The sequence below is a fragment of the Rhizobium leguminosarum bv. trifolii WSM2297 genome, assembly GCF_000271845.1.
Genome location: NZ_JH719395.1, coordinates 932036 through 986251 on the forward strand (window position 1 = coordinate 932036; position 54216 = coordinate 986251).

General features: G+C 62.4%; 56 protein-coding genes and 1 tRNA gene (2 of these 57 only partly in view). 28 read left to right on the forward strand and 29 right to left on the reverse strand.

Annotated elements, in window-relative coordinates; translation table 11 throughout:
• Positions 1–273: the 5' portion of a GYD domain-containing protein gene (locus tag RLEG4DRAFT_RS19790; RefSeq protein WP_003579339.1), read on the reverse strand. The gene continues 54 nt to the left of window position 1, outside the view; only the first 273 of its 327 coding nucleotides appear in the window; it begins with the start codon at positions 271–273; the stop codon falls past the left edge of the window.
• Between the two features lie 263 nt (positions 274–536).
• On the opposite strand from RLEG4DRAFT_RS19790, the gene RLEG4DRAFT_RS19795 reads away from it, so the two are divergent.
• A tRNA-Ser gene (locus tag RLEG4DRAFT_RS19795) sits at positions 537–626 on the forward strand.
• A gap of 50 nt (positions 627–676) precedes the next feature.
• Here the strand turns inward: RLEG4DRAFT_RS19795 and RLEG4DRAFT_RS19800 are convergent.
• Entirely contained in the window at positions 677–1561 is an 885-nt protein-coding gene (locus tag RLEG4DRAFT_RS19800; protein WP_003579342.1) for a LysR family transcriptional regulator, read from the reverse strand.
• A 185-nt stretch (positions 1562–1746) separates the two neighbouring features.
• Here RLEG4DRAFT_RS19800 and RLEG4DRAFT_RS19805 point away from each other — a divergent pair, with 185 nt between their 5' ends.
• From RLEG4DRAFT_RS19805 to RLEG4DRAFT_RS19815, 3 genes are all read left to right on the forward strand, one after another.
• Complete coding sequence (locus RLEG4DRAFT_RS19805) at positions 1747–2472, forward strand: 3-keto-5-aminohexanoate cleavage protein (protein ID WP_003579343.1); 726 nt, start codon at positions 1747–1749, stop codon at positions 2470–2472.
• A 72-nt stretch (positions 2473–2544) separates the two neighbouring features.
• Complete coding sequence (locus tag RLEG4DRAFT_RS19810; protein WP_003579345.1) at positions 2545–3534, forward strand: quinone oxidoreductase family protein; 990 nt, start codon at positions 2545–2547, stop codon at positions 3532–3534.
• Positions 3535–3926: 392 nt separating this feature from the next.
• Positions 3927–4148, forward strand: coding sequence for an alkylphosphonate utilization protein (locus RLEG4DRAFT_RS19815; protein WP_003579347.1), 222 nt, complete (start codon positions 3927–3929; stop codon positions 4146–4148).
• Here the strand turns inward: RLEG4DRAFT_RS19815 and RLEG4DRAFT_RS19820 are convergent.
• The 3 genes from RLEG4DRAFT_RS19820 to RLEG4DRAFT_RS19830 form a co-directional block, all read right to left on the reverse strand.
• Positions 4135–4977 (reverse strand): transglutaminase-like domain-containing protein, encoded by an 843-nt coding sequence (locus RLEG4DRAFT_RS19820; protein ID WP_003579349.1) that lies wholly within the window; start codon positions 4975–4977, stop codon positions 4135–4137. The genes RLEG4DRAFT_RS19815 and RLEG4DRAFT_RS19820 overlap by 14 nt on opposite strands.
• Before the next feature lie 110 nt (positions 4978–5087).
• Positions 5088–5960 carry a transglutaminase family protein gene (locus tag RLEG4DRAFT_RS19825; protein WP_003579351.1) on the reverse strand — a complete coding sequence of 291 codons (873 nt, stop codon included), beginning with the start codon at positions 5958–5960 and terminating at the stop codon, positions 5088–5090.
• Positions 5961–6451: 491 nt separating this feature from the next.
• On the reverse strand, positions 6452–6607 hold the full coding sequence (locus RLEG4DRAFT_RS19830; RefSeq protein ID WP_003573054.1) for a hypothetical protein: 156 nt from the start codon (positions 6605–6607) through the stop codon (positions 6452–6454).
• A gap of 683 nt (positions 6608–7290) precedes the next feature.
• On the opposite strand from RLEG4DRAFT_RS19830, the gene RLEG4DRAFT_RS19835 reads away from it, so the two are divergent.
• Positions 7291–7545, forward strand: coding sequence for a GlsB/YeaQ/YmgE family stress response membrane protein (locus RLEG4DRAFT_RS19835; protein WP_003579354.1), 255 nt, complete (start codon positions 7291–7293; stop codon positions 7543–7545).
• 75 nt (positions 7546–7620) lie between these two features.
• Here RLEG4DRAFT_RS19835 and RLEG4DRAFT_RS19840 read toward each other — a convergent pair whose 3' ends face one another.
• Positions 7621–7902, reverse strand: coding sequence for a hypothetical protein (locus tag RLEG4DRAFT_RS19840; RefSeq protein ID WP_003573046.1), 282 nt, complete (start codon positions 7900–7902; stop codon positions 7621–7623).
• 219 nt (positions 7903–8121) lie between these two features.
• On the opposite strand from RLEG4DRAFT_RS19840, the gene RLEG4DRAFT_RS19845 reads away from it, so the two are divergent.
• From RLEG4DRAFT_RS19845 to RLEG4DRAFT_RS19865, 5 genes are read left to right on the forward strand one after another with little or no spacing between them, the layout of a single operon-like run.
• Positions 8122–10014 (forward strand): peptidylprolyl isomerase, encoded by a 1893-nt coding sequence (locus RLEG4DRAFT_RS19845; RefSeq protein WP_003579356.1) that lies wholly within the window; start codon positions 8122–8124, stop codon positions 10012–10014.
• Positions 10015–10022: 8 nt separating this feature from the next.
• Positions 10023–11039, forward strand: a complete 1017-nt coding sequence (trpD, locus tag RLEG4DRAFT_RS19850; RefSeq protein WP_003579358.1) for an anthranilate phosphoribosyltransferase — start codon at positions 10023–10025, stop codon at positions 11037–11039.
• Between the two features lie 9 nt (positions 11040–11048).
• Positions 11049–11861, forward strand: a complete 813-nt coding sequence (gene trpC, locus RLEG4DRAFT_RS19855) for an indole-3-glycerol phosphate synthase TrpC (protein WP_003579360.1) — start codon at positions 11049–11051, stop codon at positions 11859–11861.
• Position 11862: 1 nt separating this feature from the next.
• Positions 11863–12360: a cyclic pyranopterin monophosphate synthase MoaC gene (moaC, locus tag RLEG4DRAFT_RS19860; RefSeq protein WP_003579361.1), complete on the forward strand. Its 498-nt coding sequence runs from the start codon at positions 11863–11865 to the stop codon at positions 12358–12360.
• Positions 12357–13580, forward strand: a complete 1224-nt coding sequence (locus RLEG4DRAFT_RS19865; RefSeq protein WP_003579363.1) for a molybdopterin molybdotransferase MoeA — start codon at positions 12357–12359, stop codon at positions 13578–13580. The genes moaC and RLEG4DRAFT_RS19865 overlap by 4 nt, the downstream gene beginning before the upstream one ends.
• A 7-nt stretch (positions 13581–13587) precedes the next feature.
• Here the strand turns inward: RLEG4DRAFT_RS19865 and RLEG4DRAFT_RS19870 are convergent, their stop codons facing one another.
• The 5 genes from RLEG4DRAFT_RS19870 to RLEG4DRAFT_RS19890 all read right to left on the reverse strand — a co-directional run bounded on the left by RLEG4DRAFT_RS19870 (position 13588) and on the right by RLEG4DRAFT_RS19890 (position 20168).
• Positions 13588–14265 carry a class I SAM-dependent methyltransferase gene (locus tag RLEG4DRAFT_RS19870; protein ID WP_003579364.1) on the reverse strand — a complete coding sequence of 226 codons (678 nt, stop codon included), beginning with the start codon at positions 14263–14265 and terminating at the stop codon, positions 13588–13590.
• A gap of 175 nt (positions 14266–14440) precedes the next feature.
• On the reverse strand, positions 14441–16411 hold the full coding sequence (locus RLEG4DRAFT_RS19875; RefSeq protein ID WP_003579367.1) for a DEAD/DEAH box helicase: 1971 nt from the start codon (positions 16409–16411) through the stop codon (positions 14441–14443).
• Positions 16412–16508: 97 nt separating this feature from the next.
• Complete coding sequence (locus RLEG4DRAFT_RS19880; protein WP_003579369.1) at positions 16509–18365, reverse strand: CHASE2 domain-containing protein; 1857 nt, start codon at positions 18363–18365, stop codon at positions 16509–16511.
• Positions 18366–18368: 3 nt separating this feature from the next.
• Positions 18369–18887, reverse strand: a complete 519-nt coding sequence (locus RLEG4DRAFT_RS19885; RefSeq protein ID WP_003579370.1) for a FecR domain-containing protein — start codon at positions 18885–18887, stop codon at positions 18369–18371.
• 135 nt (positions 18888–19022) lie between these two features.
• Positions 19023–20168 carry a citrate synthase gene (locus tag RLEG4DRAFT_RS19890; RefSeq protein ID WP_003579371.1) on the reverse strand — a complete coding sequence of 382 codons (1146 nt, stop codon included), beginning with the start codon at positions 20166–20168 and terminating at the stop codon, positions 19023–19025.
• A gap of 84 nt (positions 20169–20252) precedes the next feature.
• On the opposite strand from RLEG4DRAFT_RS19890, the gene RLEG4DRAFT_RS19895 reads away from it, so the two are divergent.
• Positions 20253–21341: a citrate synthase/methylcitrate synthase gene (locus tag RLEG4DRAFT_RS19895; protein ID WP_003579372.1), complete on the forward strand. Its 1089-nt coding sequence runs from the start codon at positions 20253–20255 to the stop codon at positions 21339–21341.
• Between the two features lie 39 nt (positions 21342–21380).
• Here the strand turns inward: RLEG4DRAFT_RS19895 and RLEG4DRAFT_RS19900 are convergent, their stop codons facing one another.
• From RLEG4DRAFT_RS19900 to RLEG4DRAFT_RS19920, 5 genes are all read right to left on the reverse strand, one after another.
• A complete protein-coding gene (locus RLEG4DRAFT_RS19900) occupies positions 21381–21851 on the reverse strand; it encodes an SRPBCC family protein (RefSeq protein ID WP_037094689.1) in 471 nt (156 codons plus the stop codon).
• Between the two features lie 74 nt (positions 21852–21925).
• A complete protein-coding gene (locus RLEG4DRAFT_RS19905) occupies positions 21926–23554 on the reverse strand; it encodes a CTP synthase (RefSeq protein WP_037093886.1) in 1629 nt (542 codons plus the stop codon).
• A 144-nt stretch (positions 23555–23698) separates the two neighbouring features.
• Positions 23699–24220, reverse strand: a complete 522-nt coding sequence (gene secG / locus RLEG4DRAFT_RS19910; RefSeq protein WP_003579375.1) for a preprotein translocase subunit SecG — start codon at positions 24218–24220, stop codon at positions 23699–23701.
• A 118-nt stretch (positions 24221–24338) separates the two neighbouring features.
• Positions 24339–25109, reverse strand: coding sequence for a triose-phosphate isomerase (gene tpiA, locus RLEG4DRAFT_RS19915; protein WP_003579376.1), 771 nt, complete (start codon positions 25107–25109; stop codon positions 24339–24341).
• Positions 25110–25246: 137 nt separating this feature from the next.
• Entirely contained in the window at positions 25247–26146 is a 900-nt protein-coding gene (locus tag RLEG4DRAFT_RS19920) for an alpha/beta hydrolase (RefSeq protein WP_003579377.1), read from the reverse strand.
• Between the two features lie 219 nt (positions 26147–26365).
• On the opposite strand from RLEG4DRAFT_RS19920, the gene parE reads away from it, so the two are divergent.
• From parE to RLEG4DRAFT_RS19935, 3 genes are all read left to right on the forward strand, one after another.
• Complete coding sequence (parE, locus tag RLEG4DRAFT_RS19925) at positions 26366–28504, forward strand: DNA topoisomerase IV subunit B (protein WP_003579378.1); 2139 nt, start codon at positions 26366–26368, stop codon at positions 28502–28504.
• 202 nt (positions 28505–28706) lie between these two features.
• Positions 28707–29861: an esterase-like activity of phytase family protein gene (locus RLEG4DRAFT_RS19930; RefSeq protein WP_003579379.1), complete on the forward strand. Its 1155-nt coding sequence runs from the start codon at positions 28707–28709 to the stop codon at positions 29859–29861.
• 115 nt (positions 29862–29976) lie between these two features.
• A complete protein-coding gene (locus RLEG4DRAFT_RS19935; RefSeq protein ID WP_003579380.1) occupies positions 29977–31182 on the forward strand; it encodes an AI-2E family transporter in 1206 nt (401 codons plus the stop codon).
• 14 nt (positions 31183–31196) lie between these two features.
• On the opposite strand, the gene RLEG4DRAFT_RS19940 is transcribed toward RLEG4DRAFT_RS19935, so the two are convergent.
• A complete protein-coding gene (locus RLEG4DRAFT_RS19940; RefSeq protein WP_003579381.1) occupies positions 31197–31655 on the reverse strand; it encodes a GNAT family N-acetyltransferase in 459 nt (152 codons plus the stop codon).
• A 129-nt stretch (positions 31656–31784) separates the two neighbouring features.
• Here RLEG4DRAFT_RS19940 and RLEG4DRAFT_RS19945 point away from each other — a divergent pair, with 129 nt between their 5' ends.
• Positions 31785–32195 (forward strand): hypothetical protein, encoded by a 411-nt coding sequence (locus tag RLEG4DRAFT_RS19945; RefSeq protein WP_003579383.1) that lies wholly within the window; start codon positions 31785–31787, stop codon positions 32193–32195.
• On the opposite strand, the gene RLEG4DRAFT_RS19950 is transcribed toward RLEG4DRAFT_RS19945, so the two are convergent.
• The 3 genes from RLEG4DRAFT_RS19950 to RLEG4DRAFT_RS19960 all read right to left on the reverse strand — a co-directional run bounded on the left by RLEG4DRAFT_RS19950 (position 32192) and on the right by RLEG4DRAFT_RS19960 (position 34640).
• The gene (locus tag RLEG4DRAFT_RS19950; protein ID WP_003579385.1) at positions 32192–33337 is read right to left on the reverse strand and encodes a DUF2336 domain-containing protein; all 1146 of its coding nucleotides are present in this window, start codon (positions 33335–33337) and stop codon (positions 32192–32194) included. The two genes, RLEG4DRAFT_RS19945 and RLEG4DRAFT_RS19950, sit on opposite strands and share 4 nt — an antisense overlap.
• Before the next feature lie 107 nt (positions 33338–33444).
• The gene (locus RLEG4DRAFT_RS19955; RefSeq protein WP_003579387.1) at positions 33445–34056 is read right to left on the reverse strand and encodes a flavin reductase family protein; all 612 of its coding nucleotides are present in this window, start codon (positions 34054–34056) and stop codon (positions 33445–33447) included.
• Positions 34056–34640, reverse strand: coding sequence for a nitroreductase family protein (locus RLEG4DRAFT_RS19960; protein ID WP_003579388.1), 585 nt, complete (start codon positions 34638–34640; stop codon positions 34056–34058). The genes RLEG4DRAFT_RS19955 and RLEG4DRAFT_RS19960 overlap by 1 nt, the downstream gene beginning before the upstream one ends.
• A 114-nt stretch (positions 34641–34754) precedes the next feature.
• On the opposite strand from RLEG4DRAFT_RS19960, the gene RLEG4DRAFT_RS19965 reads away from it, so the two are divergent.
• The gene (locus RLEG4DRAFT_RS19965; RefSeq protein WP_003579390.1) at positions 34755–35855 is read left to right on the forward strand and encodes a hypothetical protein; all 1101 of its coding nucleotides are present in this window, start codon (positions 34755–34757) and stop codon (positions 35853–35855) included.
• A gap of 2 nt (positions 35856–35857) precedes the next feature.
• Here RLEG4DRAFT_RS19965 and RLEG4DRAFT_RS19970 read toward each other — a convergent pair whose 3' ends face one another.
• The 5 genes from RLEG4DRAFT_RS19970 to RLEG4DRAFT_RS19990 form a co-directional block, all read right to left on the reverse strand.
• Positions 35858–36715: a lysophospholipid acyltransferase family protein gene (locus RLEG4DRAFT_RS19970; RefSeq protein ID WP_003579392.1), complete on the reverse strand. Its 858-nt coding sequence runs from the start codon at positions 36713–36715 to the stop codon at positions 35858–35860.
• A 104-nt stretch (positions 36716–36819) separates the two neighbouring features.
• Entirely contained in the window at positions 36820–38829 is a 2010-nt protein-coding gene (gene thrS, locus RLEG4DRAFT_RS19975) for a threonine--tRNA ligase (RefSeq protein WP_003579394.1), read from the reverse strand.
• 123 nt (positions 38830–38952) lie between these two features.
• On the reverse strand, positions 38953–39480 hold the full coding sequence (locus RLEG4DRAFT_RS19980; protein WP_003579396.1) for a DUF1697 domain-containing protein: 528 nt from the start codon (positions 39478–39480) through the stop codon (positions 38953–38955).
• A gap of 7 nt (positions 39481–39487) precedes the next feature.
• The gene (gene yidD, locus RLEG4DRAFT_RS19985) at positions 39488–39892 is read right to left on the reverse strand and encodes a membrane protein insertion efficiency factor YidD (RefSeq protein ID WP_003579398.1); all 405 of its coding nucleotides are present in this window, start codon (positions 39890–39892) and stop codon (positions 39488–39490) included.
• Between the two features lie 5 nt (positions 39893–39897).
• Positions 39898–40344, reverse strand: coding sequence for an iron-sulfur cluster assembly scaffold protein (locus RLEG4DRAFT_RS19990; RefSeq protein ID WP_003579400.1), 447 nt, complete (start codon positions 40342–40344; stop codon positions 39898–39900).
• Between the two features lie 310 nt (positions 40345–40654).
• On the opposite strand from RLEG4DRAFT_RS19990, the gene folE reads away from it, so the two are divergent.
• The 3 genes from folE (at position 40655) to RLEG4DRAFT_RS20005 (ending at position 42840) form a co-directional block, all read left to right on the forward strand.
• Entirely contained in the window at positions 40655–41269 is a 615-nt protein-coding gene (folE, locus tag RLEG4DRAFT_RS19995; protein ID WP_003579402.1) for a GTP cyclohydrolase I FolE, read from the forward strand.
• Between the two features lie 25 nt (positions 41270–41294).
• Positions 41295–41747, forward strand: a complete 453-nt coding sequence (gene hisI / locus RLEG4DRAFT_RS20000; protein ID WP_003579404.1) for a phosphoribosyl-AMP cyclohydrolase — start codon at positions 41295–41297, stop codon at positions 41745–41747.
• 130 nt (positions 41748–41877) lie between these two features.
• On the forward strand, positions 41878–42840 hold the full coding sequence (locus RLEG4DRAFT_RS20005; protein WP_003579406.1) for a patatin-like phospholipase family protein: 963 nt from the start codon (positions 41878–41880) through the stop codon (positions 42838–42840).
• A gap of 65 nt (positions 42841–42905) precedes the next feature.
• Here RLEG4DRAFT_RS20005 and RLEG4DRAFT_RS20010 read toward each other — a convergent pair whose 3' ends face one another.
• Together RLEG4DRAFT_RS20010 and RLEG4DRAFT_RS20015 are read right to left on the reverse strand one after the other, a co-directional pair.
• A complete protein-coding gene (locus tag RLEG4DRAFT_RS20010; protein ID WP_003579408.1) occupies positions 42906–43340 on the reverse strand; it encodes a CBS domain-containing protein in 435 nt (144 codons plus the stop codon).
• Positions 43341–43432: 92 nt separating this feature from the next.
• On the reverse strand, positions 43433–44224 hold the full coding sequence (locus tag RLEG4DRAFT_RS20015; RefSeq protein ID WP_003579410.1) for a rhomboid family intramembrane serine protease: 792 nt from the start codon (positions 44222–44224) through the stop codon (positions 43433–43435).
• Between the two features lie 289 nt (positions 44225–44513).
• Between RLEG4DRAFT_RS20015 and RLEG4DRAFT_RS20020 the strand changes: the two genes are divergently transcribed.
• From RLEG4DRAFT_RS20020 to RLEG4DRAFT_RS20050, 7 genes are all read left to right on the forward strand, one after another.
• A complete protein-coding gene (locus RLEG4DRAFT_RS20020; protein ID WP_003579412.1) occupies positions 44514–45131 on the forward strand; it encodes a PAS domain-containing protein in 618 nt (205 codons plus the stop codon).
• A 123-nt stretch (positions 45132–45254) separates the two neighbouring features.
• Entirely contained in the window at positions 45255–45866 is a 612-nt protein-coding gene (locus RLEG4DRAFT_RS20025) for a PilZ domain-containing protein (protein WP_003579413.1), read from the forward strand.
• Positions 45867–46075: 209 nt separating this feature from the next.
• Positions 46076–47056: a prolyl aminopeptidase gene (pip, locus tag RLEG4DRAFT_RS20030; RefSeq protein WP_003579415.1), complete on the forward strand. Its 981-nt coding sequence runs from the start codon at positions 46076–46078 to the stop codon at positions 47054–47056.
• Positions 47057–47421: 365 nt separating this feature from the next.
• Positions 47422–48027 (forward strand): transglutaminase-like cysteine peptidase, encoded by a 606-nt coding sequence (locus RLEG4DRAFT_RS20035; protein WP_003579417.1) that lies wholly within the window; start codon positions 47422–47424, stop codon positions 48025–48027.
• A gap of 196 nt (positions 48028–48223) precedes the next feature.
• Positions 48224–49009, forward strand: a complete 786-nt coding sequence (locus RLEG4DRAFT_RS20040) for a hypothetical protein (protein WP_003579419.1) — start codon at positions 48224–48226, stop codon at positions 49007–49009.
• Positions 49010–49145: 136 nt separating this feature from the next.
• The gene (locus tag RLEG4DRAFT_RS20045) at positions 49146–50720 is read left to right on the forward strand and encodes a D-alanyl-D-alanine carboxypeptidase (RefSeq protein ID WP_037093889.1); all 1575 of its coding nucleotides are present in this window, start codon (positions 49146–49148) and stop codon (positions 50718–50720) included.
• Between the two features lie 113 nt (positions 50721–50833).
• Positions 50834–51109, forward strand: a complete 276-nt coding sequence (locus RLEG4DRAFT_RS20050) for a hypothetical protein (RefSeq protein WP_003572970.1) — start codon at positions 50834–50836, stop codon at positions 51107–51109.
• A 103-nt stretch (positions 51110–51212) separates the two neighbouring features.
• Here RLEG4DRAFT_RS20050 and RLEG4DRAFT_RS20055 read toward each other — a convergent pair whose 3' ends face one another.
• Both RLEG4DRAFT_RS20055 and RLEG4DRAFT_RS20060 read right to left on the reverse strand, forming a co-directional pair.
• Complete coding sequence (locus RLEG4DRAFT_RS20055) at positions 51213–51650, reverse strand: DUF1489 family protein (protein WP_003579422.1); 438 nt, start codon at positions 51648–51650, stop codon at positions 51213–51215.
• A gap of 61 nt (positions 51651–51711) precedes the next feature.
• Positions 51712–53115 (reverse strand): L-serine ammonia-lyase, encoded by a 1404-nt coding sequence (locus RLEG4DRAFT_RS20060; protein ID WP_003579425.1) that lies wholly within the window; start codon positions 53113–53115, stop codon positions 51712–51714.
• 194 nt (positions 53116–53309) lie between these two features.
• Here RLEG4DRAFT_RS20060 and RLEG4DRAFT_RS20065 point away from each other — a divergent pair, with 194 nt between their 5' ends.
• Both RLEG4DRAFT_RS20065 and RLEG4DRAFT_RS20070 read left to right on the forward strand, forming a co-directional pair.
• Positions 53310–54074, forward strand: coding sequence for a DUF599 domain-containing protein (locus RLEG4DRAFT_RS20065; RefSeq protein WP_003579427.1), 765 nt, complete (start codon positions 53310–53312; stop codon positions 54072–54074).
• On the forward strand, positions 54074–54216 hold the 5' end (the start) of the coding sequence (locus RLEG4DRAFT_RS20070) for a heparan-alpha-glucosaminide N-acetyltransferase (protein ID WP_003579429.1). Its footprint extends 847 nt past the window's final position; 143 of the gene's 990 nt are visible here — the first part of the coding sequence; its start codon is at positions 54074–54076; its stop codon lies beyond the right edge, outside the window. The genes RLEG4DRAFT_RS20065 and RLEG4DRAFT_RS20070 overlap by 1 nt, the downstream gene beginning before the upstream one ends.

A 54216-nucleotide genomic window follows, 5' to 3' on the forward strand; every position in this document is an offset into this window, starting at 1 on the left:
CGTGTCCTCGACGCTGATAAGGACCGTGGTTTCCATGGAACTGACCGCCCCGCCGGCGCCGATAGCAATCGCGACAGCCGCCATCGATACATTATCGGGCGCCTCCCACAGATTCCAACCATCATGCTCGCCAAAGGCATACCAGAACCCATGGAGCTTGCCGCCCACCGATTCAATGTAACGACGGGCCGCCTCTCGGCGATCCTCGGGGTTTTCGATCATGCGCGCCCATGTGTCGGGCGTGTAGCTGAAGCGCGTGAGATGCATGGCCATGGCTTTTTCCTCCGCCAGAACAACACAGTAAACGCTCAAGCCGGCGAGAACGCCAGTCAATTCCAATGTGTCGAACAAGCAGAGATCTATGCGCCGGAATTGCAATCGGAGCAGATGCCGGCAAATGCTGTAGACAGCAAGTTGACGCTGCGATCAAAGCTGCTAAAAAGCCAGCCATCGAGTGATTGGGTTGCAAACCGGAAGCAATGGCCGGTTCGTAGAAATCAACGGAATGTGGATTTCTGAAGCCTTCTCAATCGGATGGAAGAGTGTCCGAGTGGTTTAAGGAACCGGTCTTGAAAACCGGCGTGCGGGAAACCGTACCGTGGGTTCGAATCCCACCTCTTCCGCCATGCCGCCTTGATTTCTTTGCGGAATTCGATCTGTCACGCGCCAGCACCCCTCAGCCCTCTAGTTGCTCAGCATTCTCCGCGAGAATCTTCACCAGATGTTCCTTCACGATCTGAACCCTCGGCGTCCGGCCGGCCTGATCGTGCACGAGAAGCCACAGATCGAGCGTCAGTCTGGGGAGGTCTTCGAGCACGGGCACCAGCCCGGTTCGGTGCGCGGCAAAACAGGGTAGAACCGCGATGCCGAGGCTGCTTTCAACGGCGGTCAACTGGGCGGTGAAGGAACTCAGCCGCATGGCCGGCTGCAGGTCGGGAAGAAGCTCGTCCAGCCACACCGACATCGAGAGATAACGTAGCTCCTCGCTCCAGCCGATTATCCGGTGGGATCGCAGATCGCGGTCGTTCGACGGCTGGCCAAGGGCTTCCAGATAATTCCGGTGGGCGTAGAGGCCGAATGCGACTTTGCCGACGCTGCGCATCCGGTAGCTGCCCCGCTCCGGCGGAACGATCCGGAGGACAATATCGGATTGCTGGGTCGCGAGCTGTACGGGCCGGACACTGGAACGGATGTCGAGCTGGATGCCGGGATAGTCCTGCATGAAGCCTGCAAGGCTGGGGAGCAGGATCTGTTGGCCGAGCAGTTCGGGCGCGTCCAACCGGACGATGCCCGAGAGGGTGTCGCTTCTATCCTTGGCTGACCGCTCGAAAGCCTTCAGGGAAGATTCGGCCTGTTCGGCCGGCATTTGCAGGTTCATGCCCGCCTCGGTCAGTTCATATCCGTCGAAATGGTGCCGGAACAACGACACGCCCAACGCCTGCTCCAGCGCGGTGATCCGGCGCGAGACCGTCGATGTGCTGACGCCCAATCGGCGTGACGCCGCGCTGAGCGATCGCGACTCAGCAACGGCCAGAAAGTATTTCAAGTCATTCCAGTCCATGCAGCTTTCCATTTTTGGAACGATGGTTGTCCAAATCGGCAATCGCCTATTGCGCGTGATTTGATATGATCTCGGCTGCAACGGCAAGGGAAATCACCGCAATAGCGGGGCTCCCAAGTCTTCGCGTTTCCAAATTTGGTATAGCCGATGTCTCAAGCGGCCCAACAAGCGTGAGGCTTGTCATTATGATCGTTCAAGCTTGTATCAACGGCGCGCGACCGAGCGATTTTCATCCGCGCATTCCCCTGACGATCGATGCCATGGTGCGCGATGCCAGCGCCTCGGTCGCCGCCGGCGCTGCGGAATTGCACGTTCATCCGCGTGCGGCCGATGGCAAGGAGAGCCTCGCCGCCGTCGACGATACAATTGGCGCGATCCGCCGTGTCTGTCCGGGAACGCTGATCGGCGTGTCCACCGGCGCCTGGATCGAAGGCGACCGGGAGCGGACGCGGGAAACCATCCGCCGCTGGCGCGTCCTGCCGGACTATGCCTCCGTGAACCTTTGCGAAGACGATGCGCCAGCTATCATGCAGTTGCTCCGGCAGATGGGCGTCGGCATCGAAGTCGGGATGGCATCCGTCGCCGATGCGGAACGCTACGTCAGCCTCGACGACCATGATCGGGTGTTTCGCGTGCTGATCGAGCTCGACAACGAGCAGGATCTACAGCGCGCCTGCGATATCAGCGACGGCATCGTCGAGGTGCTTGTGCGCAGCGGCGCCAATCGGCCGATGCTTCTGCACGGTTTCGACCAGACCGTCTGGCCCTTCGTCAGATTGGGGCGCGAGCGGCGCTATTCCACCCGCATCGGCCTTGAAGATGGCAAGCATCTCCCCGACGGCACGATTGCCAGCGGCAATGCCGCGCTGGTCGCAGCCGCCGTAGCGATCTTTAGCGGCCAGTCACGCTGACCTGATGTCGAATTTCTTTCTCCGCCGCCGGGTCAGCCTGATCCGGTCGACCTACCGCTCCATGAGGCAAGCATGACAACAAGAACAGACGCTTTCCGCTTTTCAGAATTCGGCGCACCGCACGTGCTGCGCCGGGAAACCATCGAGTTGGCCGCGCCGGCTGCCGGCGAGATTCAGATCAGGCACCTCGCTATCGGCGTGAACTATATCGACGTCTACCATCGCCAGGGTGTCTTCGCGGCTCAATTGCCTCTGCCGAGCGGGCTGGGCGTCGAAGGGATCGGTATCGTCACCGCGCTTGGCGACGGCGTCCGCAACTTCAATATCGGCGATCGCGTCGCCTATGTCGGCGGTCCGCCGAACGGCTACTCAACCTACCGAAACCTGCCCGCCGCCCGCGCCCTTTCGGTGCCGGATGCGCTCCACAGCGAGACGGTCGCCGCCCTGGTTTTCAAGGGGCTGACTGTCGAATACCTGATCCACCGCTGTGTGCCGGTGGCCAAAGATGACACTGTCCTTTTCCATGCTGCAGCAGGCGGTGTCGGCTCGATTGCCACCCAATGGCTGAAGCATCTCGGCGCCACCGTGATCGGCACGGTCGGCTCGGAGGAAAAGGCAGAGATTGCGCGGGCAAATGGCTGCGACCACACGATCGTCTATAGCAGGGAAGATTTCAGAGCCCGGGTTACCGAGATCACCGGCGGCAAGGGCGTGCGCGTCGTCTACGACTCCGTCGGCGCCGACACCTTCGCCAAGTCCCTGGATTGCCTGGCCCCGCGCGGCACGCTTGTCAGCTTCGGGGAAGCCTCCGGCCCGGTCGAGCCCCTGAATGTTGCGTCGCTCGGTGCAAAGGGATCGCTGTTCGTGACCCGTCCGTCCATCGCCCACTATACGGCCGATCGCAGCGAGTACGAGGCGGCAGCGAGGAACCTCTTCGCCGCCATCGAGGCGGGCATCGTCAAGGCGCCGAATGTATCGAAATACAAGCTCGGCGATGCCGCCAAAGCGCATGAAGATATGGAAGCCCGCCGAACACGCGGGTCGATCATCCTCATTCCATGAGGCCGCACCCGCTCACGAAAGCATCGAATATATCAGGACGCCGACAGAACCCCAGAAGATAACCGGCGTCAGTATCATTCCCGCAAAAAAGATCTTCGTCACCGCAAAACTCCGTAACTCGACTCATGCCGCAACAACCTATTGCGGTAGCGCGAGTTGGCTATAGGCCTGAAGTCCGGCATAGATCGGACCTTGGTCTCAGTCTCGGTTGCTGGAGACCATCGCGATCGGGCGACATGGCCAAGACGGGATCTGGCTGCGCGGCTGCGTTCGGGATCCCTGTAGCCGAACGGATTGAAAAAGCTCCTGTTGGTCGGATCGAGCCAGTCGCAGTGGTTGACTATCTTGTCTCGCCGTGATTTCCCCCTCTCGCAACACCAGGCGAGGACATCATGGCCGACATCATCGTAAAGGACAGCAACGGTAGCCAGCTTCACGACGGCGATTCCGTAACGCTGATCAAGGACCTCAAGGTCAAGGGAACGTCCGAGACGCTGAAGCGTGGAACGCTGGTCAAAGGCATTCGCCTGACCGACAATCCAGGCGAGATCGAGTGCAGCACCAAGCAGGTCAAGGGTCTGGTGTTGAAAACGGAATTCCTCAAGAAGGCATAGGATCGGCCTCGCCCGCCGCTTCCTGCTGCACTTCCTCGGTGATCACCTCGAAGCGAGAGAGCGTTGCAGGGCCGAAGGCCGTCGACATTGCGACGTCGGTAGCGTCGCGGCCGGTCCCCATCAGGATTCTGCCGATTCGCGGTGTGTTGTGGCGGGCATCGACCGTATGCCAGTGGCCGCCGAGAAAGACCTCGAACCAGGCGCTGAAATCCATCGGATTGGGATCAATCGGAACGCCGATATCGCCGAGATAGCCGGTGCAATATCGGGCTGGGATATTCATGCATCGGCAAAGCGCGATGGCGAGATGGGCAAAGTCGCGGCAGACGCCTGCCTTGTCGACGAAGCCGCCATGCGCGGTCCTGAGCAGGTCGGCCTTCAGGTAGTCGAAGGTGACGTGGTCATGGACGAAATCGCAGATCGCCTGGACGCGCGCCCAGCCGAGTGGCGTCGACGAGAAGGTTGCCCAGGCGAAATCGGCAAGCCTGTCGGTGTCGCAATAGCGGCTGCCGAGCAGGAAGACGAGCACATCGTCCGGCAGGTCGTTGATCGCATGCTGGATGGCATCTTCGGGAACGACGTCGGGTTGGCCGCTGTCGTAGATCTCGAATTCCGTGGAGATCGTTATCACGCCCGCCGGGGCAACGATCCGGCTGCAGGCATTGCCGAAACCGTCTGTATATTCCCAGGCCTCGATCGGCCGGTCGAATGCCAGGACTTGTTCGCTGAGAAGATCGGCGCGGCGGGAAGGATGAATGTTGAGAACGAGCAGCATTGGCGTCGGCTGAATGCATTCATAGCCCAGATGAAACCCGGCGCGTATCTTCATGGTGGCTTCCTCGCATTCGGCTTAAGTGGCGTGACTATGCAACGCTAATCGCGCTGCCCGGTTCCCGCAGCCGCGACCATTGCCGCGCCCGAACTCGGGACAATTCAAGCTTACCGAGTGGTGACGTTGACCTGCACCATCATGCTGTCGAAATCCGCCCCGTCGCCATCGTAGCTGCCGCTCAACGGGACCGCCTGGCGCGGATCGCGGGCAACGGCGACACGAATGAGGTCGCGGTTGCCGACGATCCCATTGGTCGGATCGAATTCCGCCCAGCCGGCGCCCGGAAGATAAATCTGGCACCATGCGTGAGTGGAGCCGCCGCCGAGCACGGTGGAGCCGTCCCGATCGGGAACGTAGACATAGCCCGTGACAAACCGCGCCGCGAGCCCGAGCACGCGTGCCGCTTCCATCATCAGAAGCGCGAAATCCCGGCAAGTGCCGGAGCGAAGCTGCAAGGTCTGCAGCGGCGTCTGCGTTCCGTGCTCCTGCCGTCGCGCATAGACGAAGCTTTCGCGAATGGCGTAACAGAGCGTCATCAGCAGATGCCCGGTCTCCGTCGGGCGTCCCTGGCGCACGAATTGGCGCGCCCAGCGTCCGACCTCGTCGTTGGGATCGGGATAATGGCGCTGCATCGCCGGCGTCAGATCGGCAATCTCGTCCTTGTCGTAGGAGAATGGATAGGTCAGGGCCTGGTCGTCCACTTTGAGGTCCAGGGCGACCTGGGGGGTATGATCGAGCGTGATCCATGTTTCGAAACGAAGTTCGGACGCCGGCCTCGAAATATCGACGAGCGCCACGCAATTGCCGAAAACATCGTGGATCCAGCGCACATGACTTTCCTCAGGATAGGTCGTCAACGACGCTTCGATCAGCCGCTGGTCGAAACTGTCGCGCGGCCGGAACATCAGCCGATGCTCGCCGAAATCGACCTCTCTGACGTAGCGATAGGACGTGATGTGGCGGACGGAGAATATCGTCATCGGCCGCCGTCCGGTAATCTGTTCACTGTGCCTGCTCCAAGGCGACGATGCCGCCTCTCCTCTGCGAAAGCGACCTGTCCGCTTCCCCACTCATCCCGATTTCTTGTCATATAAGCACGTTCGAAAGATTGCTATTCTCCATCAACCGATCGACGGCAGAGCCGTCCAACCTTAGAGGATAAAATGCATATCATCTGGGACGTTCTGACGCTTATGCTGACAATCGGCTCGCTCTATGGCGGTCGCGAATATCGAATTATCCGCGCCCGTGCCCGTGCCCAGAACTGGGGCAACTTCTGATTCAATTGCGATACTGGTCGCTTCGGCTCTCTGCCAGAGCGACGGCGTCGGGGATACGTCGAATGACGTAAAGCCACGCGCTTAAGCGAGTGCTTTATTACCCGAGACGGCGTCGATCCGTCCATTCTCCCTGTTACTGCAAGCCCGCCTCACCCCAGGCGGGCTTTTTTTGCCATCGTGCTGTGCGCGCCTTACTTCTTGGCGCCTGCGGAAAGCACCCGATGCGTGGCATTGTCCATGGCGTGGCTTGCCTCCTGTCCGTCCTTCTTCAGCCCGTATGCGGTATTGCCGCAGCCGGAAAGTGTGAGCAGGCAAATGCAGGCGACGGCGATTGCAGCTTTTGACATCAGGTGTTCCCCTCGGATCAGAATGGTTTCTGAATAAAATGATGCGCTTCGCGCCAAAATCAATCGTCGGGGCTGGCATGACGGCAAAGTTATCTTGAAGTTCGTCGGTCGCCCGAACAGCTTCATTTGCGCCCTAAAAGCCAATTGCACCTGCCATGGAATCGATCCTACCTATTTCCTAGGGTTCGAATGGCTGACGGCTTGGTATGATCCGGCGAAAAAATGCCGCGAAATAATCAATTGTACTCACCACAGGGCATTGCTTGGCGCGTACTTTCGATCGCAGCCTTTCAAGGCAAAAACCATATTTCGCCTAACGATACCCCGTTGCGTGGAGTATTAATTCTTTCGTATCGAAATATTACATGCCGTGCCATTTCGATATCTTAAGTTTTAATCAAAAACTACGCTTAACTATTTATTAGTAATAACCTTGCGTGGTGGCGGCTTAAGCTTATTCTTTCTCCAAAAGAGGGGAGAAAAGAATGTTTAGCAAAAGTCTGATCATGCCCTACAGCTTTGCGACGCTCGCCATATCGGGCCTGCTGTTCCAGCTGGCGGTTCATGCACTGGAGGTGCCGGTCACCCACTTGTACCCGTAAGCGCTTTAAATTCTGCCGGGAGTGGAATTTCTTTCCGTTTCATGCATTGTTTGGAGTCGGTTTACCAGGAGGGAGCTAACCATGGGAAGCGCAGGCGTGGGTTGGATTGCAGCCATCATTATCGGTGGCATCGCCGGATGGCTGGCGGAAAAGGCCATGAGCAGCAACATGGGCTTGCTCATGAACATATTGCTCGGCATCGTCGGCGCCATCGTCGCCAACTGGATCCTGGGTCTGTTGCACATTCAGCCGCTGGCCGGTTGGCTGGGTTATCTGATCACCGGCTTCGTCGGTGCGTGCATCCTGATTTTTGTCGGCCGCGCCATCCGTCGCTGATTGGCGCAGATGCGCAGACATAGTTGAAAGCCGGGCGCGCTTCGCGTCCGGCTTTTCTCTGTTCTGCAATGTCTTTCAGCGGCGGCTCAGCAGGCCGAAAACATAGGCGATGCCTGCGGTCACCGCGAGCGCCATGAGCGGCTCCTCGCGAACCTTGTCGCGCAGCTGCTCGGTCATCAGCGACGCCTCGTCGGTCACCGCCGATTTTGCCCCCTGCCCGAGCGCGACCACGCTTTCCGTCAGCCGGGAGAGATCGTTGCGAAGGGCTGCGACCTGCGCCGACAGGTCGTCTGCTGCCATATCAGCCTTGACGCGCGCAGCGGTGGATTCGGCGGAAGCGGTTTTCAATTCAGCCATGGTCTGCTCCTGTTGCATGGGATGCCGTTTCAACGAAATGACGGCCCGAAAGGTTCCGCCGCAGCCTATCTTTTGTTGGACGCAAAGCCACCACGGATAAGCGGCGAGCTTGTGCAGCTTTTCGCGCGACAAACCCTTCATTTCCTGTCGGGTTTGTTTTAAGGAACGTCGAATGTCCGCCCGCGCGCGGCTCAATGATACTGCGAGGTTTGCGTTTCTATGTTCCATATCCTGAGAAGAGCCGCTCAGACCTGGGTCGCCAAGCTGCTGATGCTTCTGCTGGTCGCGTCCTTCGGCATCTGGGGCGTCTCCCGGTCGCTGATTACGGGCGGCAACAGCACTACGGTCGTGACCGTCGGCGATCAGCATGTGGACGTCAACGAATTCCACCTCGCCTATCAGCGCCAAGTGGCAAGCCTCGGCCAGCAGTTCGGCACGCGCCTTACCCCGGAGCAGGCCCGCGCCTTCGGGGTCGAGCAGCAGGTGCTTGCCCAGCTCGTCGCCGGCGCCTCGCTCGACCAGCTCGCCGAAGACATGAACCTCGGCTTGTCCGAGGATCGCCTCGCCCAGCTGATCGCCGACGATCCGGCTTTCAAGGCCGTCAACGGCAAGTTCGACCGCGAACTCTTCGTCTCGCGCCTGCGCAATGCCAATATCCGCCAGGACGATTACATCAAGGAGCGCAGCAAGGTCGCCGTCCGCAGCCAGGTCGTCGATGCCATATCGAACGGTTTTTCCGCCCCGAAGACGCTGGTCGACGCTCTGAAGCTTTATGGCAATGAAAGCCGCAGCATCGATTATCTGCTGCTCACCAATGCCAATATCGAGCCGATCAAGGCGCCTGCCGACGACGTGCTGGCGACGTGGTTCGACGGCGTCAAGCAGCGCTACCAGGCGCCTGAGTACCGCAAGCTCGTCTACCTCTCGCTGCAGCCCGCCGATATCGCCGACGCCGCGACCGTCACCGACGACCAGATCCACGAAGCCTTCGACAAGAGCAAGGACACCTACCGCACGCCGGAAAGCCGCACCATCGAACAGCTGAGCTTTGCCAGCAAGGATCTTGCCGCCGCCGCTGAAACGGCACTGAAGAGCGGCACCAGCTTCGACCAGCTGGTCTCCGACCAGGGCAAGACGGCAAGCGACGTGCTGCTCGGCGAATTCACCAAGGACAAGGTACCCGACCAGGCCGTTGCCGATGCGGCCTTCGCAGTGTCGCGCGACGGCGGCACGACGCCTGTCGTCGATGGGTCCTTCGGCTCGGTCATCCTGCGCATCACCAACATCAAGCCGGAAACCACCAAGAATTTCGACGAGGTGAAAGAGGACATCCGCAAGCAGCTGGCACTGTCCAATGCCTCGCAGGAAGTGATCAACGTTCATGACCGCATCGAGGATCTGCGCGCCGGCGGCGCCACGCTCGAGGATATTGCCGGCCAGCTGAAGCTGAAGGCCGTTTCCGTCGACGCCGTCGATATGACCGGCGCCGACAAGGACGGCAAAGAGGTCAAGGATATTCCCGTCAAGCAGCAACTGCTCGGCGAAGCCTTCAAGACCGAGGTCGGCGTCGATGCGCCGCCGCTGCCGATCGGCAATGACGGCTATGTCTGGTTCAACGTCCGCGAAATTACCCCGACCCGCGAGCGCCCGGTCGCCGAGGTCCGCGAAAAGGCGGTTGAAGACTGGACGGCGGAGCAGCAAAAGGCCGAACTCGCCAAGAAGGCCGAGGCCTTGAAGGCCGAGGCAGCCAAGGGCACAGCACTTGCCGATATCGCAACGCCGCTCGGCATCGCTGTCGAAAGCAAGAGCGGCATCACCCGCTCCACCGATGATCCGGTGCTTGGCCGCGCCGGCGTCACTGCCGCCTTCTCCGGCCCCATCGATGCGGTCGCGAGTGCCGTCGGCGCAGATCCCTCGACGCAGATCCTGATGAAGGTCACCGAGGTTAACAGCGAGCCGACCAGCGACGCGCTGAACAACCGCGATGCCCAGATCACCGCCATGGCCAATGCCGCCGGCGACGATATTCTCGATCAGATGGTCAACCTGCTGCAGACGCAGTACGGCGCACAGATCAACCAGACGCTCGCCGAACAGGCGACGCTTCGCTAGGAGGTTTTATGACCGATCTGAAGCCGTTCCTGGCCAAGGCCGCAAGCCGCGAGCCGCTGACGCGTGACGAGGCGCGCGCCGCCTTCGACATCCTGATGTCCGGACAGGCGACTCCCTCGCAGATCGGCGGATTCTTGATGGCATTGCGGGTGCGCGGTGAAACCGTCGACGAGATCGTCGGCGCCGTTACCGCGATGCGTTCGAAGATGCTCACCGTCGAGGCGCCGGCCGATGCGATCGACATCGTCGGCACCGGCGGCGATGCCAGCGGCACCTACAATATCTCGACGCTGGCGGCGCTGATCGTCGCCGGCGCCGGTGTGCCCGTCGCAAAACACGGCAACCGGGCGCTGAGCTCGAAATCGGGCGCAGCGGATAATCTGGCCGCGCTCGGCGTCAAGCTCGACGTCGGCCCGGAGATCATCTCCCGCTGCATCACCGAGGCCGGCGTCGGCTTCATGTTCGCGCAGCTTCATCATTCCGCCATGCGCCATGTCGGCCCCTCCCGCGTCGAACTCGGCACCCGCACCATCTTCAATCTGCTGGGGCCGCTCTCCAGCCCGGCCGGCGTCCGCCGGCAGCTGCTCGGCGTCTTCTCGCCGCAATGGCTGGTGCCGCTTGCCGAAGTCATGCGCGATCTCGGCTCCGAATGCGTCTGGGTGGTCCACGGCGACGGTCTCGACGAGATCACCACCACCGGCATCACGAAAGTCGCAGCCCTCGAAGACGGCAAGATCCGCACGTTCGAGCTGTCGCCCGCCGATTTCGGGGTCAGCCCTTCTGTGCTTGCCGACATCAAGGGCGGCGACGGTGTTGCCAACGCCGCAGCGCTTCGCGAGGTGCTCAGCGGCGCCAAGAACGCCTATCGCGATGTCTCGCTCGCCAATGCCGCCGCCTCGCTGGTTATCGCGGGCAAGGTCGAGACGATCCGCGACGGCATGACGCTTGCCGCGCAGTCGCTGGACAGCGGCGCCACGGCGCTCGCCCTCGACAAACTCATCGCCGTTTCCAACGATATCGATTAGGATTGGCCGATGACCGATATCCTGAAGAAGATCGAACTTTATAAGCGCGAGGAAATCGCCGCCGCCAAGGCTGCCGTGTCGCTTGCCGACCTGAAGGCGATGCAGGCCGGCCAGTCCGCGCCGCGCGGTTTTTACAAAGCGCTCGTCGCCAAGCGGGAAGCGGGCGATTTCGGTCTGATCGCCGAGATCAAGAAGGCGAGCCCGTCCAAGGGGCTGATCCGTCCAGATTTCGATCCGCCGGCGCTGGCAAAGGCCTACGAAGCCGGTGGGGCGGCGTGCCTTTCCGTGCTGACGGATACGCCGAGTTTTCAGGGCGCGCCGGAATTTCTGACAATGGCACGGGCCGCCTGCGCCCTGCCCGCCCTGCGCAAGGACTTCATGTTCGAGACCTATCAGGTCCAGGAGGCGCGCGCCTGGGGTGCCGACTGCATTCTGCTGATCATGGCGTCGCTGACCGACGACGACGCAGAGCGTCTGCAGGACGAAGCTTTCTCGCTCGGCATGGACGTGCTGGTCGAGGTTCACGATATCGAGGAAATGGAACGGGCGCTGAAGCTTTCCTCGCCGCTTATCGGTATCAACAACCGCGATCTGCGCACCTTCGAGGTCAGCCTGACGGTCAGCGAGACGCTGGCCTCCATGGTTCCGGCAGACCGGCTGCTCATCGGCGAAAGCGGCATCTTCACCCATGCCGATTGCAAGCGCCTGCAGGCCGTCGACATCAATACCTTCCTTGTCGGCGAAAGCCTGATGCGCAAGGACGACGTGGCGGCCGCCACCCGCGCGCTGCTCTTCGGCGAAGCCGCCATCGCGGCCGAATGATATGAGCGGCGCAAAGCCCGGTCTGACCCATATCGATGCCTCCGGCGAGGCGCATATGGTCGATGTCTCGGATAAGGCCGAAACCGTGCGCATCGCCACGGCCGAGGGCCATGTGAAGATGGCGGCGGAAACGCTCGCTCTCATCCGCCAAGGCAATGCCAAGAAGGGCGATGTGATCGGCACGGCGCGCCTGGCCGGCATCATGGCGGCAAAACGCACCGCCGATCTCATCCCGCTCTGCCACCCGCTGATGCTGACCAAGGTCACGGTCGAGATCGAGGAAGATGCCGCCCTGCCCGGTCTGCGCGTCACGGCAACCGCCAAGCTCACCGGCAAGACCGGTGTTGAGATGGAGGCGCTGACCGCCGTCTCGGTCGCTTGCCTGACGATCTACGACATGGCCAAGGCGGCAGACAAGGCAATGGAGATCGGCGGCGTCAGGCTGCTCGAAAAATCCGGCGGCAAATCCGGCGACTTCCGTCATCCGGAGGCAAGATGAACCTTCTCCCGGTCGCCGAGGCCCTGAACCGCTTACTGTCCGGCGCCAAGCCCGTCGCGGCATTCCAAACGCTGCCGCTCGCAGAGGCTGAGGGCCGCGTCCTGGCCGTCGATCTCAAGGCCGGCCTGACCCAGCCGCCCTTCAATTCCTCCGCCATGGATGGCTATGCGCTGCGCCGTGAAGACGCACCGGAGCCGGGCGCCGTGTTGAAAGTCATCGGCACCTCTTCCGCCGGCCACGGCTTCGAGGCAAGCGTTGGTAAGGGAGAGACCGTCCGCATCTTCACCGGGGCACCGGTTCCGCCAGGCGCCGATAGCGTCCTGCTGCAGGAGGATGCGGAGAAGATCGAAGACGGCATCCGAACCAATTTCCCCGTCAGGCAGGGCCAGCATGTGCGTCCCCGCGGCCAGGATTTCGTCGAAGGCGAATCCGTGCTGTCGTCCGGCACGGTGCTCGATTTCTCGCGGCTGACGGTCGCCGCCGGCATGAACCGGCCTGAGGTCGAGGTGTTCAAGCGCCCGTTCATCGCCATCCTCGCAACCGGTGACGAACTGCTGCCGCCCGGCAGCACGCCTGGCCCGTCGCAGATCATCGCATCCAATACGTTCGGTATTGCAGCCCTCGCCCGCAAAGCCGGCGCCGATGTGCTCGATCTCGGCATCGTGCCTGACGACAAGGCAAAAATCACCGCGGCGATCGACACGGCCCGACGCGGCAAGGTCGATGTCATCGTCACACTCGGCGGCGCGTCGGTCGGCGACCATGACCTGGTGCAGGCGACGCTGATCGAGGCCGGCATGCAGCTCGATTTCTGGCGCATCGCCATGCGCCCCGGCAAACCGCTGATGGTCGGCAGTTTCGGCGAGACGCATGTGCTCGGCCTGCCCGGCAATCCGGTCTCGAGCCTGGTCTGCTCGCTGCTCTTCCTCGAGCCGCTGATCCGCAAGCTCGCCTCCCTGCCGCCGGTGCGACGCGAGGCAATGGTAGAGGCAGCCGTCCCGATTCGCGCCAACGACCACCGCCAGGATTATATCAGGGCGGGACTTTCGAAATCCGCTGCCGGAAACTGGCTGGCCGAGCCCTTCGGCAAGCAGGATTCCTCGATGATGAAGGTGTTTGCGCAAGCCGACTGCCTCATCATCCGCCCGCCGCATGCGCCGGAGCTGCCGGCCGGAGCCCCTTGTCCGGTTATGCTGCTTCGGCCTGACCTTCTGGGGTAGTTCGCCTTCAAATTTTGCCGGCGAGCGAGAAAACGCCCGCCTGCACCGCCGTACCGCGGCTGCCCGCTCCAAAATCGGCGACCGCATGAGTGGCGATTCGTCTGAGTTCTCCTTGCGGTAGGAAAGCGCGCTCGGGATCGCCGATTAGCACCTCGATGCCGGCGGTCTGGCAACGCCGCAGGAAAGCCACCACCCGCAAGGCAAGCGCACGATCGTAGAACAGGTCACCGACAAGGAGGAGATCAGTCTCCTCCGGCGGTGGTGACTCGATGACATCGGCAGCGACGGTGACGATGTTTACACCGTTGAGTGCCGCGTTGAGGCCGATTGCGGCAATGGCATTGGCATCGACATCAACCGCCGTCGCGGCGGCGGCTCCGGACTTCGCAGCCGCAATAGCCACCAGGCCGGAGCCGGCGCCGAGATCGAGGATGCGGCGGCCGGCGACCACTTCCGGGCGATCGAACAGATGGCGGGCAAGCACGGCGCCGCCGGCCCAGGGATAGGCCCAGTAAGGCGGCGGATCAGCTCCTTCGCGACCGGCCAGCCGCCAGAGCCCGCTCGCAGGCCCTGCCGTATGCAGCAGGATTTCAGGGATGGCCGGAACGGCTGAGATCGGCAGATTGGCCTGGATGAAGGCGGCCGGATCGGGATGCGGTATGGCGGAGCGTTTCGTCGTCGTCATGCTCCCTGCCCCGCCAAATATCCAACGATTCAGCAATTCTCCAGGATCAGATGCGTCACGCCGCCGTCTGAAAATTCCACGTCATACGCGACGAAGCCGAAATACTTCGGAGCGTAGCTGATTGTGCCCTCAGATAAAGCCCTCCGCCTGACCCGGCGAAGGGCTGCCGGCGCAATCAGCCGGGCTTCTTCTTCGAAAACTTGTTCTTCGGACCGGCGCCGCCTTTGCGATCAGATCTCGGGCCGTCGAACTTGGCGCCTTCGAATTTCGGCTTGTCATATTTAGGCTTGTCTGACTTCGGGCCATCGAAGCTGGGCTTGCCGGTTTTTTTGCTCCAGGGCTTGCTATCCTGTCTTTGCTGACCGCTATTGTCGGCTGCAGCATAGCCGCCGCCCGAACCCTTGCCGAACGACTTCTTCGGGCGTTCGTCGCGGAACGAGTCGCCCGGCCGTTCGTCACGAGCCGGCTTACCGGCATAGGGCTTTGGCGAAGGCGCCCGGCTGAAATCCGGCGTGCCGGAGAGCTTGGTCACGCGGATGCCGCGTTCGAGCGCCTTATTCGGTCCGATCGCCGCCAGGAAGCTTTCGGCACTCGCTGCGGCAATCTCCACGAAGGTTTCTTCGGGCTGCATCTTGATGGCGCCGATCTCGCGCTTCGTCACATTGCCGTTGCGGCAGAGCATCGGGATCAGCCAGCGCGGTTCGGCATTCTGCTTGCGACCGACCGAGACGGAGAACCAGACGCTGGCGCCGAAATCCTCGCGCGGTCCCTTCTGCGCCGGCTCATAGGGCTCGGCATTGTCGCGGCGCTTGCGGCTGCGATCGTCCTGCACGGTAATCTCGATGAGATCCTCCGGCGCCGAATGATTGGTTCGATAGAGGCGCAGGAAGGCGGCGGCAAGCTTCTCGGCGCCGTGGCTGGAAAGCAGCTGCTGCACCAACCCCTGTTCCTCTTCCTGCGGCGCCTCGCTGAAGATCGGATCGGCGAGCAATCGCTCATCGTCGCGCTCGTTGACCTCCTCGGCCGAGGGCGGCCGCGCCCAGGCGGCCGAAATACCGGCATTCTCGAGCAGGCGCTCTGCCTTGCGCCGTGCATTCAGCGGCACGATCATGGCGCTGATGCCCTTGCGTCCCGCCCGGCCGGTGCGGCCGCTGCGGTGGAGCAGCGTGTCCGGATTGGTCGGCAGGTCGGCATGGATGACAAGATCGAGACCCGGCAGGTCGATGCCGCGGGCGGCGACGTCGGTCGCGATGCAGACGCGGGCACGGCCGTCGCGCATCGCCTGCAGCGCATGAGTGCGTTCGTTCTGCGTCAGCTCGCCGGAGAGCGCTACGACCGAGAAATTGCGGTTGTTGAAGCGCGCGGTCAGGTGATTGACGGCGGCGCGCGTCGAACAGAAGACGATGGCGTTGGTCGCTTCGTAGTAGCGTAGCACGTTGATGATCGCGTTCTCGCGGTCGGCCGGTGCCACCATCAGCGCGCGATATTCGATGTCGACATGCTGCTTAGTCTCGGCCGCAGTGCTGATGCGCACGGCGTCACGCTGGTAGCTCTTGGCAAGCTTCGCGATTGCCGCCGGCACCGTCGCCGAAAACATCAGCGTACGGCGCTCATCCGGCGCCGAATCGAGAATGAATTCGAGATCCTCGCGAAAACCGAGATCGAGCATTTCGTCAGCCTCGTCGAGTACGGCGGCTTTCAGCTCCGACATATCGAGCGCCCTGCGGCGGATATGGTCGCAGAGGCGGCCCGGCGTGCCGACGACGATATGGGCGCCGCGTTCGAGCGAGCGGCGCTCGCTGCGGATATCCATGCCGCCGACGCAGCTGGCGATCACCGCGCCGGTCATCTCATAGAGCCATTCGAGTTCGCGCTTCACCTGCAGGGCAAGTTCGCGGGTCGGGGCGATGACCAGGGCAAGCGGCGCGCCGGCATTGCCGAAGCGTTCACTGCCCTCGAGCAGCGTCGGCGCCAACGCCAGCCCGAAGGCAACGGTCTTACCGGAACCGGTCTGGGCCGAAACCAGTGCGTCGGACGCGGCAAGCGCCGGATCCAGCATCGCATTTTGCACCGGGGTGAGTTCGGCGTAACCGCGCTTCTGCAACGCCTTGGCGATCGCCGGGACGACGCCGTTGAATTCTGTCATGAGTTCGATCTTTCGGAGCTGTCAGGCGCGAAATGCGCCATGGCCGGAGCCAGCCGGCGGGTATTTGCGCCGTTCCTAGCCGCTCCCGCGGCGATTGTCAAAGCGTGCGGCTGCGCCACAGCCATGCGTCTATATGGCTTGCCCGGCCACGCAACGTCGTTTCCAACGGACCCTCCATCCGGCCGGCCTGCAGCAGCACGCTGTCAGGGCCTGCGGCGCGGACGATTTCGGCGCTCAGCGCCAGCTCGACGCTATGGAGAGCGGCGACCTCCATCAACCGGCTGCCGACATTGATGGTGTCGCCTGCCGCGGTGATCTGCTGCCGGTCGCCGGTCCCAAGCCGCGAGGCGACGATCGGGCCGCAATGGGCGCCGACCTTGAAGCCAATCTTCTTCTGAGCAAAGCCGGCATGTGCGCCAAGCCAAGCCCGGGTGCGCTCGCAGAGGCTGACCGCGCAGGCGGCGGCGCGCGCGGCATCGTCATCGGCGGGTTCCGGCAGGCCGAACAGGATCATCGCCCCGTCGCCCATGAAGCTGGTGATGGCCCCGCCATGGGCGCGTGCCTCCTCGTCGATCAGTTCGAAGAAGCCGCTCAGCACCTCGCTGACCTTCACAGGGCCGAGATTTTCGCTGAGGCCGGTGAAGCCCGAGAGGTCGATGAAGATGACGGCAGCGTTCTGGCGCACCGGCTTAGCAAGGAAATTCGGGTCTCGCGCCAGCCACTCGCCGAGGCCGGGCGCCTCGATGCGCTGCAGCAGCGCGCTCTGCTCTGCAAAATGACGGGCGCGGCCGCGGTCGAGCCAGAGTTCGGCCGCGCCTAAGATCAGCACCGGCGGCAGCGCCGCTGCGACTGGCAGCGCCGCACTCAGCCAGTAGCCATGCGCAAAGGCCGACAGATTGAGGATTGCCCAGACGATGAGCGTCAGCACGATGATGAGATAACCTGCCGCGCTCCGGCGCCAGGCGACCAGCGAAACCAGCACCAGCGTCAGACCGATGGCGATGCCGGCATCGATCAGCCTGATCCTGTGGTCGCGCACCATGCCGTCGCCGGTGACGAGATGGGTGATCGCCGTCGACATCACCTCGACGCCGGGCAAGACGGGATCGAACGGCGTCGGGAAGACATCGCCGCCGCCCGTGACCGTCGAGCCGATGACGACGATGCGGCCGGCGACGGCATCCGCCGAAAGCTTGCCGTCAAGCGCATCGGCAGCGCTTGACGTGGCGATACTGCCGCGCCCGCCATAGAAGGTCACCGGCAGCCGCTGACCGATATCTGTGGGAATACGCAGCTTGCCGAGCATGATGGCATCGGGTTCGATACTGGGGTCGACACCGAGCGCCACCGAAGCGGCCCGAAGCGGAAAGGCCGGATCCAGCCGGTCCGCAGCCCGCGAGATCAGCGGAATGAAGCGGGGTGTGCCGATCTGGTCGGTGGCGACATTGACGATGCCGACCGCGGCCGCCTCGGCAAAACGGGGAAGCGGCAACAGAAGCTGGCTCGCCTCGGGAATGGCCGCAAGCGGGTCGTTCGCCGCCTCGGTGACCTGTTGGCGGCTCTGCGCGAAGGTGGCGGCCGCCGCAATGACGCTCGGCCCCTTTGCAAGGGCTGTAACCAGTGCCGCATCGCCCTCCTCCGGCCCCGGATCGACCAGCAGGATATCGAGCGCCAGGGCCTTCGGATTCAACGCGCTGATTGCGCCGACGAGCCGCGCAAGTGTGGCCCGATCCAGCGGATAACCGTGGGCGGCTGCGGTGCGGTCGTCGATGGCGACGATCGAGACGACCGGCGGCGGTGTCCTTGCCCCGACGATGGCGCTACGGATATCGGCAAGTGAGGCCTCCATCCGGTCGAGAAGGCCGCTCCCGGCATTGAGATTGGCATAACCGAGCGCGGCCGCCCAAAGACCGGCGAGCAGCAGCGCGATCACGGTCTGCAGGCGATGGTTCATGGATTATTGGCCGAGACGGGCAAGCAGTGCGGCAACACGCGGCGCCGGCCAGCGCCGCACGACCAGCGGCTCCGTCCCGCCGCTGACGTCGACGCCCTCGCCCGGCGACAGCACCACTTGCTCACCGGCCGGCCGGCGCACCGCGACGCTGCCTCTGACGACCAGAACCGAGGTCTTGCCGCTTGCGACGTCGACGGCCCATTGGGTGCCGCGCACGGCAGCGATCGCTTGCGGGGTCACCACCTGGAAACCACCCGCATGCTGGCTGCTGTCGACATCGACGAGAATGGCCTTGCGCCGCAGCGATGCCGAATCGGGACTGCCGTCACCGTTGCGGTCGGCAAGGCGGAAGGAGGCGCCGGCCTCTGCCGTCACCTTGACGCCGCCTGGACAACTGAACACCTGGCGGGCGCCGGCGTCGCGTGCGATCGTGCAGCCGGCAGACTGCGCAAAGGCCGCCCCATGCGGAATGAGGCCGACAGCAAGTGCGGCGGCGAGCAGGCTGCGAAACGTCCTATTCATGGAAAGCCCCCATGACCGTGCGGACAGCTTTTTCGAAAGCGCCGCCAACCGTCTTCTTCCATGTCGGGCATGATAGCCGAATTCGGATATTTCCCTAGGCAAAAAAGCAAACCGCCACAATCGCAAGGCGATTTCTTAGCGCCTGGTGTCGGTTTCGGGCGCTGGTCCGGCGTAGCGCGCCCGCGGCCGGATCAAGTCGCCGCTGTCGATCTGTTCCATCGCATGCGCCAGCCACCCGGCGGAACGGGCAAGCGAGAACATGATGATCGGCGCTTCCTTCGGAAGATCGAAGGCGGCGGCCATCGCGGCAAGCGTGAAATCTAAGTTGACCTTCTCGCCGACCACCGCCTCCCCTGTATCCCGAAGCTCGGCAAAGTCCCGCGGCAGGGGAAAATGCGAAAGCAGCGCCGAGGCCCTGATATCGCCGTCGGGATAGAGCGGATGACCGAAGGCCGGCAGCCGATTGCCCTGGGCAAGCGTACGGCGGATTGCCTGCGCCGCTCCAAGGACGGTGGCCGCCTCGATCAAGGCGTCGACGCCCTGCCAGGCGGCGCCATGCAGCGGCCCCGTCAATGTCGCCATGCCGGAAAGCACGGCGGCCGAAAGGGCCGCACCCGCCGATGCCGTGACCCGCGCCGCAAAGGTCGAGGCATTGAGTTCGTGATCGGCAAGCAGCACCAGAGCCCGACGCAGGCAATCGGCAGCATCAGGTCGCTGCCAGCTTGCCGCAAGCCTGCAATGCAGCGGCTGATCCGAAGGCCCAGGCGCCAGCGCATCTGCGACGGTGGAGAGCACACCTTGCGCCTCGCGGCGAAGGGCTGCCGGCGAACGGCCGAGCGACGGCAGATCCAATGTCACTCGCCCGGCAAGCGCCACGAACGCAGCCTGGAGCGAGGGAGCGGCGGGCCCGGCTTCGGCGCTGGAGGACACCACATCCGCACCATTCCAGAGCAGTGCCGCCGTTTGCTCCAGCGTCGCCGCTTCGGCAAGATCGGCCGCGTCCCGTCCGCGATAGAAAAGCCGTCCGCCGATAATGGTGGAGATTGCCGAGGACAGAACCGGATCGCCCCAGCGGATCGCCTCGGCGGCAACGGTTTCGGTCTTGCGGCGACCGGCATGGCGTTCGGCGAGCCGCTGCACATCGGCAGACTGGTAGAGGCTGCGGCGCGGGTCGGCGGGATCGGCCTTCGCCCGGATGCGGCCGCGGCTGACATTGGCGTAGAGCGTCTGCGGCTTGGTCTTCAGCGCCCGCAGCGCCTCCTCGGCGGTCAACCACGACATCGGAGCCTCATATTGATCAATTGCATCAAGATTGACGTCAATGAGACTAGGTCGGATCATCTGGGCCGTAAAGGAGAAAACAACATGAAAAACGGCTTGGAAGATGTCATTGCCGCCGAAACGCAGCTTTCGGATGTCGACGGCGAAGCGGGTCGGCTGATCATCCGCGGCGTATCGCTGGATCATCTGGTCGCCGGCGGCACCTATGAAGGAGTCGCCGCATTATTGCTCGACGGGCTGATGGAACGAAGCTTCGGTGAAGCGGAATTGCGCGAGTGGCTGGCGCAAGCGCGAAAGAGGGTCTTCGAACACGTCAGGGCTGCCGACGCCGCCGTGCTCGCCCTGCCCCCGGTCGATGCCACGCGGGCGCTGATTGCCCGGCTGCCCGACGGCGAGGATTTCGACACGGCGCTCAGCCTCATGGCCGCGCCCGCAGTCTACCTACCGGCGGTTCTGCGTCTGCAGCACGGTCAAAGACCGATCGCGCCCAACGCTTCGCTGTCGCAGGCGGCCGATATCCTGCGCATGTTGACCGGAAAGTTGCCGAGCAAGGAGCAAACGGCAGCACTCGATACCTACCTCGTGACGATCTCGGACCACGGCCTCAACGCCTCGACCTTCGCATCGCGCGTCATCGCCTCGACGCATGCCGGCCTGACCTCGTCGGTCCTGGCGGCGTTGAGCGCACTGAAAGGACCGCTGCATGGCGGTGCGCCCGGTCCCGTGCTCGACATGCTGGACGCGATCGGAACAGCGGAGAATGCCGGGCCATGGCTCGGCGAAGCGCTCGACCGCGGCGAAAGGCTGATGGGCTTCGGCCATCGCATCTACCGCGTTCGCGATCCGCGCGCCGATGCGCTGAAAGGCGCGCTGAAGCCGTTGGTCGCGTCCGGACAGGTGGACAGCGCCCGCGGCGCTCTGGCCGAAGCCGTGGAGGCGGCTGCCTTGGCGATCCTCAAGCTTCGCAAGCCTGACCGGCCGCTCGACGTCAATGTCGAATTTTATACCGCACTGCTGCTGGAAACGCTCGGCTTCCCGCGTCAGGCCTTCACCGGCGTCTTTGCGATCGGCCGCACCGTCGGTTGGCTGGCGCATGCCCGCGAACAGGCGCTCGACGGCCGGCTGATCCGGCCGCGCTCGGTCTATATCGGCCCACTGCCGGCTGCTGCCTGAGATGGAACTCGGCGGCGGGGCGCGTCCCTGCCGCCAAGCTCAACCGCCGACGAAGGCGGCGAGGTTGCCGAGCGTCAAACGGCAGCCTTCCTCATTGTCTTCAAGGCGAATGCCCGAGGGAATGTTGTCGCAGACCATCGTCACATCGGTGCCGCCATCGGCAGGCGCCAATGTCGTGCCGATCGTCATCTCGCCGGAAAAGCTCTTATCCTTGGAATCGAACCGTGTGGTCCAGACAATGCGTTCGTCAGGTACGAGCTTGGCAAAACGGCCTTCGAACCTGTCTGTCTTCTCGGAGGTCTTGCCCGGCTGCGCCGCCTCGTCATCGGGATAGACGAGCGACATGCTGAAAGCGCCGCCTTCCCTGCCCTCGAAGGCATGGACGATGCCCCGCATCGAACCGGGCGGCAGCCAGGTGGCGACCGCCTCCGCATCCAGGAAGGCGCGGTAGATGCGCTCGGGCGGCGCGGCGATGAAGCGTGAAACGGTCGTGTTGCGTGTGGGGGCCATGCCGGCGACATAGAGCAGCACCAGCACTTTCCCAGATCGCGCTTGAAATCGCGCGATCTGGATCGTCGTTGTGTTTAAACGAGGCGGCTCTGTTCCGTTGCCGCTTCGATGAAGCTGGCAAACAGCGGATGCGGGTCGAGCGGCCGGCTCTTCAGCTCCGGGTGATACTGCACGCCGATGAACCAGGGGTGATCGGGATATTCGATCGTCTCCGGCAGCACACCGTCCGGCGACATGCCGGAAAACACCAGGCCGCAGCTCTCGAGCCGGTCCTTGTAGTCGACATTGACCTCGTAGCGGTGGCGATGACGTTCGGAAATATCGGTGGAACCGTAGATTTCCGAGATCTTCGTGCCCTTCTTCAGCGCCGCCTTGTAGGCGCCGAGGCGCATGGTGCCGCCGAGATCGCCGGCTGCGGTGCGCTTCTGCAACTCGTTGCCCTTGACCCACTCGGTCATCAGGCCGACCACCGGCTCTTTGGTCGGGCCAAATTCGGTCGAGGAGGCGCCGGACACGTCGGCGAGATTACGCGCCGCCTCGATGACGGCCATCTGCATGCCGAAGCAGATGCCGAAATACGGCACCTTGCGTTCGCGGGCAAAGCGGGCTGCATGGATCTTGCCTTCCGAACCGCGTTCGCCGAAGCCGCCCGGCACGAGGATGCCATGCACCTTTTCGAGATAGGGCGCCGGATCTTCCTTTTCGAAGACCTCGGACTCGATCCACTCGAGTTTGACCTTGACGCGATTGGCGATGCCGCCGTGATGCAGCGCCTCGATCAGCGATTTATAGGCATCCTTGAGGCCGGTATATTTGCCGACGATCGCGATCGTCACTTCGCCCTCAGGCGTGCGGATGCGGTTGCAGACCTCTTCCCAAGGGTCGAGACGCGGCTTCGGCGCCGGCTCGATGCCGAAGGCGGCAAGCACTTCGTCATCAAGGCCTTCCTTGTGGTAGGCGATCGGCACATCGTAGATGTTGGCGACGTCGAGCGCCTGGATGACGGCGGACGGGCGTACGTTGCAGAACAGCGACAGCTTGCGGCGCTCGGCTTCCGGAATTTCGCGGTCGGCGCGCACCAGCAGGATATCGGGATGAATGCCGAGCGCCTGCAACTCCTTGACCGAATGCTGGGTCGGCTTGGTCTTCAGCTCGCCGGCAGCGGGAATGTAGGGCATCAGCGTCAGGTGGACGTAGACGGCGGTGCCGCGCGGCAGATCGTTGCCGAGCTGGCGAATCGCCTCCATGAACGGCATCGCCTCGATGTCGCCGACCGTGCCGCCGATTTCGCAGATGACGAAGTCGTAGTCGTCATTGCCCTCGACAACGAAATCCTTGATCTCGTTGGTGACGTGCGGAATGACCTGCACCGTCGCGCCGAGATAGTCGCCGCGCCGTTCCTTGTCGATGATGTTCTTGTAGATGCGGCCGGTGGTGATGTTGTCGGTCTTGGTCGCCGAACGCCCCGTGAAGCGTTCGTAGTGGCCGAGATCGAGATCGGTTTCCGCGCCGTCGTCGGTGACGAAGACCTCGCCGTGCTGGGTCGGGCTCATCGTGCCCGGGTCCACGTTCAGATAGGGATCGAGCTTGCGAAGCCGGACCCGATATCCACGGGCCTGCAGCAAGGCTCCGAGAGCCGCGGCCGCAATTCCTTTTCCGAGAGAGGAAACCACGCCGCCAGTGATGAATACGTATCGCGCCATGGGATTCACCGGATACCTTCTCAAAAACGATTCCACCAGCCCCAAAAATTCTTTTCCGGAATTTTCGAAGCGTGGCGCTGGAATCTGAACAAAAGAAAACCGGCAGACCCTGGGGCCTGCCGGCGGTTTATGTCGAAGCCCGGTTTACTGTCCCGTCGGGACGCCGGAAGGCTGAGCCGGTGCCGGCGTGGCCGGAGCTGCAGGCGCAGTCGTTGCCGGGGCAGTCGCTGCAGGTGCGGTGGCAGCGGGAGCCTGGGCCGGAGCAGTTGCTGCCGGTGCTGTCGTCGAGGGAGCCTGCGGTGCGGGCGCTGCCGCCCCGCTGCTCGGAACGCCGTTGCCTGCCGGCTGATTTGCCGGAGCCTGCGCGCCGCCGCCGAGCAAATCGAGAATGCCGTTGCCCTGGCCGCCTGTTGCCGGAATGCGGTCGAGAATGTCGCTCGGACGGCCTTCGTAACGCGTCAGAATGCCGAGGCCGAGCGAGGTCAGGAAGAACAGGGTCGCAAGGATCGCGGTCGTGCGCGTCAGCGCATTGGCCGTGCCGCGGGCCGACATGAAGCCCGAACCGCCGCCGATGCCGAGGCCGCCGCCTTCCGAACGCTGGATGAGCACGACGCCGACGAGGGCGAGCACGATCATGAGATGAATGACAATCAATACGGTCTGCATGGGTCCAGTCCTGCCCGCCTGGAGACGGACATAAGTAAGAATTCTGGCGGCTCTTTACATGAGGCTTTGATCTATTCCAAGCCCTTGGGCCCGGAATAAACTGCGAATGAACAATGCCTCAGGCGAGCAGCGCCTCATAGGCCCGGTAAATGGCGAGGAAGTCGGAGGCTTTCAAGCTCGCCCCGCCGATCAGCGCGCCGTCGACATTGGCAATGCCCATCAGTTCGCCGGCATTGGCCGGCTTGACAGAGCCGCCATAGAGAAGGCGCATCTTGCGGCCTTCATCGCCGAAGCGGGCCACGAGTTCGGCGCGCATGAAGGCATGGGCCTTTTCAACATCGCCCGATGTCGGCGTCACACCGGTGCCGATCGCCCAGATCGGCTCGTAGGCGATGACGGTGTTTTCGGCGGTGGCGCCGTCCGGAACCGAAGCGGAAAGCTGGCGCTTGACGACGTCGAGCGCCTGCCCGGCGCGGCGTTCGTCCGCCGTCTCGCCGATGCAGATGATCGCCGTCAGTTCGGCGGCAAAGGCTGCCTCCGCCTTGGCGCGCACCAGATGATCCGTTTCGGCGTGGTCGGTGCGCCGCTCGGAATGACCGACGATGACATAAGTGCCGAAAGCATCGGCGATCATTTCAGCCGAAATGTCGCCGGTATGGGCGCCGGACGCTTTCTGATGGCAATCCTGCGCGCCGATCGAAAGCGGGCTGTCGGTGCAGAGCGCCGTCGCCACATAGAGCAGCGTCGTCGGCGGGCAGATCAGCGCCTCGACCTTGTCGGCGAGCGGCGGGCGAACGCCCTCGGCAATCGCCTTGATCTGATCGAGGGAGGCACGCGTGCCGTTCATTTTCCAATTTCCCGCCACGAGCGGGCGCACGTCAGGTGTCATGCCGGTCTTCCCAAAATCTCTCTATGCCTGGGGCCATATCAAAAGCTTGCGGCAAAGAAAAGCATCATGCCCTTGACGTAAGGGGAATCTCGGCGATCCCAGCCATATTTCTGCCGAAAAACGCTAGGCAGCGCGCTTCAGCCTGCGAGAATCCAGTTCAAGACCCTGCGCCAGTCGATCATCCGGATCGGCGTTCCGTGATTGCCGGTCTGAAACAGCGTGAAGCGCGTCGGGTATTTCGCCTTGTGCAGGCTTTCGAACAGCGCCTGCTGCTCGCTCGCGGCGTAGACCGGGTCGCGGCTGCCATGGGCGAACCAGAGCGGCAGCTTCGCTTTGTAGAAGGCGCTCCTGGTGAAATCAGGATCGGTGACGCCGCTCATGATCAGCATGCCCTTCAGCCGCTTGACGCTGTCGCCGTCGCGCGCAATGCCCCAGCAGACCTGGCTGCCCATCGAGGCGCAGGAAAGGATGACCGGCCGCCCCGGCGCTTGGGCGCTGGCATAGCGGATAAGGCCGGCGATCGCGGCAACGCCGTTGCTGTCGAAGTTTTTGACCGTCGGCGAATAATAGACACCGCCATTGCCGGCGACGAGGTTCTTCAGCCGGTTGAAATTGCCGCCGAAGCTGTAATCATTGGCCCCGAGCCGGCGATCGCCGTCGCGGCCATGGATGAAAATCACCGTGAAGGCGGCATTCTGAGCCGGTCCCACCCTGGTGACATCGAGTTTGATGCCGTCGAGCGACAAGGTCTCGTCGGCCTGGGCCTTGCGGATGCCGAGCGCCACATATTTCTGCTGCACCCGCTTCTGCGGGATCTGATCGCGGCCATTGATATCGCGCATCTCGTCATAGTCGATCACCTCGAGGGCGCCGTCATCGCCCGTCTGCAAGATCGCCTGCTTCGAGAACAGATCGTCCTTGAAGGGTGGCAGTGCATCGGCAGCCCGCGCAGGGCCAACAGCAGACAGGACGGCCGCGGACAGGAAAAACGCCGCAATTGCGGTGATTATGGTGCAATGACTTGTGGACATTCGCATTCGGATGGTTCCTGAGGCCTGCCGCCGCTTGCCATTCTGCGCCCGGCAACGCAAATCATGTGTGAAAAGCCGCCAAAACCGGCGGTGTCGCGTATAGAGGTGCTTTCTGGCAAAATCTGCCTGATTCGCAAACGTGGCATGAAATGCGGTGATTTTGGGTCGGCGGCGGATGCAAGCCCCAAGCCAGACCCAAGACAGGATGAAGATCTGAACGGCTCCATGGACGATAGCAACGACCTCTTTTCCGGAATGCCCCTCTCTGAAAAACGCGAGGAGGCGCAGAAGCCTGCCGCCCCGGCCGAGCGGCCCCCAGTAACGGCTGCGCCCGTTGCCACCGCAGCGTCCCCTGCTGCCGGAGCCGCGTCTACTGCTGGAGCCCCTCCTGCTGGCGGAGCATCTTTGCGCCCCGCCCCCGCCGCGTCGAACTCGGACGAGTACGGCGCCTCGTCGATCCGCGTCCTCGAAGGCCTCGAGCCGGTGCGCATGCGCCCGGGCATGTATATCGGCGGCACCGACGAGAAGGCGCTGCACCACCTCTTTGCCGAAGTCATCGACAATGCGATGGACGAGGCTGTCGCCGGACACGCCAATTTCATCGAGGTCTATCTTGACCTCGAGGGTTATATCACCGTCTCCGACAACGGCCGCGGCATCCCGGTCGAGAACCATCCGCAGGTGCCGGGCAAGTCGACGCTCGAAGTCATCATGACCAAGCTGCATGCCGGCGGTAAATTCGACGGCAAGGCCTACGAGACCTCGGGCGGCCTGCACGGCGTCGGCGTCTCGGTCGTCAACGCGCTTTCCGACGACCTCGAAGTGGAAGTGGCGCGCAACCGCAAGCTTTACCGCCAACGCTTCTCTCGCGGCCTGCCGCAGGGCGGGCTCGAAGAATTGGGCGACGTCCACAATCGCCGCGGCACCCGTGTGCGCTTCCATCCCGATCCCCAGATTTTTGGGGATCACATGAAGTTCGATGCCGCCCGGGTGTTCCGGATGGCGCGCTCGAAGGCCTACCTGTTCGGCGGCGTCGAGATCCGCTGGAGCTGCGAGCAGGGTGTTTTGCCCGAAGGTTCGGAAGTGCCTGACAAGGCCGTCTTCCACTTCCCCGGTGGCCTGAAGGATTATCTCCAGGCGACGATGGGCAAGGAATTCACCGTCACCCGCGAGATCTTCGCCGGCAAGACCGAGAAGGTGAGCGGCCACGGCTCGATGGAATGGGCGATCACCTGGTATGGCGGCGATCCGCAAGTGCATTCCTATTGCAATACCATCCCGACGCCCGAAGGCGGCACGCACGAGGCGGGTCTGCGCATCGCGCTGACCAAGGGCCTGAAGGCCTATGCCGAGCTGACGCAGAACAAGCGCGCCGCCCAGATCACCACCGATGACGTGATGATCTCGGCCGTCGGCATGCTGTCGGTCTTCATCCGCGAGCCGGAATTCGTCGGCCAGACCAAGGACAAGCTGGCGACCGTCGAGGCCCAGCGCATTGTCGAAAACGCGCTCCGCGATCCCTTCGACCATTACCTTGCCGACAATCCGAATGAATCGGCCAAGCTGCTCGACTGGGTGATTGAGCGCGCCGAGGAGCGCCTGCGGCGCCGCAAGGAAAAGGAAGTCAACCGCAAGACGGCGGTGCGCAAGCTCCGGCTGCCCGGCAAGCTCGCCGACTGCTCGCAGAACACCGCCGAGGGCGCCGAACTCTTCATCGTCGAGGGCGATTCGGCAGGCGGTTCGGCCAAGCAGGCGCGCAATCGCACCAATCAGGCCATTCTTCCCCTGCGCGGCAAGATCCTGAACGTTGCGAGTGCCGGCCGCGAAAAGTTTGGCGCCAATCAGCAGCTCGCCGATCTCATCCAGGCGCTGGGCTGTGGCACGCGCTCGAAATACCGCCAGGAAGACCTGCGCTACGAGCGGATCATCGTCATGACCGATGCCGACGTCGACGGCGCCCATATCGCCTCGCTACTCATCACCTTCTTCTACCAGGAAATGCCGGAGCTGGTGCGCGGCGGACATCTCTTCCTCGCCGTGCCGCCGCTCTATAAGATTACCCAAGGAGCGAAATCCGCCTATGCCCGCGACGACAATCATCGCGCCGAGCTGATGCAGACGGAATTCAAGGGCAAGGCCAAGGTCGAGATCAGCCGCTTCAAGGGCCTCGGCGAGATGATGGCCGCCCAGCTCAAGGAAACCACTATGGATCCGTCCAAGCGCACCCTGCTCAAGGTCATGATCGACGAGGTGGATTTCGAGGGCACCCGCAGCGCCGTGGATGATCTGATGGGCACCAAGCCGGAAGCCCGCTTCCGCTTCATCCAGGAACGCGCAGCCTTCGCCGAAAACCTCGATATTTAAAACATGCTGATCACGCGCCGGACCGTGGGATAGACAGGGTTCGACGCGCCGCATTTTAGCATTTTCGATTTCATCGAACTGACGAAGAACCGTAACAACTCCGTCAAACAACCGGCGCATGAAGCGGTCGGCGCGCGGCCTCCCAAGGGAGAAACGCCTGCGCCGGTTCGAACCGTTTTCAACCCCTTGCCGGATATTTGTCATGACCAAGCGTTTTGTCGCGACTGCCGCTTTCGTTCTCCTGTCCAGCACCCTCACTGCCGGTGCCACAGATATTGGGGCCACCGCTATCGGCGCCACCGTCGAGACTGCCTGCCCCTTCGGCGATTGCGCCGCCGGCATTTCGCTCTCCTATCTCGGTGAATTCGTTATCCCCACAGGCCAAATGGAAAACGGCGTCGAATTGGGCGGCATTTCCGGCCTCGATTTCGATGCCGCCACCGGCCATTACCTCGCCATCAGCGACGACCGCTCCGAAAGAGCTCCCGCCCGCTTCTATGAACTCGATGTCGATGTCGACGCATCGGGCCTGAAGGGCGTTTCGGTCGTCAAGCACGTCACACTGAAGGATAAGAACGGCGAGCCTTTCGCCGCCAGGACCGTCGATCCGGAATCGATCCGCCTCGGCAAGGACGGCATCTATTGGGGCAGCGAAGGCGACGGCAAGGCGCTGCTGCCGCCCTTCATCCGCGTCACTGCGCCGGATGGTTCCTTCGTCCGCGAATTCAAGCTGCCGGACGGATTTGCGCCGACCGCCGACAAGTCGACCGGGATCCGCGACAATCTCGCCTTCGAGGATCTCGCCGTGGCACCCTCGGGCGATGTTTTCGTCGGCGTCGAAGCCGCCCTCTACCAGGACGGCCCGAACCCCTCGCTGACGACAGGCAGCCTGTTGCGCATCATCCGCTATGACGGCGCAACCGGCGAATCCAAGGCTCAATATGTCTATCCTGTCTCGCCGATCCCGCAGGCCGCTACCAAGGCCGACGGCGGCAACGATAACGGCATGTCGGAAATGCTCGCACTCGACGATCACCGTCTGCTCGCCGTCGAGCGCAGCTACGCCCAGGGCTTCGGCAACACCATCAAGATCATGATGATGGATCTCGCCGACGCGACCGATGTATCCGCCATCGCTTCGCTCGCCAAGAACGACCAGCGCGTCGTCCCCGCCCGCAAGAGCCAGATCCTTGATTTGAGAGCAATCGGTCTCGTTCCCGACAATATCGAGGCCATGTCGCTCGGCAAGGCCAAGGACGGTACCGACGTTCTCATTCTCGGCTCCGACAATAATTTCTCGGCCGCCCAGAAGACGCAATTCTACGCCTTCAAGATTTTGCGCCGTCCGCAACAGTAAGAGATCAGCTCTGACGGCCGAATAGCGACGCTTTGTATGCGCTTTCACGGTGCGGACCTTGAAACCGCGGGGGTGATGGCCCATAACCAGAGTACAAGAAAAAGAAGAGGCGCGTGTGGGTGTGTTCGACCGTCAGAAAAGCAATCATGAACCGCGATGGCTCGGATCGTCAGCGCCGACACGTACACCGCTGATCCCCTCGATTTCGGCGGCACGCTGGCTGCTGGTTCTGATCGTCGCGGCCGGCGTCTACTTCTTCTACGGCTTCCTCGTGCCGGTGCTGGCGGCGCTTGTCATCGGCTTCGCCAGTTGGCCGCTATACCGCAAGCTTCTCGCCCGCGTCGGCGGCAATACGACGATCGCCGCGACCATCGCCATCCTCTTGATCATCACCTTCCTGGTGATCCCGATCGGGCTTGCGGCCACCTATACGACGGGCGAAGTGCGCAACTGGGTTGCCTGGGCCATCCACGCCAATCGCGCCGGCGCCCCGACACCCGACTGGATCGTCGCGCTGCCTTGGGCAGGCGCCTATCTCGATGAAGTCTGGACCAAATATATCGGCAGCCCCGGCGCTCTCGGCGATGTCATCCAGGCGGTCAGCGGCGCCAATATCGGTAATATCTACCGTGCCGTGCTTGCCGCCGGCGGCGGCGCCTTTCACCTGCTGCTGACGCTGCTCTTCATGCTGATTGCGCTGTTCTTCGTCTATCGCGACGGCTTTTCCTTCTCCAAACAGATCGACATGCTGGGCGAGCGCATCCTGCCGAACCGCTGGGAGCGTATATCCCGCGTCGTGCCGGCGACGATCAGCTCCACCGTCATGGGCATGACGCTGATTGCGATCGGCGAAGGCATCGTGCTCGGCGTTGCCTACTGGATCGCCGGCGTGCCGTCGCCGGTGACGCTCGGCGTGCTCACGGGCGTGATGGCGCTCATTCCAGGCGGCGCGCCGCTGTCATTCACCCTGGTTTCGATCTATCTGCTGGCGAGCGGCTCGCATGTCGCCGGCATCTGCCTCTTCGTCTGGGGCACGGTCGAACTCTTCATCGTCGACAAGACGCTGCGGCCGAAGCTCGTCGGCGGCCCGATCAAGCTGCCTTTCCTGCCGACCTTCTTCGGCCTCGTCGGCGGCGTCAAGACGATGGGTTTCCTCGGCCTGTTCATCGGTCCGGTGCTGATGGCGCTGATCGTCGCCATCTGGCGCGAATGGATCCACGAGGCCCGCAACGCCGAAAAGGGCGAGACGGGACCGCAGGTCCTTATTGACGAGCAGGCGCCGCCGCCGTCCAAAACGATCCCCCGCATCGCCGAAGGCTGAACATTTGCCGCCCTTTATCCCAGCCGCTTTTCCATGAACAGGCTAAGCGGGTCCGGCAGATAGCTGCCGAAGGGCGCAATGTCCTCGTAGCCGTATTTGCGGTAGAGAGCGATCGCCTCGGGCTGGTAGATGCCGGTTTCAAGCCGGATCGCCGTCAGCCGCTTTTCCCTTGCGATCGCTTCGAGCGCGTTCATCAGGCCGCTGGCGATCCTCAGCCCCCTCGCCTCTGGATCGACGAACATCCGCTTGATCTCCGCCGTGCCGTCGCCGGCCTCGACCAGCGCGCAGCAGCCGACGATCGCATCGCCGTTGCGGGCGACCAGGAAACTCACCGCAGGCTTTTCCAGCAGGGAGAGATCGACCAGATGGTTGCTCTCGGCGGGATAGAGTGACTGCGCATAGGCATCGGAAAGATCGAGTAGCCGGATGACGCCGTCCTGACGCGGCGGCTCCAGGGCAATGGTGACGGACATGCTGCCTCTTTCTGCTGGCGCAGGGCACAGTTTTTCCCGACATGAACAAGAGTTAATGCCCTTGCCTTCATTCGGTTGGAATTGCGCCCTCTAAGACGATGACATGCTCAATAGCCAAGGAGGCAAAATATGCAAGCGGTGCTGATCGCGATGACCATTCTCGGTTGCGACGATTCCATCAGCCAATGCAGCTATGTCGCGACAGTCGATAAACGCTGGGAGACGGTTGCCGCCTGCGATGCCGAAGCCGAACGTCGGCTGAAAACCTACGCCAATGTCAGCTATCCCTCGGTGATCGCGGTATGTGAGGCGCCGAAAGCCGTCGCTGCCGCCGAACCGCCGAAGCCGGCGCCGGTACCGTCGTCCCTTCCTGAAGCGGCCGAACAGCGCCCCCAGGGCCTGCTTGGCTTTGCCGACGATATTGCCGGCCGGGTCCGCGACCATCTGCCCACCGGCAGGAGCGTGAAGGACACGCTCGTCAAACCGGTACATTTCGTTTCCGCCAGCTATTCCTGGGTGGTGACGCGGCTGGCCGATTAGGCGGCCGCAAGCGCCGCATAGACGCGGGCCGATTGCCGCTGTTCGGCGACACCAAGCTTTTCCACCATGTCGAGCAGTTCGCCGACGGCGCCGTGCGCGCCGTCGTGATGGCGGAATTTTTCGAGAAGACGGCCGCAGATAGTGCCGAGCACGCTGCCCGGCGCTTTTCTGGCGGCGTCCCGCCAGAGCATTGTCGCCTCGACGAAGATGACGCTGATATCCCTCGGCAGGCCGGCCGACTCGTAGAGCGCCCGCACCGCATGCATGCGCCCGGTTGCCAGGATCGAACGCACGCGGCGTTCGCCGCAGCCTGTGAGATCGACGATCGCGCCGGCGAAAAAATCCACCTTGCCGGCGCAAAGCGCATGCATCAGGAAGGACGGCGTCAGCCGGTCATTGAGGCGCAGATGCTGGACGAGGTCGGGTATCTCGCGTGGCGCGATGTCGCCGGCGATCGAAACGATTGCAGCCTCGGTCGCCTCGCGGCTGATGCGCTGCAGCCGCTGCAGGCCGATCGCCGCCTGTGCGAGCGGCAGCCCGACCAGCGCATTGCTGACATGCTGGGTGAGCAGTTGGCGGGCATCGGCGGGAAGATCGCTGCGGTCGAGCAGCAGGTTGCGGATGTCGCAGCAGTCGCCGAGCCGTTCGGCGATACGTTTCAGGGATTGGCTGGAGATCACCGCGCCGTCATTCTCGAGCAGGCAGAGCAGCTCTTCCTCGTCGCCGACTTCCGCAAGCGCAGCCGAAACCGGGCGCGTCACATGCGCCCTCGCCGCGATCAGCATGCGGGTGGCGCCATTGCCGCGCGCGGCAAGATCGACGAGATCGGCATCGCTCAAAAGCGGCGAACAGGTCACCGCATGGCAGGCGACTTCGGGCTGATCTTCGGCAAGCGAAAGGATCAGGCTGCGCGGCGCATCGGGCGACCAGGCGATCGCCTCGGCAAGAGCCAGCCGCACGCGCGGCGACGGATCGTCGAGCAGAAAGGTCATCGCCATCTCGGCCGCCGCCCGCTCGTCCGTCGTCATCTCCGACTGCAGATAGGCTCGCCCGAGTGCATTTGCGGCCCGGGCCCGGTCACCGGTCTTGGCCGTTTCGATCCAACGAAGGAAAGCTTCTATGATCACGCGACGCCCCAGCACTTGAACGCGATTCCCGCGCGTTTCATTCAATGCTGCGACCGTAGCGGCAAAAGGTTTAAGATTGGTTCACCATGTTTCTTAAGCCTTTGTATGCCTTGCCGTTCCGCCTAAACCTTCGGCAGATGCGGCCGGATCATCTCGAAAACATCGCAGCCTTCGCTGTAATCCATGTATCCCATGCGGGCGACGGGCCGGGCGAGCGACATGTCGAGACGTCCATCCTTGACGATCGCCTCGTCGATGCGGATGCCGACCACCTCACCGAAGATAAGGACGTTTTCGGAAGGCGTGCCCGACAGCGTCTTCGGCTCGAGGATCTCGGTGACCTTGCATTCAAGCACCGCGAACGCCTCGCCGACATAGGGCGCGTCGATCAGTTCCGCCTGCTTGGGCGTCAGGCCGGCGAAATCGAATTCGCTGTTGCCGTAAGGCAGTGCCGCCGAGGACAGGTTCATTTTCTCGGCAAGATCACGGCTGACGAAATTGCAGGTGAAGACACCGGTCTCGGCCGCATTGCGCTGGCTGTCCTTGCGCCCGGCGGATGAAAACATCACCAGCTTCGGCCGGTCGGCAACGGCGTTGAAGAAGGAATAGGGCGCGAGATTGATGGAACCGTCCCTGCCCTTGCTGCCGATCCAGCCGATCGGGCGCGGCGACACGATCGCCTTGAACGGATCATGCGCCAGCCCGTGCCGGTTGCTGTCGGTGGTGTAGAACATCAGTCCTCCCCGCCGACCCAGGTCACGGTATCGGCAAGCTCCGGCCGCGGCCGTTCGATCGCCGGAAATGTCGTCGAGCCGATATGGATGAAACCCGCCACCTTTTCATCAGGCCCGACGCCGAGCAGCGGATAGGCGCGCTGGTCATAGGCAAACCACTCCGTCAGCCAGTTGGCGACATAACCGCTGGCATTGGCGGCGAGGATGACGTTGAAGCAGAGCGCGCCGGCCGACATCATCTGCTCCCATTCCGGGATCTTGATATGCGGCCCCGCCTTGCTGACGACGGCAACGACCACCGGCGCGCGGGTGAAACGGGCGCGCTCGACCTGGATCATCTCCTCGGAAAGCTCGGGCTTTGCCTCGAGCGCCAGCTTCAGAAGCTCCTCGCCAAGGTGGGCGCGGTGCTGTCCGCGATAGACGATGAAACGCCATGGCGCGATCTTGCCGTGATCGGGAACACGCGAGGCAAGACGCAGGATTTCCTCGATTTCGGCCTTTTCTGGGCCTGGTTCGCACATCTGGAAAGCGGGGATGGAGCGGCGCACGGCGAGGTAATCGATCAGCTTGATATCGGATTTCATTCGGGGAGAAACTCTCATTTTTATGCTGCTGCAAAGGGTGGGTCTTGAATTTGCCATCGCGTTGGTCTTGAAGTGGCCTTTGCGATTTCAGAAGTCAATCGGTTCACGAAACAGATGTTTGGCATTTCGCCTTTTGCACGCATCGGCCTTGCCATTGCCCTGACGATCCTGACGCCTCCAGGCGCCGGCGCCCAGGATGCCTTCAAGGAATTCAAGCAGCTTGAATCGACGCCGAAGATGCCGAAGCTCGATGCCTTCATCGCGCCCGGCACGGCGCCCGAAGGGGTCAAGCTGCGAGACGTCTCGATGGAAGCCAAGCTGACGGCGGACGGCACACCGGTCGAGGAAGGCCTGTCCTGGTATGTCTTCAGCCCGATCGCCGGAACCGACGGCAAGCTGCCGCTGATCGCCAGCGCCAAAGGCGGACCCGCTGCCTTCCAGCTCGCTCCCGGCGATTATTTCGTCAACGTCTCCTTCGGCCGAGCCGGGGTTACCAAGAAACTGACCATTCCGGCCGACGGCCAGGTCGACAAGCAGGTGATGGTGCTCGATGCCGGCGGCCTGCTGCTCAATGCCGTCTCCGGCACTGATGCCCGCATCCGCCCCGACCAGTTGAGCTTCTCGATCTATTCCTCGGAAGTGCGCGAGGACGGCGAGCGGGGCCTCGTCACGGCCGATGTCTCGCCGAACACCGTCGTCCGCCTCAATGCCGGCACCTACCACATCGTTTCCGAATATGGCAGCGTCAACGCCGTCATCCGCGCCGATATCCAGGTCGAAGCCGGCAAGCTGACCGAGGCGACGATCCAGCATCGCGCCGCGCAGGTCACCTTCAAGCTGGTCTCCGATGCCGGCGGCGAGGCGATCGCCGATACCGCATGGTCGATCCTGACGGCGGCCGGCGATAGCGTCGGCGAAAGCGTCAGCGCCTTCCCGACCATGGTTCTCGCCGAAGGCGGATATTCCGCCGTCGCCCGCAACAAGGACAAGATCTACCAGCGCGATTTCACCGTCGTTGCCGGCAGGAACACCGATGTCGAGGTCCTGATGAAGGATCAGCAGCCGCAGCCGCCGGTGAACGATGCGGCCCGTACGGTGCAGCAAGTGCCTGTGGGAACGCCGCCGCCTCCAGGTGTCCAGCCGGCTCCGGTGGCCCCGCTCCCCTCCTATGAACAGCTCGCGCCGCAGGGCGGCGACGACACCAGCCTCGATTGATCCTAGCGCGAGCGGTTTCGGTTCAGCAGAAACCTTTGACGGGCGCGCTTCGGCGGCGCCATCGAGAAGACGGCCTCATAGAGGCGGGCCAGCAGACCCTTGCGGTCGCTGCCGCTGCTCAACGCCTCCCAACTCTGCACTTTGCCGACATGCGCCGTGATCGTGCTGCCAGACAGCCGGCGGAATTCGCCGATCAGCAGCGACAGGCGCAGCGTCATCGATGCCAGGCTCGCCAGATGGAACAGCCGGCCGTTCTGACCCTCGAAATAGATTGGCAGAACGCTGGCATGCGTCGCCTGGATGAGTTTTGCCGCAAACATCTTCCAGGGCAGGTCCTCGGCGCGGCCGAAGCCCCGTCTGGCGGTCGCAACCCCGCCCGCCGGAAAAACGACGATAGTGGTGCCTTCCTTGAGCAGCCGCACCGCCTCGTTCCGGCTCTTCATGTTCATCGCCATTGCCTGCCTGGTTTCTTCGAAGGAAATCGGCAAGGAATAGCGCGCCATCTCGGGCATTTTCAAAAGGTCGTTGTGGATCAGCACCTTGAAGGGACGGCCGAGCTGTTCGGCAAGCGCCAGCACGGCAATGCCGTCGCCGATGCCGAAGGGGTGGTTGGCGACGATGACAATCGGTTCGGCTGGAACGGCTTCGAGCGGCCAGTTACCCTTGATGTCGACTGCGACGTCGATGAGATCGAGGGTCTTGGCGAACACCCGGTCGCTCTTGCCGACGATGTCGCTGCGCCAGGTCTCGTAGAGACTGACATAGCGATCGCGGCCCGAAAGTCCCTCGATCGAACGGATCAGCCAGCGCTTCAAGCGCGGATCCCCATCATTGGCATAGGATAGTTCTTTGAACCGCAATCCGGCATCGGGATGATCCCGCTCCCCGTTCGTGACGAGAATATTGCAGCTTCATATCAGATTTCCGACAGCGCCAGACCGGCGCTGTCGGATAGAGGCGTTCGTCAGGCAGCCGCCTTGGCTTTCTTTGCTTCGGCCTTGCGACGGAGGTCGGGCGGCGTCGCTTCGAGGGTCAGGCTGTCGACGGCGGCATCGAGCCCCATCGAAACCTGCTCCTGGCTGCCGAGGCGGCGGATGTTGACCGTGCGCTCCTCGGCTTCCTTCCTGCCGCAGACGATGATGACGGGCACCTTGGTGACCGAGTGTTCGCGGACCTTGTAGTTGATCTTCTCGTTGCGGAAATCGGTCTCGACGTTGAGGCCGGCCTCGCGCAGCGCCTCGGCCACCTCAAGCCCGTAGGCATCGGCTTCCGAGGTGATCGTCGCCACCACCACCTGCAGCGGCGAAACCCACAGCGGCAGATGGCCGGCGAAGTTTTCGATCAGGATACCGAGGAAGCGTTCCATCGAGCCACAGATGGCGCGATGGATCATCACCGGCTGCGTCTTTTCGGAGTTGCTGTCGATATAGAAGGCGCCGAAACGTTCCGGCAGATTGAAATCGACCTGCGTCGTGCCGCACTGCCATTCGCGGCCGATCGCATCCTTCAGCGTATATTCGAACTTCGGTCCGTAGAATGCGCCTTCGCCCGGCAGAATGCCGGTCTTGATGCGCCCATCGGACTGCGCCTCGATGGTTTTCAGCACGTCGGTCATGACGGCTTCGGCGCGATCCCAGAGTGCGTCGGAACCGACGCGCTTTTCCGGCCGGGTCGAAAGCTTGACGACGATTTCCTTGAAGCCGAAGTCTTCATAGACCGACAGAATGAGATCGTTGATTTTCAGGCACTCGGCGGCCATCTGCTCGTCGGTGCAGAAAATGTGCGCGTCGTCCTGGGTGAAACCGCGCACGCGCATCAGTCCGTGCAACGCGCCCGACGGCTCGTAGCGATGCACCAGGCCGAATTCGGCGAGGCGGATCGGCAGTTCGCGATAGGACTTCAAGCCATGCTTGAAGATCTGCACGTGGCCGGGGCAGTTCATCGGCTTCAGCGCAAAGACGCGGTTATCCGCTTCCTTGTCGTCCGGATGCGTCATCGCATGTGCCGATTTCACGGCGAACATGTTTTCCTGATACCAGCCCCAGTGACCCGAAGTTTCCCAGAGCGCGGTGTCGAGCACCTGCGGCGCGTTGACTTCTTCATAATCGACGGCGAGCCGGCGACGCATATAGGAGACGAGCGACTGAAAGATGCGCCAGCCCTTGCCGTGCCAGAAGACGACACCCGGGCCTTCTTCCTGGAAATGGAACAAGTCCATTTCGCGGCCGAGCTTGCGGTGGTCGCGCTTTTCGGCTTCCGCCAGCATATGCAGGTAGTTGTCGAGATCGGCCTGGTCGGCCCATGCCGTGCCGTAGATGCGCGACAGCATGGCGTTGTTGCTGTCGCCGCGCCAATAGGCGCCGGCAACCTTCATCAGCTTGAAGGCCGTGCCGATCTGGCCGGTGGAGGCCATATGCGGGCCGCGGCAAAGATCGAACCAGTCGCCCTGATGGTAGATCTTCAGATCCTGCCCTTCCGGGATCGCGTCGACGAGTTCGACCTTGTACTGCTCGCCCTTGGCGGCAAAAACCTCCTTGGCCTTCTCGCGCGACCATACCTGCTTGGTGAAAGCGGCGTTACGGGCGATGATCTCCTTCATCTTCTTTTCGATCTTCGGCAGATCGTCGGGCGTGAAGGGCTCGTTCTTGGCGAAGTCGTAATAGAAGCCGTTTTCGATGACCGGGCCGATCGTCACCTGCGTGCCGGGCCAGAGTTCCTGCACCGCTTCAGCCATGACGTGCGCAGCGTCATGGCGGATGAGTTCCAGCGCGCGGCCGTCCTTGCGGGTGATGATCTCGATCTTGCCATCTTTGACGGCATCGGAAAGGTCCTGCACAACGCCGTCGAGAGCAATGGCGACCGCGCTCTTGGCGAGCGACTTCGAAATGGATTCGGCGACATCCCTGCCGGTCGCGCCAGCTGGAAAGCTGCGCACGGAACCATCGGGAAATGTCAGGGAAATGGCGTCAGACATCAAAATTTCTCCTTGTCCAGTCCCGCCAACGAATGCGGGTGGTTGAAATGGAAGCGCCTCCGGTTTTCGGATGCGCTGCCGCCTGATACTCAGATTTGCCGCGGGAGTAAAGAAGCAGCCGGCCTACATGATCATTTGGGCGAGGCCGCACACGGTGTTCCAGTTGCGCATCGTGCCGACGCCTATGCGCTTGGTTGTCAGCGCCGAAAGCAGCTTGGACTGGCTCGGCTTGCCGGCGAAATCGATCCACAGATCGCCGCCGACGACGGCGATGCGCTGCCCCTCCGTCATCAGCGGTTTCAGCGCCTCCACCTTCTCCGGGTCGACCGGCAGGCGCATCACCCGGACGATGACCTGGTCGCCGCTGCCGTCCCTGAAGGGATTGGTGCCGCAAAGTGCCATCCAGGTGCAGTCGCTGCGCACGATGATATCGACATGTTTGCCGAATCTCTCTTCGAACCCCTCTTCCAGCGCGACCTCGAGTTCGTGCGGCCGCATTTCATCGGCCTCGAAGATGAGATTGCCCGTGGATACCAATGTGCGCGGTTCGCGATAGCCAAGATCTTTGGCAAGCGCGCGCAGATCTTCCATGATGACGCGGCGGTCGGGCGTCAGGACAATGCTGTGCAGAAGGGCGATGAAAGTGCTCATGGCGCGCTCAGCCTTTCTTCCGTCCGAGCGAGAGATACCGCCACAGCATCCACCAGCGGAAGTATTCGCCGAGCGTCTCCGGCACCTGGTCGAGGCCGCTGGTGCCGCCCGGGCCGCAGCGGCCGACGCGAAACAGCGTCATCCAGCCGCCGGCCCACAACCCGTGGCGGGCGATCGACTCGTAGCCATATTCGGAGCAGCTCGGTATATGGCGGCAGGAATTGCCGACAAAGCCCGACAGCGTCAGCTGATAGAGGCGGATGAAACCCATGCCGAGCAGGCGGTCGGGGGACTTGCGGAACGGCCCGGTATAGTTGCGCGAACTGCGTGCGGCCTTTTGGCGCGGCTTTTCAGGTCCGGCGGCGCCGCCGTCATCCTCATCGCCTGCCTGCAGGGCACAGAATTCGCACATCTTGGTTACGCCTCGACAACTTCCGCCCGTTTCGCCTCGATCTGGCCGATCGCATCGACGACGGCATCGAAGGTCAGCATCGTCGAGGCATGGCGGGCCTTGTAGTCGCGCACCGGCAGCAGATAACGCATGTCTTCGAACCGGCCTTCCGGGCCTGCCCCATCCGCCTTCAACATGGCAAGCATATCCCGGCGGGCCTGGCGCAATTCGCCCGATGTGGCGCCGACCACATGGCGGGCCATGATCGAGGAGGAGGCCTGGCCGAGCGCGCAGGCCTTCACGTCATGGGCAAAACCGGTGACGGTATCACCGTCCATCTTCAGCCAGATCGTGACCTTCGAGCCGCAAAGCTTCGAATAGGCCTGGGCGCTGGCATCGGCGTCAGGCAGCGTGCCGGTCAACGGAATATTGCCGGCGAATTCGAGGATCTTGCTGTTGTAGATGTCGTCCATGTTGGATTTCCGCTCCAAAATCGCTGCGGATCGGCCTCAATAAGGGCTGTTATTGTTATTGAAACAAAAAACACACCGTGTCATCTGAGGATACTTACATACGATGGCCGTATTCCTATATGTATGTCGTTCGAAGGCCATTAAAATGCAATGGCCTCGTGTAAGTTTGATTGGGAAACCGTGCCGGACGGGCGTTGAATGCGCCTCGAAAGCCCCGGAGCCTGCCAAAGGTGCATGAATTCCCGCATGGGATTGACCAGTGGCGATTCCGACAGATCGGTCCGCGGTGCGGACCAGGAGACCATTGTTCATGGACGCCATCGTAAAGAACTTTCCGCAGACGAACCGCGACTCCGATCGCCCCTCCCAGCAGGAGGCGGAGGAAGCCGTTCGCGTCCTGCTGCGCTGGGCCGGTGAGAACCCGACGCGCGAAGGCCTGATCGAAACGCCGGCTCGTGTCGTCAAATCCTACCGCGAGCTTTTTTCCGGTTACGACTTGGCGCCGGAAGACGTGCTCGGCCGCACCTTCGAAGAGGTCGCCGGCTATGACGACATGGTCCTCGTCAAGGACATTCCGTTCTTCTCGCATTGCGAACACCACATGGTGCCGATCATCGGCAAGGCTCACGTCGCCTACATGCCGGACGGGCGTGTGCTCGGCCTGTCGAAGATTGCCCGTGTCGTCGAGATCTATGGCCGCCGCCTGCAAACCCAGGAAACGATGACGGCGCAGATTGCCCGGGCAATCGACGATACGCTTAACCCGCGCGGTGTCGCGGTGATGATCGAGGCCGAACATATGTGCATGGCGATGCGCGGCGTTCAGAAGCAGGGCTCGACCACCTTGACGACCACCTTTACCGGAACGTTCAAGACCGAGCCGGCCGATCAGGCCCGTTTCATGACCATGGTGCGGAGCCGCTGATACCGGCTCCCTCAGGAGGGCCGCGATGAGCCAATTGATCTTCAGTCAACCATCCGAGGACAAGTCGGCGTTGGAAGACGCCGGCGATTTCACGCCGCGTTTCGACGACCGTGGCCTGATCACCGCGATCGTCACCGACGCCGGCGACGGCGAGCTGCTGATGGTGGCGCATATGAACGCCCAGGCCTTGGCACTGACCATTCAGACCGGCACGGCTCACTATTTCAGCCGTTCGCGCGGCAAGCTCTGGAAGAAGGGCGAGACCTCGGGCAATCTCCAGACGGTGAAGGAAATTCGCACCGATTGCGACCAGGACGCAATCTGGCTGAAGGTCGAGGTCGCCGGCCATGACGCCACCTGTCACACCGGCCGCCGCTCCTGCTTCTATAGGACCATCACGCTTCAGGATGGAAAGCCGATGCTCGATATCGTCGACGACGAGCGTCATTTCGATCCGCAGGACGTTTACGGAAAATAGCCTCGGAAATGGAGCCGGAATTTCCCGGGATCTGCTCCTTATTGCGCCAGAATCCGCCTCTATATACCATTTGGAAACTGATCGGGCACACTATCGGATACCATGTGTTCTGCTGGGAGGGGAGAGCGCCATGCTGAGCTGGAATTTGCATCGTCAAAGCTCTGAAGGCGAAGGCCCCGGTTCCGGCATGTCGACCACACTCGAGACCGTCCCACCCCCCGCACCCCTCAAGAAAATCAAGATCGCGCTGGCGCTCGGCGGCGGTGCGGCCCGCGGCTGGGCCCATATCGGCGTGCTGCGCGCCCTCGACGAGGCTAAGGTCGAGATCGGCATGATTGCCGGCACCTCGATCGGCGCGCTGGTCGGCGGCTGCTATCTCGCCGGAAAACTCGATGAACTCGAAACTTTCGCCCGCTCGCTGACCATGCGCCGCATCGCGAGCCTGCTCGATCTCACCATCGGCGGCAGCGGCCTGTTCGGCGGCATGCGGCTGACCAAGCGCATGCAGGAACATCTCGAAGGCCTGAACGTCGAGGATCTCGACCGGCCGTTCGTCGCCGTCGCTGCCGAGGTCAATACCGGTCACGAGGTGTGGATCGCCAATGGTTCGCTGATTACGGCGCTGCGCGCCTCCTATGCCCTGCCCGGCATTTTCGAGCCGGTGCGCAGCAATCACCGCACGCTGGTCGACGGCGCACTGGTCAATCCCGTCCCCGTCTCCGTCTGCCGCGCCTACGAGCAGCCGCTCGTTGTCGCCGTCAATCTCAATTACGATCTCTATGGCCGCTCGGCCGTCGTCCGGCACAATGCCAGCCTCTCGCCGCAGGAAGTGCAAAAGCAGGAAGAGGCGCCCTATGCCCGTCTCGGCATGACCGGCGTCATGGTGCAGGCTTTCAACATTATTCAGGACAGGATTGCCCGCGCCCGCCTTGCCGGCGACCCGCCGGACATTTCGCTGCAGCCGCGTCTGAGTTACATCGGCCTGTCGGAATTCCACCGGGCCGGCGAAGCGATCGAACGCGGCTATGAGGAAGCCAGGGCCAGGCTGCCCGAAATCAAACGCATGCAGGAAGTCTACGCCAGCCAACCCTGACGCTGTGTCCAAAAGCGCCCCGGCTTTAGGACAGCGATGTCAGCCCCACGAGGCCGGCGAACACCTCAGCCGGCGATATAGGCCTTGATCTCCTCGGCCTCGCGCTCGACTTCGGCGATGCGTGATTTCACCACGTCGCCGATCGAGATGATGCCGGAAAGCTTGCCGTTGCTTTCCACCGGCACGTGGCGGAAACGACGGCTGGTCATCAGTTCCATCAGCTCGTTGACGGTCGTCTCCTCATGGCAGCGGTAGACCTTCGCGGTCATGACCTGGGCGAGCGTCTGGTCGAGCCCGTCCTTGCCATATTTGGCGATCGCATGCACGAGATCGCGCTCGGTGAACATGCCGGAAATCCGGTTCTCCATGCCGACGACAACGATAGCGCCGATCTTTTTCTTGCTGAGGATGACCGCCGCTTCGGCGACGGTGGTGTTCGGCCCGGCGGTGAAAACGTCCCTGCCCTTCAGGTCGAGAATTGCTTTGACTGAACTGGTCATTCGAACCTCCTATGTCCGTGAAACACTTGTCACAGGCATCCGCGGCGGTTTCTCCCCCCATCGCGGATAGATCGAATGGTGCACTGCCCGGCTCAGGATTGCAACATATCCTTCTGCGTATCGGCGGCTTCCGTCACCGGTGGGCGCGGCGCCCGGTCGAACAGCGAAAACAGCAGGAAGCCGAAGACGAATCCGCCGATATGGGCGTCCCAGGCAATGGGCTGGTCGCTGTCGCCGACGAGAGGAATGCCGACGGCGATCAAGGCGTTGCCAACCAGCCAGAGCAGCATGAAGATGACGACGGTCCGGCTCTGCAGCGCCTCGGCGATCGAAAGCCGGGCGTTGAGATGCGCAGGCAGCATCGGCCGCCGTTCGGCCGGAAAGGCGAATCGGCAGGCAGCACCCATCAGCCCTGAGATGACGCCGGACGCGCCGATCAAAAGTGACACATCCCCCCAGTTCAAGACCGCGTGCAGGACGGCGGAGGCGACCGCCGAGAAAAGCCAGAAGAGCACGAAACGCAGCGTGCCGATGCGCCGCGCGACCGGGGCGCCGAAGGCCATCAGCCAGAAGCCGTTGAAGACGATATGCTGGACGCTGCCGTGCAGCAGCGAATAGGTAACGGGCGTCCAGAACAATTCCGGCCCCTGCTGCGACAGCGGAATGATATAGCGGGCGGGAACGAAGCCGAAGGTGAAGAACAGCCAGCTCAGCGCATCGTCGGAGAGCACGAGCTCCTGCACCGCATAAATGACGACAAGCAGACAAAGGCTGTAGAACAGCGCCGGTGGAAGGTTGAAGACCGGCACCCGCGGCGGCTTTGCCGGCGGCTGGACCTCGGGAGGTTCGGGCGCCTTATGCGGCTCGGCCGTCTGCTCATTCATTTCAATATAGCCTCGTTGAGGCCACAGCCATACAGGAGCACCTGTCAAAAAAAAAGCCGTCCGAAGTGCCGGACGGCATGCCGGGAGTTCAAGGAAAGACCTCGGCCCGGGTAGGTTGTGCTGAACTTCGAAAGTCGAAGCGATGACCGGACAGTGTCACGATAGGCACCGCATCTCAAAACCCTTTCTTAACCTTAACTGCCGCGAGTTGGCATGAAATCCGCAAGGTAGAGCCTGTAGGGGCAATGAGTGCCCGAAAATGACCCGGAATGGGACAGGTTGGTGAAAAATGCGTGTGCAAACGACCATCGAAATTTTTGACTACTGGAACCGTATCCGCGGCGCAGCCGATGCGCCGCTGAAATCGCAGGTCGAACCCTCCGCCGTGCCGCATCTGCTTCAAAGCCTCTTTATTCTCGAGACGTACGAGGCAGGTGAGATCGGCTTCCGCCTCGCCGGCACCCGCATCTGCGATCTGTTCGGGCGGGACCTGCGCGGCGCACGCTTCTCCTCACTCTGGGCAAACGGTCAGCACGCCGACATCGAACGCACGGCGATGGGCGTCATGGATCACGCCATGCCGGCCCTGTTCAATGCGACCGGCTACAGCACCGTCGGTCATCAGGCCTCCTTCGAAATCATCATGATGCCGCTGCGCTCGCCGGGCGGCGCCTGCGACCGGCTGCTCGGCGCGATCGCCCCCACGGCGGCTGCGAGCTGGCTGGAGATCGTGCCGCTCGAATTCCTGGCTCTCGACCGCAGCCGTCTGCTGCCCGGAAAATTCGCCAATGCTGAAGCCGCTGAACTTCGCCCCATTAACGAAATCGTCGCCAGCAAAAGCGCCGGTTTCGGGCAGGTCATGCGCCGAATGGTGTCGCAGCTGCTGACGAGCGCGGAGGCCCGCTGACCGTCCCGTTTCAGGACATCGGGCATACTCGTTTTCGGCTATATGAGAATGAGGCAAGACAACCTTCTGTTAATGGATTGCGGGTAATGATCGCACTCTCACATTTGACGAAGAAGCCTATTGATGCACTCGTTCCAGCCAGCTCAGACGCAACGACCTGCGCCGCGCCCTGAACAGGGCGTTTTTCAGCGTGTGCCCATCAATATGCAGGGCCGGCTGATGCTCGCCAATTACGAGGAGTTCGAGTGCATGGTGATCGACATGTCGCCTGGCGACATGTACGTCACCTGCCTTGGCCGGCCACGCGCCAACGAACGCGTCGTCGCCTATATCGATCATCTCGGCCGCGTCGAAGGTTATGTCCAGACCATCGATAGCCGCGGCTTCACCATGTCGATCAACGCCACCGAGCGGAAGCGAGAGAAGCTCGCCGCCCAGCTCACCTGGCTTGCCAACAAACATGAGCTCGGCCTGCCGGAAGATCGCCGTCATGACCGTCTGACGCCACGCGACACCGATACCGAACTGACGCTTGAGGACGGCACACGTTATACCTGCCGTATCATGGACTTGTCGCTATCGGGCGCCGCCGTCGACGTCGAGATGCGCCCCTCGATCGGAACCGCAGTGCGGCTCGGCAACATGCGCGGCCGCGTCGTACGCCATTTCGTCGAAGGTGTGGCGATCGAATTCCTGTCGATCCAGTCCCGCGAGACGCTGCGCGAATTCCTCTGAGAGACCGCTGATAGCGTGACCGTGGCGCGAATGCGCTTGCCGGGGCGCGCACCCGGTCAGGTCGCGTTGAAAAGCCTGGGTTTCACGGCAACAGATCAGCAAGAGGCAACGAATCCGGCTTTGGAAAGCAGGAGCGAAATCCTGTCGCAAGTCGTTCCAACCATTCAGCGATAATATTATGAGTCGAACAACCTGCGACAGGCAGAACGATGTCATCTCTCTATCCGGAAATCGAACCCTATGATCACGGCCTGCTCGACAGGGGCGACGGCAATCTGATCTATTGGGAGGCCTGCGGCAATCCGGCGGGCCGGCCGGCGCTGGTGCTGCATGGCGGACCCGGCTCCGGATGTACCACCACGGCGCGGCGTCATTTCGATCCTGACACCTACCGAATCATTCTGTTCGATCAGCGCAATTGCGGACGCAGTCTGCCGAGTGCTGCCGATCCAAAAACCGATCTCTCCCTCAACACCACCTGGCATCTCGTTGCCGATATCGAGCGGCTGCGGCTCTTCTTCGGCGTCGGTGCATGGCTAATTTTCGGCAATTCCTGGGGCTCGACCCTGGCCCTCGCCTATGCCGAAACCCATCCTGAGCGCGTCGCCGCGGTCGTCCTAGCAGGTGTGACCACCACAAGGCGATCGGAAGTCGACTGGCTCTATCGCGGCATGGCGCCGCTCTTCCCGGAAGAATGGCACCGTTTCCGCCACGCGGCTTCCTCAGGGAGCCCGGGGCAGGACCAAGACCAGGACATGGTTGCCGCCTATCATTCTCTCCTCAACCATCCGAACTTCGAGACGCGCCTGAAAGCGGCGCGCGACTGGCATGCCTGGGAAGCGGCGTCCATCCTGCTCGCCGATCCCCATGGGTTGCCGCGCCGCTGGGTCGATCCGGCCTATTTGCTGACGCGTGCCCGCATCATCACCCACTATTTTATCAATGGCGCCTGGCTGGAGGATGGCCAGCTTCTGAGCAACGCTGACCGGCTGACAGGTATTCCAGCGATCCTGCTGCAGGGCCGGTTCGATATCGAGGCGCCGCTGGTCACCGCCTGGGAACTGGCCCGCGCCTGGCCGCAAAGCGAGCTGCAGATTCTTCCGCATGCCGCCCATTCCACCGCAAATCCCGATATGAGCGCCGCGATCGTCGCCGCCACCGATCGATTTCGCTATCTCCATCAAAAATAATTTTGCCGCCGGAATCTGAGAATCCGAGCGATAGCCTGCTTCGCGCGGGTCGAATCGATCGATTCCGGCGGCATTGCCTGCACTTTGCGCGCCGCCGGACCGCAACCGGCCTTTACCCGGCTCAACGAAAATCCTTAACGCCCGGACGGCAATGCAAGCTTTTCGCGGGTGAAAGCCTTGTTGCGGGAATTACAATTTTAATCGATTTCGAGACAAATCCGCATCAAATTTTAGTCGCATTCGACTTGGTTTTTAGTCAGGTTTTATCGGCATTTGAATCAACTAAGCCTTTAATTCTATTGCGTAATTTTCCGTGAGATAAAAACGTCCGTGTCATTGTCGCCTCAACTTACAGGGAGACGGCAATGACAACTGCAAACATCCTGAAAGGCGGCCTTTTGGCCGGTGCCCTCATGATGGCAATGGCGGGTTCGGGACAAGCGATGCCCGCCAGCATGGCCTTGGCAGGTAATGCCAGCCCGCCGATCGGGCACTATGAATTCTGCAAGGCGAATCCGACGGAATGCGCCTTTGCAGGCGGCGATGCCGGGCCGGCCATCCTTACCGAGGATCGCTGGAAGGAAATCCTCAAGGTCAATTACACCGTCAATTCGACGATCCAGCCGGAGACCGATGAACAGATTTACGGCGTCGAAGAACGCTGGGCCTATCCCACAACTGCCGGCGACTGTGAGGATTATGCCCTGCTGAAGCGCAAGATGCTGATCGAAGACGGCTTCTCGCCGTCCGACACGCTGATCACTGTCGTGCTGCAGCCGAACGGCGAAGGCCATGCCGTGCTGACGGTCCGCACCGATCACGGCGACTTCATTCTCGACAACATGCGCAACAAGGTGCTGCTCTGGTCGGATACCGAATACACCTACCTGAAGCGTCAGTCTGCCGACAATCCGGCCCGCTGGTCGAAGCTCCAGGACGGCCGCGCTGTCGCGGTCGGTAGCGTCAAGTAACAGACTGCGGCCCGGTCAGTCCCCGCATTTCGTCCCGACCGGCGCCCCAAGAGCCGTTCCCGCTGTCCCGGGAACGGCTCACCCTTTTTGGGACAGGCTTTCGTTTCGTGCGGCCCACACAGCTGAAATCTTAGTGAATTATTAACCGTGCCGGTCTGATCATGCCAATCAGACTCATCATCGGCACCGGCGGCTCATGTTCCTCCTGCGGCGGACCGAAACACGAAGCACCGCCATGAGCCATGCCGCGCACAGCGCACCCGACGAACAGCCACTTTTTTCCATGGGCTTTCTCCTCCGCACAATGGCGGTGATATCAGTTCTTGCCGTGCTGACGGTTGCCATCAGCATCGGCGGCCGTTGGTTCGGACGGCATATCTCGCTGGCCGGCAATACCGACAGCACGGCTGAAATCACGCTGGCCATCGGCCGCGACACCGTGAAATTCCCAGAGAATGCCATCCGTTTCCCCAGTCAAAGGCATGACGGCGCGACTGAGCGTGTCGATCTCTACCTCGCCTGGCCTGAGATGCAGGGCTACGGCAAGGAAAACCATCTTCGATTCGACGATATCGGCCAATCCGCCGGTCTGATCTTCCTGCAGATTACCCAGAGCACTATGTCGCGGGATATGTCCGGGCGGCTGGAGCCGATCTATTCACACCTGCTCGAAGGGCCGGCCGAGCCCTTCCGTGAGGGTCTGACGCTGCACCGTCTTCGCGCCGACGCGGGTTACGGCGATGAGGTGCTGCTGACGGCACCCGTCAAGGGCGGACCGGACTACGTCGTGCGCTGCATCTTGCCGTCCGTGCCGGGCGAGTCGGCAAGCGGCGATTGTCAGCGCGATATCAAGGTCGGCAGGGATCTCAGCGTTCTCTACCGCTTCTCCAGCAGCCATCTTAACGACTGGGAACATATTGATGCCGCTATCCGCACCTTTGTGGAAGCGCGTCTTATGAACCGTTCTGCGACAAGTCCCTAAAATGCTTCCCGAACATCGAAATAAACGATTCATCATAAACGGATTGGTAACGCCCAATCGGTACATTCAAAAGACGGGCTGTGCTGCGGGAGGCGTGCCATCCCGGAGCCGAATATCCGAATGCTAAATATCTGAAATGCAAGCGAAGAGTGGAATAGTGTCTAGGTCAGTCTCCTCCGTATCATCGTCCCGATCCGGCAGCTTTTTTGCAAAGCTCATGGCGATTCTTTCGGTGGCCCTCACGGTCGTCCTGGTCGATTCGGTCAATGCCGAAGCGGAAGCGGCGAATTCGAAATATGCGGGCATCGTCGTCGACGCCAAGACCGGCAATGTTCTCTACAGCGAGAATGCCGATCGGCTGCAATATCCCGCCTCATTGACCAAGATGATGACCATCTACATGACGTTCGAGGCACTGGAGCAAGGTCGCATCCGTCTCGATACGCCGGTTCCCTTCTCCGCCCATGCGGCAGCCCAGGCGCCGACCAAGCTCGGTGTTCGCGCCGGCGGTACGATCACCGTCGAGCAGGGCATTCTCGGCCTCGTCACCCTGTCGGCCAATGATGCCGCAACCGCGCTTGGCGAAATGCTCGGCGGCGGCAGCGAGGATCGGTTCGCCCAGTTGATGACCGCCAAGGCGCATGCGCTCGGCATGACGCGCACCACTTATCGCAACGCCAACGGCCTGCCGAACACGGCACAGATGACGACGGCGCGTGACCAGGCCCGCCTCGGTATCGCCCTTCGCCAGCATTTCCCGCAATATTACGGCTATTTCTCCACTCGCGCCTTCAAGTTCGGCACCCGCACGATCCGCAGCCACAACCGCCTGGTCGGTTCAGTGCGCGGCGTCGACGGCATCAAGACGGGATATACCCGCGCCGCCGGCTTCAATCTGGTCAGCTCCGTGCAGGTCGACGGCAAGTCGATCGTCGGCGTCGTGCTCGGCGGCGCCTCGACGCCTGCCCGCGATGCCCAGATGCGCAATCTGATCGCCACCTATTTGCCGAAGGCATCGAGCCGCGGCGGATCGTCGGCACTGATCGCTCAGGCGGCCCCTGCCCCGGCGATGATCGAGACACCGGCTCCGGTCATGCCGCAGAAGGCTCAGCCGCAAGTGGCAAAGACGATCATCGCAGCGCAGCCGCCGGTGGCGGCAGCCGCTGCCGATCTCAGCCTGCCGCATAAAGGCCCGCTGCCGGATGCCCGCTATCAGGTCGCCGAGACCGAGGTCGCCTATACCGAGACCGCTCAGCCGAAATCGGACAATCCGCTGGTTGCTCAGCCGATGCCGGCGCCGACCAAGGTCAAGACCACGACCTTCAAAAAGCAGGCATCGCTCGCCGTTCCGAAGCCGGCACCCGCTTCCACGCAGCCGGAACCGGCCGATACGGCGGTTGACAACGTCACCACCGCTTCGACCACCCCGACCTCGGCCAAGGTCGCTTCAAGCAGCAACGGCCCTTCCGGCTGGGTCGTGCAGGTCGGCGTCTCGCCGAGCCGGCAGCTGGCCATGGATCTTCTGGAGAGCGCCAAAAGCAAGGGCGGCAAGGCGCTGGCCTCGGCAAAGCCTTTCGCCGTCGCCTATGCCGCCGGCGGTGACGAGCTTTACCGCGCCCGCTTCGGCGGTTTCGATGACCAGCGCGATGCGGTCAATGCCTGCAAGGCCTTGAAGAAGGCCGGCATCAAGTGCTGGGCGGCTGCCCAATGAGCTATTCGATGCTGCCAGCAAGATGGCCGGCGGCATCGGTAACGGCCGGAATCGGTGTTTGCGTTTCCGGCCATCGTTCTTGAACTCGATCAGTATTGCGTACGAGGAAAACAATGGCGATCAATGAGAATGTTCCGGGAATGCCTTCAGACCGCCGGATGACGGCCAAGGGGCGCTCTTCGCTGCATCCGTTGCACGAGGCGGCGATGCGCCTGGCCGAGATCGGCCTGCCGCGGCCGAAGGCGAAGTCTCCAAAGACCAGGGACCTCATCAATCTGCTGCTTTGCCATGGTGCCCGCGCCTGGCGCTATTCGCAACCCGAAGCCCGCATCCATCTGCATGTGACCTCGCAGGACGGCAGTGTGCCGGTGCAGCTGCGCCTGCGCTGATCGGCGGGCGCCCGCCTACAGAAAATCGGTTTTGATTTTTGGGACGCGCAAATTCAGGACAAGTGGGAAGCGGTTCTGCGCTTCCGTGAAAAGCTGAACCGCTCTACAGCAGGCCAAGCTCCGTCAGCTCGCGGCGAAGGTCCGCGGGCATTTCGACAATACCCGCCCCCAGGCTCATCAGGTCCCGCGGCACGTCGTCCTCAGTGTAATAACGCCAGCCCTGGAAGGGACGCTTCGGCTGCACAGCCGTCTCGATAACCTCCGGCCCGAGCATCAGGCGGCACCGCGAAATGCCCTCGCCGTCGGTGAAGGTCTCGATGCCGAGCAGCTTCTGCCGCGCCTGCACCTGCCCCTTGATCACCCAATAGAGCGAGCCGCCGTCGAGCAACTCCTCCATGCGTTTCGGCACCATGCGCGTCGTATGCACGGAATGCGGCTCGAGCCCGGCGGCGATGGCGCTGAGCGACCGCTCAGCCACCCATTCGCGCAGATCGTCTATCGAGTCGGCGCCGACACAGAGTTTGATGAGATGCAATGCCATGCCGCCGTTGAAATCCTTTTGGCGGCATGCGTCAAGCAAGAAGCATCAAGCGTCCACCAACTCAGCACTCGACGACATTGACGGCAAGGCCGCCGGTCGAGGTTTCCTTGTATTTCTCGCTCATGTCGTGGCCGGTCTGGCGCATCGTCTCGATGCAGGCGTCAAGCGGCACAAAATGCTGGCCGTCGCCCTTGACCGCGAGCGACGCCGCGGTGACCGCCTTGACCGCGCCGAGCGCGTTGCGCTCTATGCAGGGAACCTGCACCAAGCCGGCGACCGGGTCGCAGGTCATGCCGAGGTGATGTTCAAGCGCGATCTCGGCGGCGTTCTCGATCTGCTCCGGCGTGCCGCCCATGACGGCGGCAAGGCCCGCGGCCGCCATTGCCGCTGCCGAGCCGACTTCGCCCTGACAGCCGACCTCGGCGCCCGAGATCGAGGCATTGTGCTTGATGATGCCGCCGATGGCCGCGGCCGTCAGCAGATAATCGCGGATGCCGTTCTGATCCCAGTCCTCATGGAAATGCTCGTAGTAGCGGATCGTCGCCGGAATGACCCCGGCCGCACCGTTGGTCGGCGCCGTCACGACGCGCCCGCCGGCGGCATTCTCCTCATTGACGGCCATCGCATAGACGCTCAGCCAGTCATTGGCGAGCAGCGGGTTGACGCGGTTGCTGCGCCACTCCTCCTCCAGCTTATCGTGAATCCTGCGGGCGCGGCGCTTGACGTTGAGGCCGCCCGGCATGATGCCCTCGACCTTGAGGCCGCGCTCTATGCAGGAGCGCATTGCCTCCCAGATGCGGTCGAGCCCCTGATCAAGCTCCTCGCGGCTGCGCTGGCTCTCCTCGTTCGCCCGTTTCATCTGTGCGATCGACAGCCCGGAGCGCTCCGCCATATCGAGCATCTGTTTGGCGGTCGAAAAAGGATAGGGCACGCGCGTGCCGCCGGCGGCGTTCTTCTTCGCACGCATCTGCTCCAGCTCGGTGTCGGTAACGACGAAGCCGCCGCCGACAGAATAATAGATGCGCTTGACCAGCAGCCGGCCGTCCCGGTCAAAAGCGGAAAAGATCATGCCGTTGGCGTGGCCGGGCAGAGGCTGTTTCTTGTCGAAGATCAGGTCGGTCTTCGGCTGGAACTGATAGCCGGGATGCCCCTCCGGGGTGATACGGCCGGTGCGTTCCACCGTGTCGACGATGCCGTCCATCTTGTCGGGATCGACGCTGTCGGGCGCCTCGCCCATCAGACCGAGAATGACGGCCCTGCCCGTGCCGTGGCCGATTCCGGTATGGGCGAGCGAACCGTGCAGGCTGACCTTGATCGCCACGACCTGCGCGCCCGAAGACGGGCGCGGCCATTCGTCCGACAGAATCAGCTGGAGAAACCGGTTGGCGGCCGACATCGGGCCCATCGTGTGCGAGCTCGACGGCCCGACACCGATCTTGAAGACATCGAATACCGAGAGAAACATGGATGTGCCTTCTGATTACGAGGATGCAAACTTAAGCGACGCCGGTTTTCAATCCGTGCGGGCCACCGACATCGCATGCAGCCGGTGCGACATTGTGGCTGGACACTAAAACGATGAGGCCCACCTTACCAGTCATTGCAGCATTTCGATGCATATGTAAGGTGGCCGCACTTCATGCGGAGACTGAATCACTGATGACGACGGCGGACTATATCGCTCTGGCCTTCTTTGCCTGTGTCTGGATGGGCTATTCCTGGCTGCTGCATGGCCGCACCTTCTTCGGACGCACCAGCCTCACCCATGCGATGATCGAACGGCGGCGGGAATGGATCTACAATTCACTACGCCGCGACCTGAAGATGATCGACACGCAGATCATGGCAGGCCTGCAGAACGGCACCGCCTTCTTCGCTTCGACTTCGATCTTCGCGTTGGGCAGTTGCTTCGCCTTGCTTGGGGCGACGGAGAAGGTCGACGCCGTCTTCGCCGACCTGCCCTTCGTCTTCCATGGCGGCCATGCCGTCTTCGAGATGAAGGTCGGCGGGCTGGCAGCGCTTTTCGGCTATGCCTTCTTCAAGTTCGGCTGGTCCTACCGGCTGTTCAACTATTGCACCATCCTGTTCGGCTCGATCCCGATGCTGCGCGACGCCGAGGGCGACATGATCGCCGCGGAGCGAGCCGCCGAACGCGTTATCCGCATGAATGTCATTGCCGGCAGCAATTTCAACGAAGGCCTCAGGGCGATCTTCCTGTCGATCGGCTATCTCGGCTGGTTCATCAACCCCTATGTCTTCATGCTGACGACGGCGATCGTCATCTTCGTTTTGGCGCGGCGGCAATTCTTTTCGCAGGCACGGCTGGCGATCATGGATGCCGGCCCGCCATCGAATCTCACCCTTTCCGCTATTCGCCGCGACATGCCGTCGAAAGACGGACGTGATTTGCCCGGGGGACTATGATGACATTGCCGGCAATCGAAGCCGATGCGGCGGCAAGACCGCCGCGCATCGGCCTGTTGGACACGGCGCGCGGCGTCGCGCTGATCGCCATGGCGAGCTACCATTTCAGCTGGGACATGGAGTTCATGGGTTATCTCACGCC

Excerpts from the sequence above, each read along its gene's own strand:
- RLEG4DRAFT_RS19845 (WP_003579356.1), top strand. The coding sequence starts at position 8,122 with ATGTTCCATATCCTGAGAAGAGCCGCTCAGACCTGGGTCGCCAAGCTG.
- RLEG4DRAFT_RS19905 (WP_037093886.1), bottom strand. The coding sequence starts at position 23,554 with ATGGCGCGATACGTATTCATCACTGGCGGCGTGGTTTCCTCTCTCGGA.
- RLEG4DRAFT_RS19930 (WP_003579379.1), top strand. The coding sequence starts at position 28,707 with ATGACCAAGCGTTTTGTCGCGACTGCCGCTTTCGTTCTCCTGTCCAGC.
- secG (WP_003579375.1), bottom strand. The coding sequence starts at position 24,220 with ATGCAGACCGTATTGATTGTCATTCATCTCATGATCGTGCTCGCCCTC.
- RLEG4DRAFT_RS20060 (WP_003579425.1), bottom strand. The coding sequence starts at position 53,115 with ATGTTTCTCTCGGTATTCGATGTCTTCAAGATCGGTGTCGGGCCGTCG.
- RLEG4DRAFT_RS19945 (WP_003579383.1), top strand. The coding sequence starts at position 31,785 with ATGCAAGCGGTGCTGATCGCGATGACCATTCTCGGTTGCGACGATTCC.
- RLEG4DRAFT_RS19800 (WP_003579342.1), bottom strand. The coding sequence starts at position 1,561 with ATGGACTGGAATGACTTGAAATACTTTCTGGCCGTTGCTGAGTCGCGA.
- RLEG4DRAFT_RS20035 (WP_003579417.1), top strand. The coding sequence starts at position 47,422 with ATGACAACTGCAAACATCCTGAAAGGCGGCCTTTTGGCCGGTGCCCTC.
- RLEG4DRAFT_RS19805 (WP_003579343.1), top strand. The coding sequence starts at position 1,747 with ATGATCGTTCAAGCTTGTATCAACGGCGCGCGACCGAGCGATTTTCAT.
- RLEG4DRAFT_RS19980 (WP_003579396.1), bottom strand. The coding sequence starts at position 39,480 with ATGAGCACTTTCATCGCCCTTCTGCACAGCATTGTCCTGACGCCCGAC.
- hisI (WP_003579404.1), top strand. The coding sequence starts at position 41,295 with ATGAGCCAATTGATCTTCAGTCAACCATCCGAGGACAAGTCGGCGTTG.
- pip (WP_003579415.1), top strand. The coding sequence starts at position 46,076 with ATGTCATCTCTCTATCCGGAAATCGAACCCTATGATCACGGCCTGCTC.
- RLEG4DRAFT_RS19865 (WP_003579363.1), top strand. The coding sequence starts at position 12,357 with ATGAACCTTCTCCCGGTCGCCGAGGCCCTGAACCGCTTACTGTCCGGC.
- yidD (WP_003579398.1), bottom strand. The coding sequence starts at position 39,892 with ATGTGCGAATTCTGTGCCCTGCAGGCAGGCGATGAGGATGACGGCGGC.
- tpiA (WP_003579376.1), bottom strand. The coding sequence starts at position 25,109 with ATGACACCTGACGTGCGCCCGCTCGTGGCGGGAAATTGGAAAATGAAC.
- RLEG4DRAFT_RS20020 (WP_003579412.1), top strand. The coding sequence starts at position 44,514 with ATGCGTGTGCAAACGACCATCGAAATTTTTGACTACTGGAACCGTATC.
- RLEG4DRAFT_RS20025 (WP_003579413.1), top strand. The coding sequence starts at position 45,255 with ATGCACTCGTTCCAGCCAGCTCAGACGCAACGACCTGCGCCGCGCCCT.
- RLEG4DRAFT_RS19875 (WP_003579367.1), bottom strand. The coding sequence starts at position 16,411 with ATGACAGAATTCAACGGCGTCGTCCCGGCGATCGCCAAGGCGTTGCAG.
- RLEG4DRAFT_RS19810 (WP_003579345.1), top strand. The coding sequence starts at position 2,545 with ATGACAACAAGAACAGACGCTTTCCGCTTTTCAGAATTCGGCGCACCG.
- RLEG4DRAFT_RS20015 (WP_003579410.1), bottom strand. The coding sequence starts at position 44,224 with ATGAATGAGCAGACGGCCGAGCCGCATAAGGCGCCCGAACCTCCCGAG.
- RLEG4DRAFT_RS19955 (WP_003579387.1), bottom strand. The coding sequence starts at position 34,056 with ATGTTCTACACCACCGACAGCAACCGGCACGGGCTGGCGCATGATCCG.
- RLEG4DRAFT_RS20050 (WP_003572970.1), top strand. The coding sequence starts at position 50,834 with ATGGCGATCAATGAGAATGTTCCGGGAATGCCTTCAGACCGCCGGATG.
- RLEG4DRAFT_RS20040 (WP_003579419.1), top strand. The coding sequence starts at position 48,224 with ATGTTCCTCCTGCGGCGGACCGAAACACGAAGCACCGCCATGAGCCAT.
- folE (WP_003579402.1), top strand. The coding sequence starts at position 40,655 with ATGGACGCCATCGTAAAGAACTTTCCGCAGACGAACCGCGACTCCGAT.
- RLEG4DRAFT_RS19815 (WP_003579347.1), top strand. The coding sequence starts at position 3,927 with ATGGCCGACATCATCGTAAAGGACAGCAACGGTAGCCAGCTTCACGAC.
- RLEG4DRAFT_RS19960 (WP_003579388.1), bottom strand. The coding sequence starts at position 34,640 with ATGAAATCCGATATCAAGCTGATCGATTACCTCGCCGTGCGCCGCTCC.
- trpC (WP_003579360.1), top strand. The coding sequence starts at position 11,049 with ATGACCGATATCCTGAAGAAGATCGAACTTTATAAGCGCGAGGAAATC.
- RLEG4DRAFT_RS20045 (WP_037093889.1), top strand. The coding sequence starts at position 49,146 with ATGCAAGCGAAGAGTGGAATAGTGTCTAGGTCAGTCTCCTCCGTATCA.
- RLEG4DRAFT_RS19840 (WP_003573046.1), bottom strand. The coding sequence starts at position 7,902 with ATGGCTGAATTGAAAACCGCTTCCGCCGAATCCACCGCTGCGCGCGTC.
- RLEG4DRAFT_RS19940 (WP_003579381.1), bottom strand. The coding sequence starts at position 31,655 with ATGTCCGTCACCATTGCCCTGGAGCCGCCGCGTCAGGACGGCGTCATC.
- trpD (WP_003579358.1), top strand. The coding sequence starts at position 10,023 with ATGACCGATCTGAAGCCGTTCCTGGCCAAGGCCGCAAGCCGCGAGCCG.
- RLEG4DRAFT_RS20010 (WP_003579408.1), bottom strand. The coding sequence starts at position 43,340 with ATGACCAGTTCAGTCAAAGCAATTCTCGACCTGAAGGGCAGGGACGTT.
- RLEG4DRAFT_RS19965 (WP_003579390.1), top strand. The coding sequence starts at position 34,755 with ATGTTTGGCATTTCGCCTTTTGCACGCATCGGCCTTGCCATTGCCCTG.
- RLEG4DRAFT_RS20005 (WP_003579406.1), top strand. The coding sequence starts at position 41,878 with ATGCTGAGCTGGAATTTGCATCGTCAAAGCTCTGAAGGCGAAGGCCCC.
- thrS (WP_003579394.1), bottom strand. The coding sequence starts at position 38,829 with ATGTCTGACGCCATTTCCCTGACATTTCCCGATGGTTCCGTGCGCAGC.
- RLEG4DRAFT_RS19990 (WP_003579400.1), bottom strand. The coding sequence starts at position 40,344 with ATGGACGACATCTACAACAGCAAGATCCTCGAATTCGCCGGCAATATT.
- RLEG4DRAFT_RS19835 (WP_003579354.1), top strand. The coding sequence starts at position 7,291 with ATGGGAAGCGCAGGCGTGGGTTGGATTGCAGCCATCATTATCGGTGGC.
- RLEG4DRAFT_RS19830 (WP_003573054.1), bottom strand. The coding sequence starts at position 6,607 with ATGTCAAAAGCTGCAATCGCCGTCGCCTGCATTTGCCTGCTCACACTT.
- RLEG4DRAFT_RS19870 (WP_003579364.1), bottom strand. The coding sequence starts at position 14,265 with ATGACGACGACGAAACGCTCCGCCATACCGCATCCCGATCCGGCCGCC.
- RLEG4DRAFT_RS19885 (WP_003579370.1), bottom strand. The coding sequence starts at position 18,887 with ATGAATAGGACGTTTCGCAGCCTGCTCGCCGCCGCACTTGCTGTCGGC.
- RLEG4DRAFT_RS19900 (WP_037094689.1), bottom strand. The coding sequence starts at position 21,851 with ATGGCCCCCACACGCAACACGACCGTTTCACGCTTCATCGCCGCGCCG.
- moaC (WP_003579361.1), top strand. The coding sequence starts at position 11,863 with ATGAGCGGCGCAAAGCCCGGTCTGACCCATATCGATGCCTCCGGCGAG.
- RLEG4DRAFT_RS19895 (WP_003579372.1), top strand. The coding sequence starts at position 20,253 with ATGAAAAACGGCTTGGAAGATGTCATTGCCGCCGAAACGCAGCTTTCG.
- RLEG4DRAFT_RS19880 (WP_003579369.1), bottom strand. The coding sequence starts at position 18,365 with ATGAACCATCGCCTGCAGACCGTGATCGCGCTGCTGCTCGCCGGTCTT.
- RLEG4DRAFT_RS20065 (WP_003579427.1), top strand. The coding sequence starts at position 53,310 with ATGACGACGGCGGACTATATCGCTCTGGCCTTCTTTGCCTGTGTCTGG.
- RLEG4DRAFT_RS19820 (WP_003579349.1), bottom strand. The coding sequence starts at position 4,977 with ATGAAGATACGCGCCGGGTTTCATCTGGGCTATGAATGCATTCAGCCG.
- RLEG4DRAFT_RS19920 (WP_003579377.1), bottom strand. The coding sequence starts at position 26,146 with ATGCGAATGTCCACAAGTCATTGCACCATAATCACCGCAATTGCGGCG.
- RLEG4DRAFT_RS20055 (WP_003579422.1), bottom strand. The coding sequence starts at position 51,650 with ATGGCATTGCATCTCATCAAACTCTGTGTCGGCGCCGACTCGATAGAC.
- parE (WP_003579378.1), top strand. The coding sequence starts at position 26,366 with ATGGACGATAGCAACGACCTCTTTTCCGGAATGCCCCTCTCTGAAAAA.
- RLEG4DRAFT_RS19890 (WP_003579371.1), bottom strand. The coding sequence starts at position 20,168 with ATGTCGTGGTTGACCGCCGAGGAGGCGCTGCGGGCGCTGAAGACCAAG.
- RLEG4DRAFT_RS19825 (WP_003579351.1), bottom strand. The coding sequence starts at position 5,960 with ATGACGATATTCTCCGTCCGCCACATCACGTCCTATCGCTACGTCAGA.